Here is a 57,671-nt window from a genome sequence, read left to right as displayed (position 1 = left end):
AGCTTATCGGTCTTGCCCGGCACTTGCGGCGTGGCCGTGCCTCGGGCTTCTTCCCACTTCCACTCGTTGGTCAGGCAACGGTTGAACACCGACATGTCGCCATCAGGCAGCAAGGTGTAGCGGGCTTCGGATTGTGCGCAGTTGCGCTGGAAGTACATCGGCAAGCGAGCCAGCTCATACCAGGTGCCCTGGTAGCGATGCAGGTTGACGTTGCTCGCGGTCTTGGGTTGCAGATCATCGCCAGAATGACTGGCGCAGCCCGCCAAAAACAGGCTGGCACAAAGAAACAAAACAAAACGCATCATTCTTCTTCTCCCGTAGGCTCTCGCCCCGGTTTACTTCAGGCCTTGCCCGGAAAACATCAGAACCTTGTCACCGGCATATTGAACGCTGATAAAGCTGTTTTTATCGCCCCAGGTGCAGCTGGACATGCCCAGTGCGCCGGAACAATCCGTTGGCTTACCCAATAGCGACTCCACCTCGGCCTTTGGCATCCCGGCCGACAGCTTTGCGTAGTTCTCTTGGTTGACCTTGCTGCAAGCGGCCAACACAACACAAAAAGTCAGCAGGGCGAGACGGCGTAACGACATGGGGAAACTCCTGGAGGGGCGAAGCGGCTTGGGTATCTGCCAGAAGCTTAGAAGGGAAAAGAGGTGTCTGGTTCCCGACGGACGAAAACAAAAAAAGCCCCGAAAACGCTGAAACGTTTCGGGGCTTCTTTAAGGGTGAACCGGCTCACAACCACACCGGTTACCGGTCGCAGCAGGTCACTGCTTGTGGTAGGCCGTTACGCGCTCAACCTCTTCCTTCGAACCCAGGAACACCGCCACACGCTGGTGCAGGCCCTCGGGTTGGATGTCGAGAATGCGCTGGTGGCCGTCGGTAGACGCACCGCCCGCCTGCTCGACCAGGAACGACATCGGGTTGGCTTCGTACATCAGGCGCAGTTTGCCCGGCTTGGACGGCTCGCGGCTGTCGCGTGGGTACATGAACAGACCGCCACGGGTGAGGATACGGTGCACGTCGGCCACCATCGCCGCGACCCAGCGCATGTTGAAGTTCTTCTTCAACGGGCCTTCTTCGCCTTCCATCAACTCGCTGACGTAGCGCTGTACCGGGGCTTCCCAGTGGCGCTGGTTGGACATGTTGATCGCAAATTCCTGGGTGGACGCAGGGATCGAGATGTCCTCGTGGGTCAACACGAAGCTGCCCATTTCGCGGTCCAGGGTGAAGCCTTTGACGCCATCGCCCAGGGTCAGTACCAGCATGGTCTGTGGGCCGTAGATCGCGTAACCGGCGGCGACCTGCTCGGTGCCTGGCTGCAGGAAGGCCTTTTCGTTCAGCGCTTCGTTCTGGCTCAGGTATTCGTTCGGGCAACGCAGCACCGAGAAGATGGTGCCAACCGGCGCGTTGATGTCGATGTTGGACGAGCCGTCCAGAGGGTCGAACACCAGCAGGTAGGCGCCTTTCGGGTATTTGCCGGGAATCTGGTAGGCATTGTCCATTTCTTCGGACGCCATGCCGGCCAGGTGACCGCCCCATTCGTTGGCTTCAAGCAGAATCTCGTTGGACAGCACGTCGAGTTTCTTCTGCACCTCGCCCTGCACGTTTTCAGTGCCCATGCTGCCCAGGACACCGCCCAGAGCGCCTTTGGACACGGCGTGGCTGATTTCCTTGCAAGCACGCGCCACCACTTCGATAAGGAAGCGCAGATCGGCAGGCGTGTTGTTGCTGCGGGTCTGCTCGATCAAATAGCGACTCAAGGTAACGCGGGACATGGAAGGCTCCGATGAATGGGGGGGCTTAAAAACCCGCGCAGTTTAGCGCGAGTCGGGGCTAATTTCCTCTCATCAGAGGATTTAACCCCAATAGAGTTCACGGCTGGCCCTGCGGTTTGCGCAACAAACTGTAGGCCATGGCCCCAAGAGCCGCCACGCCCAGCAGCAGCACGGCCCACAAACCGAGTTTCTTCCAATCGCGGCCCTCCTCTGGCGCCACGGTGACGGCGGGCGCCTTGACCACTGCCGCCCCCACCACCTTGGCTTGCCCCAGGGACTTGAGACGCTCGGCGCTGTAGTCAGGAATCAGCGTGGACAACGGCAAGTTCGCCGCCTTCACCGTGGCATTGCCCAACGCCAGGGTGAACGGCGGTTCGCCCCGCGCCAGGAACACCACTTGCGTGGCGCGCACCGCAAAGCGCAAGGCCGGCGCTTCGGCGCCCAGGCCGCCGCCGCGTTCGTCGACCTGCAAGCGGATCTGGTTCAGCACCTGGCCCGGCAATGCCAACTCATCCTGCACAACATCCTGGCCGTTCTGGGTCAGGCGGTACAGCAGGCCCGAACTCAGTGGTTGCCAGGTCTGCTTGTTGTCACGGCGCCCCGACACACTCACCGGCGCCAGGGTGTTGGGCTGCGACAATTCGATGCGCACACGCTCGGCACTCAGGCCCGTGGGCAGTTGCCAGCTGTATTCACCGGCCCCCAGCCGCGTGCCCGCCAGCGGCGGCGACCACACCAACGGCTGCGGCAGGCTGCTGCGGGTGGCGCTCACCAGCTTGGCCGAAGTCAGCAGTGGCGCGGCCTGGCCCTGCCACAGCAGGCGCAGGTAACGCGCCGATTGCCCGGGCAGGCTGATGTCATGCTGCTCTACCCGCTCGTCGGCGAACGACAATCGCGCCACTTGCCCATCGCCCCAGGATTCCCAGTGCTGCAAATCATCGCTGGCTTCGATAGTGAAGCGCTGGAAGCCTTCCTGCTCACGGCTCCAGTCGAGGTTCAACTGCTGCAACGGCGCCTTGATCGCACTGGCATCCAGCACCCAGCCACGCAACACCTGCGTACCGGGCTTGGCGACCGAGGACGGTTTGATTTCCACCAGGGTGCCTTCGGTGGTGGTTTTCATCACCACGCCGGGCAAGGTTTCGCGGGTGTCGGCCGCGTACAGCGGGAACCACTTCACGTCGGTAACCGAGCGGCTTTCCGTGCTTGAGGCGGCCTGGCGCGACAACGCATACGCCTGGAGCTCACCAGCGGCGTTGAACACGCGCACGTCGCTAAGATCGGCCTGGCGCGCGTTCAGTTGCACGGCCAAGGGCAATTCCAGGCGATACCAGGGGCCGTTGCCGCTGACTGCCAGCGGCACCTGCGTAGTGAAATCAGCCGGGCCCTCCTGGGCCCCCACACACAGCGCCACACACACGCCGGCCAAGGCCACACTCAACTTACCGATCAAGAGCTTGCTCCTTCCGTTTCCAACACAGGTTCGGCACGCTTGGGCGGCAGCGGCGCGAAATAACCCACCACCAGCAACAACCCGCCCACACCGATAAACGACACGATCCGCGCCAGGCCGCCACGGTTGCTCAATTCGACAAAGAACAGCTTGGCGACCACCACTGCAATCAGCGCCGCACCGATCAGCCACACGTCACGACGGTGACGCAGATGGCCGCCGATCATCAGGCCGAGGGCGATCAGCGTCCACACGATCGACAGGCTGGCCTGCACCAGCATTGACGCCAGCAGCGCATCCAGATGAAACGGCACGCCGCCCCAATGGTGCGCAGTACGCATCACCAGCGCGGTGAAGAACGCAAACAGCGACAGCCCCGCCACACCCTGTGCGATCAACTGCGCCCGCGGCCCACGCTGGGGCGCCACACTACGCGACAACAGGTACACACCCAACAAGGCGAACAGCAGGCCCAAGTCCAACGGATTGAGCAAGGGTACGTAAGGCAGCGGCTCGGCCGTGCCGTCGCTGAACGTGTTGGCCAGCCAGAACCAACCGAGCATCAGCACCGCCAACGGCAGCGCGGCCAGCACACGATATTCCCGTGAATACGCCGCCACCGGCCACGGCCATTGACGCGGCGTGGCGGCCAGCACCAGGTACAGGCTCGGCAGAATCGCCCAACCCAGCCAACGCCAGGCGTTGTATTCGCTGGATAGGCTCAACAGGCCGTAACGCAGCTCCAGGGCCAGCACGCCGATCAGCATCCAGCAGCCCAGCACATGGGCGACGCTCAGCACCTTGCCCGGCACCACCGGCGCCAACCGCCGCAGCGAGAGGAAATGCACGGCAAACACCGCCAGCCAAGCCAGCCAGCCGTAATGCGCCGCTGGGTGGTAATAGGTATGGGCGGACACCAGCAGCACCATGCCCGCCGCCGGCATCAGCAGGGTGCATAGCATGCCCAGGGAAGCCCAGCGCAGGCGCGTTGCACAGACACTCCAGATCGCCACGCTGAGCGCCGCGATTCCCAGCCAGAATGCGCCCTGCAGTTCGTCGGGAATAAACCGCAGCACTTCGCCGCTCAACGCCAGGGTCCACCAGGCCGCGCCCCACACCAGCAACAGGTCGGACAGACGTTGCAGCTTCAGGGCAGCAAACAAGGGCGCATGGGGTTGACGTTGCAGGCGCCAAGCGCCGACCAGCGCGGCCAGGCCCAGCACCATCGGGGTCCAGAAGCCGCTGTGGGCCAAGGGCCGCAGATCTTCACCGGACAACGGCCCGAGCAGCGCCGGCACCGACAGCAGGAACGAACCGCCGCCGATCAGTTGCAGCAACAACCCAAACACAAAACTCACGCGCTGTTGCAGGTATAGGCTTAGCCAGATGATCAACAGACCACTGACCGCCCACACGCCGCTGGCGCTGGCCCAAGGCAGCACGAACAGCACCGCGAGGTTGATCAATACCAGGCCGGCGAGCAGCACCACCGACAACCCACGCACCAACCGCACATCGCCGCGCACCGTATCGTCACGTACCGCCAGCAACATGCCGCCGATCAAGGCCAGGCCGATCAATGATGCGGTCAGCAAACCGCTCCAACCGGCGTCGAACACCGCAGCGCCTTCACCGCTTCGCAGGCGCAGCAGGAACAGTGCGCCGCCCAGCAATTGCACGGCGAACGCAGTAAACAGGAAAGTCCGCGAGCCAATGCGCAGGCCGACAAACAGGGTCGCCAGGCCGGCGATGGCCCAGCTGATCGCGGTGCCTTGGGTCAGCAACAACAACGGTGCTAGCAGGTATAGACAGCTCAAACCGAGGCTCGCCAGTAGCGGCAGGCCCATGCGCTCCCATTCGGCGGCCTGCTCGGCCGAGGCTTTGCGCAATTGGTCGAAGCTGAACAGCAACGCCACGCCCAGCAGCAGTGCGCCCAGTGGCGCGCCTTGCAGCAAGGTACGCTCGCCCAACTGCAATTCGCTGAGGAACGCCAGCGCCGAACCCAATTGCAGCAACAGGCCGAATGCTCGCGCCAATCGCCGCTGCTGGCGCAAGCCCAGCCAGAAGATCCCGGCGCCTTCCACGGCCCAGGCGGCAGCGGTCCAGCGTGCGTCCAGCCCCAGCGGAATAGCCAGGCTGGCGAAAATCACACCGAGGGCCAGACAGGTTTCCGCCAGCAGCAAGGCGCGCCCGCCGCTGAGCACCCGGGCCAAGCCCATATAGATGATGCCCAGGCCCAACGCGCTGAACGCCGCCGCGAATTCCAAGTGCTGCACTAACGCGAATTGCAAGCCAAAGCCCACCAGCGGCGGGCCGAACAGCATGCTGCCATCGACGTAATCACCTTTGGCCGCCGACCAGCGCAACAGTGCGCCACGGCTATCGTCTTGCGGCGCGTCGCGCATCTGCAGCAATTTGCGGCGCGCAAACAACAGGCCGATGGCCAGGTACATCAGGAAGAACAACACCAGAAACGGCTCGGTACTCCACAGCAATTCCGGGGTGTAGGAACGCAAGCCCCAGGCAAAGCCAATGCCGAAGGTGCCAACAAAACCGATCAGGTTGAGCAAGCGCCAGGCCTTGAACCAGGCGATGGCGAGGATGCCAGTGTTGAGCAAGGCAAAGTAACTGAACAGCGCCACATGGTTGCCCGAGCCGGTAGAGGTCAGAATCGGCGCGGCAAAACCGCCGAGCGCCGCCGCGCAGGCCAGCCCCAGCGCGTCCTGGGTAATCGCCAGGATCGCCGAGAACACCGTCACCGCCACCAACAGACCCAGCGCCGCACTCGGATCGATCAGCGGATGCAGGCGCATCGCGGCGAACACCGTGAGGTACAGCACCGCGATCCCGGTGCCTTGCAGCATCAACCCATAGTTACTGTTGCGCAGTCGCAACCACCAGCCCAAACCCAGCAAGCCGATGGCCGCCGCCGCCACACCGGCGTAACGCACTTCGATCGGCACCACCATGCCTTCGGTGGCATAGCGCAGCAGGAATGCCAGGCCGAGAAACAACAGCACCACCCCGACGCGCAGCACGGTATTGCCGCCAAACAGCCAATTCCGCGCGCCGCCGAGGGCGCGCTCGATCAGGGTGGGGCCACGGGGTACGACCGGTTCTTTGGGGAGCGGTGCAGGCGCAGGTGTTGGAGCCGCTGCCCACACGTCGGCGGGCAACGGCTGGCTGGCTTGCTTGGTGACGGCCACCGGGGCCAGTTCAGGCGGTAATTCCCAAACCAGCTCGACTGCCTTGGGTGGCGGTGCGGTTTTGGGAGCTTCGGCCACGGGCGTTTCGACAAATACCGGCGGCGCAGGTGTAGGATCAGGTTGTCGCGCGGGTCTTTCCAACTGCGCCAGACGCTGCTCGACGGCGCTCAGGGCTTTTTGCGCGGCCTCCAGCTGACGAGCCTGTTGGTCCGCCTGGGACGACAGCATCGACAGGCGGATCGCCTGGCCAATGCCCAACCCCAACAGCGCACCGATGCCCGCATCATAGAACGACTCATCGAGCGTCCAGCCGAGCACCAGCCCTATCAGCATGAAAATCCATTGCATGAACGATATTCCCTAAGCAAACCCGCGCTCAGTATATCGACGCGCAACCAATGTGGCAGGGGGCTTACCCCCAATAGCGGTGTACCAGTCCACATATCTGCAAACTGACACCCTGCCATCGGGGGTAAGCCCCCTTCCACACTTTCAAACTGCGCTGTTTAGTCGAGTGCTTTCCAGATCTCGGTGGCGTATTCGCGGATGGTCCGGTCCGACGAGAACCACCCCATTCGTGCGGTATTGAGCACCGCCGAACGCCACCACGCCTTGGAATCGTGCCAATGCGCTTCGACCCGGGCCTGGGCCTCCCAATAAGAATCGAAGTCGGCGCACACCAGGAAGCGGTCGTAATCGATCAGCCCGTCGATCAAGCCCACATAGCGGCCCGGATCGTCAGGCGAGAACACCCCGCCCCGGATCGCTTGCAGCACATCGTTGAGGCGATGGGACGCGGCGATGTCCGGCCCGGCGTGGAATTCACCGGCGTGTTTGCGCGCTTCCACCTGCTGAGCGCTGAGGCCGAAGATAAACATGTGGTCGGCGCCCACGCGCTCGTGCATTTCCACGTTGGCGCCGTCCATGGTGCCGATGGTCAACGCGCCGTTGAGACCGAACTTCATGTTGCTGGTGCCCGAGGCTTCGAAGCCTGCCGTGGAGATCTGCTCCGACAAATCCGCCGCCGGGATGATGCTCTCGGCCAGGCTGACGTTGTAGTTGGGCAAAAACACCACTTTGAGCAGGCCGCGCACGGTCGGGTCGTTGTTGACGGTGCGGGCGATGTCGTTGGTCAACTTGATGATCAACTTGGCCTGGTGATAACTCGCCGCAGCCTTGCCGGCGAAGATCTTCACGCGCGGCACCCAGTCGGTTTCCGGCTCGGCACGGATCGCCTGGTACAGCGCCACGGTGTGCAGCAGGTTAAGCAACTGGCGTTTGTATTCGTGGATGCGCTTGACCTGCACGTCGAACATCGCCGCCGGGTTTACCGAAATGCCCAGGCGCTCGTGGATGATCTCGGCCAGGGCACGCTTGCTGTGCAGACGCTGCTCGGCGAAGGATTTGCGGAACGCCTGTTTCTCGGCGAAGGTTTCCAGCTCGCCCAGGCGCGTCTCCATGTTGTCGAGGATGTCAGGACCCAAAGCGTCCACCAGCATCTGGGTGAGCTGGGGGTTGGCCTGATACAGCCAGCGGCGGAAGGTGATGCCGTTGGTTTTATTGTTGATACGTTCCGGGTACAGCTTGTGCAGTTCGGAGAACACCGTGCTGCGCATCAGTTGGGTGTGCAGGCCGGACACGCCGTTGACGCTATGGGACCCGAGGAACGCCAGGTTGCCCATGCGCACGCGGCGGCCGTTGTCTTCTTCGATCAGCGACACGGCGCGCAACACGTCGAAATCGTGGATGCCCTTGGCGCGCAGCGAGTCGATATGCTGGGCGTTGATCAGGTAGATGATCTGCATATGCCGGGGCAGCATGCGTTCCATCAAGCCTACAGGCCAGGTTTCCAGGGCCTCGGGCAGCAATGTGTGGTTGGTGTAGGACAGGGTTTCGACGGTCACGTCCCACGCGGCTTCCCACGGAATATCGTGCAGGTCGACCAATTGACGCATCAACTCCGCCACGGCGATGGACGGGTGGGTGTCGTTGAGCTGGATGGCGGCGTGTTCGCCCAGGCTCAAGACCGAACCGTGCATGTTCTTGTGGCGACGCAGCAGGTCTTGCAGCGAGGCCGAAACAAAGAAGTATTCCTGACGCAGGCGCAGTTCCTGCCCCGCTTCCGTGCTGTCGGCCGGGTACAGCACGCGAGAGATACTCTCGGCACGGGCCACTTCGGCCACCGCACCCAAGTGGTCACCGGCGTTGAAGCGCTCCAGGTGCAAGTCTTCCACCGCGCGGGCACGCCACAGGCGCAGGGTGTTGACGCTGGCGCCGCGCCAGCCGACCACCGGCGTGTCATAGGCCACGGCGCGTACGGTTTCGTTGGGCGACCAGACCTGGATCATCTTGCCGGAGGCATCCGCCAATGTTTCGACGCTACCGCCAAAACCGATCGGGTAAATCACTTCGGCCCGTTCGAATTCCCAGGGGTTGCCGAAATCCAGCCAGCGTTCGGTCTGCTCTTGCTGCCAGCCGTCGACAACGGCCTGGCGGAACAGGCCGTGTTCATAGCGGATGCCATAACCGTGGCCGGCAATGCCCAAGGTCGACATGCTTTCCATAAAACACGCCGCCAGACGGCCCAGGCCCCCGTTGCCGAGGGCCGCGTCGGGCTCCAGCAGGCGAATTCGCTCCAGGTCGACGCCCAGCTCGGCCAGCGCATCGCGGGCGATTTCCAGCACGCCCAGGTTGCTCAGGCTGTCGTAGAGCAGGCGGCCGATAAGGAATTCAAGGGAGAGGTAGTACACCCGCTTCTGGCCTTTACGGTAGATGCGTCGGGTGTGATCCATCCAGTGGTCGACCATTTGGTCGCGGGCGGCCAGAGCAATGGCTTCGAACCAGTCGTGGTCGAAGGCATGATCGGGGTCCTTGCCCACCGCATAGGTGAGTTTGGTCAAGACAGCATCGCGAAACGCGGCTACCTCTGCTTCTCGTGCAAGCGGTTCCTGAGACATCGGTGTGACCTCGGGCGAGATTGAAGGAGTTGCTAGAGCCTAGTCGGTCTGACAGACGGCAGAGGCTCTGGTTCGGCAGTTTTTTAACTCATTCACCGTTGCCGGAATTAGATGCAGGGGCCGTGCCCGATCCTGCGCCGCGCCGCCTTTTAGCTGAAAACCGCAAAATATTGTTCAAAAAAGCACCAATCCCGGTATGATCGCGCGCCCTGATACCGCCCCACCCTGGAACCCTGATGAAGCCTCAACTGATCGCCGCCGCGGAACTCGACCGTCTCGAAACCTGGCAGAAATACTCCAGCCATATGTGCGGCGGCTGCGTGTCCAGCTGCTGCACGCTGCCGGTTGAGGTGAAGATCAAGGACCTGATCCGCATTGGTATCGTCGATGAGTTCGAACGCGGCGACCCGCCGAAGAACATCGCCAAGCGGTTGCAGAAGGAAGGCATCGTCGAGCGCTACAACAACAAGTCCGAGATTTTTACCCTGCAGCGCATGAGCAATAACGACTGCCTGTACCTGGATCGTAAAACCCGCTTCTGCACTATTTATGACAAACGCCCGGACACTTGCCGCAACCACCCGAAGATCGGGCCGCGGCCGGGGTATTGCGCGTATAAGCCCAAGGAAGTGGTGCGCGAGACTAACTTCAAGACCCTCGATAAGTTCTGATCGGGGTTTTGTGGGGGGCTTGAGGGCCCTATCGGGGGCAAGCCCCCCCTCCCACATTTTGATCTGTGAACACATTCAAAGGTGGGAGGGGGCTTGCCCCCGATGAGGCCAGAACAGCCACCCCAAAATCTGCAGGCATAAAAAAACGCCCCCGGCCTTTCGACCGGGGGCGTTTTTCATTCAGCCTGAGTTAACTCAGTTCTTGGCTTTCTTGGCAGCGCGGGTACGCTCGCCTTCGTCCAGGATCTTCTTACGCAGGCGGATCGACTTCGGCGTGACTTCGCACAGTTCGTCGTCCTGGATGAATTCCAGGGCCTGTTCCAGGGTGAAGCGAACAGGTGGAACCAGGGCGATGGTTTCGTCTTTACCCGAAGCACGCATGTTGTCGAGCTTCTTACCTTTGGTTGGGTTGACGCCCATGTCGTTGTCACGGCTGTTCAGACCAACGATCTGACCGTTGTAGATCTCTTGACCGTGTTCAACGAACAGCTTGCCGCGTGCCTGGAGGGTTTCCAGGGAGTAGGTCAGCGCCTTGCCGGTTTCAACCGAAACCAGAACACCGTTCTGACGGCCGGACATGTCGCCGGACTTCATGGTGTCGTAGCGATCGAAGATCGAGGTCAGGATGCCAGCACCGTTGGTCAGGGTCAGGAACTGGTTACGGAAACCGATCAGACCGCGAGCAGGGATGTTGTACTCCAGACGAACACGGCCTTTGCCATCCGGCACCATGTTGGTCAGGTCGCCCTTACGCAGGCCCATCTCTTCCATGACCTTGCCCTGGGATTCTTCAGGGGTGTCGATGGTGACGTTTTCGAACGGTTCCTGCTTCACGCCGTCAACTTGACGGATGATCACTTCCGGACGACCAACACCCATTTCGAAGCCTTCGCGACGCATGGTTTCGATCAGTACCGAGAGGTGCAGCTCACCACGGCCGGAGACCTTGAACTTGTCGGCCGAGTCGCCTTCTTCAACGCGCAGTGCAACGTTGTACAGCAGCTCTTTGTCCAGACGCTCCTTGATGTTACGGGAGGTCACGAACTTGCCTTCTTTACCGCAGAACGGCGAGTCGTTTACCTGGAAGGTCATGGAAACGGTTGGCTCGTCGACGGTCAACGGCTTCATCGCTTCTACGGTGTCCGGGTGGCACAGGGTGTCGGAGATGAACAGCGAGTCCATACCGCTGATGCACACGATGTCGCCGGCTGCAGCTTCTTCGACGTCGATGCGGTGCAGGCCGTGGTGACCCATCAGCTTCAGGATACGACCGTTGCGCTTCTTGCCGTCGGCGCCGATAGCCACAACCGGGGTATTCGGCTTGACGCGACCACGAGCGATACGGCCAACGCCGATAACACCCAGGAAGCTGTTGTAGTCCAGTGCGGAGATCTGCATCTGGAACGCGCCGTCACGGTCAACAGCCGGTGCTGGTACGTTGTCGACGATCGACTGGTACAGCGGGGTCATGTCTTCGGCCATGTCGTTGTGGTCCAGACCGGCAATGCCGTTCAGGGCCGAGGCGTAGACGACTTTGAAGTCCAGCTGTTCTTCGGTGGCACCCAGGTTGTCGAACAGGTCGAAGATCTGGTCCAGAACCCAGTCCGGACGCGCGCCTGGACGGTCAACCTTGTTGATGCACACGATCGGACGCAGGCCGGCTTCGAACGCCTTCTTGGTCACGAAACGGGTTTGCGGCATAGGGCCGTCTTGAGCGTCAACCAGCAGCAGCACGGAGTCGACCATCGACATTACGCGTTCTACTTCGCCGCCGAAGTCGGCGTGGCCCGGGGTGTCCACGATGTTGATGTGGTAGCCGTTCCAGTTGATGGCGGTGTTTTTCGCCAGGATGGTAATACCGCGCTCTTTTTCCTGGTCGTTGGAGTCCATCACGCGCTCGTCGTTGAGCTCGTTGCGCTCCAGGGTGCCGGATTGACGCAGGAGTTTGTCTACCAGGGTGGTCTTACCATGGTCAACGTGAGCAATGATGGCGATGTTACGTAGATTTTCGATCACTTGTGTATCTCGATCAGAGGATTCGGTGTGCTGTCAGGTCGTGGCAGCGATTAACAGTAGAGTCAGGCCTTGCCGTTACAGCTTGACGGCAGAGTCGGGGGGCCGGTGACGCAGGCCACAGGCAAACAGCCCCGGGCTCTTAGCTCGGTCGATAAACGCGCACATTGGCATGCCCCTCACTGAGCAAATGGTGAGCATGCAGGCGACTCATGACGCCTTTGTCGCAATACAACAGGTACTGACGGCTGTTATCCAGTTCCTTGAAACGCGCGTTCAATGCATAGAACGGCAGCGTTTGTACGTCGATGCCAGGAATCTCCAGCGGCTCGTCCTCGGCGGCATCCGGGTGACGGATGTCGATGACGATCTGGCCGGCCAGGGCTTCGCTGACTTCTTCGATCTGCACATCCTGGCCCAACTCGTCGATCACGCGATCGATCGGGACCAGTTTGGCGTTCTCGAGCGCACGCTCCAGAATCGCCATGTCGAATTCTTTCTCTTCATGCTCCACGCGGTGACGCTTGGCGTGGGTCTTGGGGTTCACCGAAATGACCCCGCAGTACTCCGGCATATGTTTGGCAAAGTCGGCGGTGCCGATTTGCTCTGCCAGGTCGATGATGTCCTGCTTGTGACTGGCGATCAGCGGACGCAACACCAGCTTCTCGGTGACGCAGTCGATGATCGACAGGTTGGGCAGCGTCTGGCTGGACACCTGGGAAATCGCTTCACCGGTCACCAGCGCGTCGATCTGCAATTGATCGGCAATTCGGGACGCAGCGCGCAACATCATACGCTTCAATACTACGCCCATATGACTGTTATCGACTTTGCCGAGAATTTCTCCCAGCACTTCCTCGAACGGCACGCTCACAAATAGCACACGCTGGGAGCTGCCGTATTTCTTCCAGATATAGTGCGCGACTTCCATCACGCCCAATTCATGTGCACGCCCGCCCAGGTTGAAGAAGCAGAAGTGGCTCATCAGGCCGCGGCGCATGATCTGGTAGGCCGCCACCGTGGAATCGAAACCGCCGGACATCAATACCAGGGTCTGTTCCAGGGCGCCCAGCGGGTAGCCGCCGATGCTGTTGTGCTGGCTGTGGATCACAAACAACCGTTGGTCGCGAATTTCCATGCGCACTTCAATTTGCGGCGCTTTCAGGGAGATTCCGGCGGCGCCGCACTCGCGACGCAGCTTGCTGCCGACGTATTTTTCGACGTCCATCGAGCTGAAGGGATGCTTGCCGGCACGCTTGCAGCGCACGGAAAAAATCTTGCCTTCCAGCGAGCTGCCGTAGTGCCGTTTGCACTTCTCGGTGATGTCGTCGAAGTCGCCGAGCGGGTATTCGTCCACCTGCAGAAAATGCGCGATGCCCGGCATGCAGCTCAGGCGTTCGGTCATATCCTTCAAGGCTTTGGGGTCGGTAACACGGGTTTCCAGTTCGAGGTTGTCCCACACGCCGTTCACCACCACAGCCGGGTCCAGATCGCGGAGCACGGCACGGATGTTCTTGGCCAACTGACGGATGAAACGCGTCCGTACCGGTCGGCTTTTGATGGTGATCTCGGGGAAGACTTTAACGATTAATTTCATGGAAACAGCGCGCGCAGGGCCTGCCGAAAAAGGGGGGCGCGGATTATAGCGGAAATCGCTCAAGGTTTAACCAGTTAATATGCACTTCAACCGCCACGCACTAAAGCAGTGCGTTTAACGCGAGCCGCGCCACATTGCGGTGCGCTGTTTTTGCAGTTTTGTCGCAATGCACCTTTATAGGGGCGTTTTTGGAACAGAAAACCCATGTTGGCGCACTGGCATGCAATTTGCTCTCTTGTGAGGCAGGTTGCCATGGCGGAGTATCCGCGCCGGCATCACCCACATTCTAAGGGCTAACTCCACTACCCCAGCCCGAAGCCACCCGGAGGACACTATGTCGAAGTCGGTTCAACTCATCAAAGATCATGACGTTAAATGGATTGATCTGCGCTTCACGGACACCAAAGGCACTCAGCACCACGTGACCATGCCGGCTCGCGACGCGCTGGATGAAGCTTTCTTCGAAGAAGGCAAAATGTTCGACGGTTCCTCCATCGCTGGCTGGAAAGGCATCGAAGCCTCCGACATGATCCTGATGCCGGACGACAGCACTGCCGTGCTGGACCCATTCACCGAAGAGCCGACCCTGATCCTGGTATGCGACGTAATCGAGCCTTCGACCATGCAAGGCTACGACCGCGACCCACGTGCGATCGCCAAGCGTGCCGAGGAATACCTCAAGTCCACCGGTATCGGTGACACCGTATTCGTAGGCCCGGAGCCAGAGTTCTTCATCTTCGACGAAGTGAAGTTCAAATCCGACATCTCCGGCTCCATGTTCAAAATCTACTCCGAACAAGGTTCGTGGATGTCCGACCAGGACGTGGAAGGCGGCAACCATGGCCACCGTCCAGGTATCAAAGGTGGCTACTTCCCAGTTCCGCCATTCGACCACGACCACGAAATCCGTACCGCCATGTGCAACGCCATGGAAGACATGGGCCTGGTCATCGAAGTGCACCACCACGAAGTGGCCACTGCCGGCCAGAACGAAATCGGTGTGAAGTTCAACACCCTGGTGGCCAAGGCTGACGAAGTTCAGACCCTGAAATACTGCGTGCACAACACTGCCGTAGCTTACGGCCGTACCGCTACCTTCATGCCTAAGCCTCTGTACGGCGATAACGGTTCGGGTATGCACGTTCACCTGTCCATCGCCAAAGATGGCAAGAACACCTTCGCTGGCGAAGGTTATGCCGGCCTGTCCGACACCGCCCTGTACTTCATCGGCGGCATCATCAAGCACGGTAAGGCCCTGAACGGCTTCACCAACCCATCGACCAACTCCTACAAGCGTCTGGTCCCAGGTTTCGAAGCACCTGTAATGCTAGCCTACTCGGCTCGCAACCGTTCGGCTTCGATCCGTATTCCTTACGTGTCCAGCCCTCGCGCTCGCCGTATCGAAGCTCGCTTCCCGGATCCGGCAGCCAACCCATACCTGGGCTTTGCCGCCCTGCTGATGGCTGGCCTGGACGGCATCCAGAACAAGATCCACCCTGGCGACGCCGCCGACAAAAACTTGTACGACCTGCCGCCTGAAGAGGCCAAAGAGATCCCACAAGTGTGCGGCAGCCTGAAAGAAGCCCTGGAAGAGCTGGACAAGGGCCGTGCGTTCCTGACCAAAGGCGGCGTGTTCAGCGACGACTTTATCGATGCCTACATCGCCCTGAAAAGCGAAGAAGAAATCAAAGTACGCACCTTCGTACACCCACTGGAATACGAGCTGTACTACAGCTGCTGATCCGGTTGCGCTGCTTGACGTAGCGCGATGAAAAAGGCCTCCTTCGGGAGGTCTTTTTTTTGCCCGGACATTACATAGCTCCGTATCTGCAAACCCAATCAAAAAGGTGGGAGGGAGCTGGCTCCCGATAGCGGTGGATCAGCTGATACTGGTGCTGGCTGACACTCTGCCATCGGGTGTAGCCCCCTCCCACAAGGAGAACAGCCTTGAAACGTCGACTTGTGTTCGCTTTGTTATTGGCCAGCGCCAGCGCCAGCGCTGCGCCGCCCAGCCTGGAACCTTTACTCAACAGCATCACCGAACGCCTGGCCATCGCCGACCAGGTCGCGCTGAGCAAATGGGACAGCAAAAAGCCGGTAGAAGATAAACAGCGCGAACAGGAAGTGCTCGCCAGCGTCGCCGCCCAGGCGCCCAACTACAAACTCGACCCCGCTGTTGCCGAGCAGTTTTTCGCCGCGCAGATCGAGGCCAACAAACTCGTGCAATACACGCGCTTGTCCGACTGGCAGTTCATGGGCAAGGCCCCGGATCTGCCACGCCCGGACTTGGTGGGTAAAATCCGCCCGCAGTTGGATCAGTTGCAAAAACGCCTCTTGCAGCAATTAGCCGACTTCGCCCCACAGCGCAACAACCCGCAATGCCCTCAATGGGTGGCCAGGGCGATTCACGAGCCACTGCACGAGCCCTTGATGCAGATAGCAAGAGCCCGCGCCACTGGCGAGCTATGCCTCCAGGCGCCTGCCAGCAAATAAATACGTGGACTACCTCATCCTAGGCAGTTTCCGGCATCTTCCGATTGGGGGCTCACCCTAGCCTGGCGGGTCATTGACCACACAGGATGGCCCCATGAAATCCTTCAACGGCTTGATCGCTGCAGCCGCGTGCTTGTCCGCGCTCGGCTGCACCACCCCACAACCGAATACGGCCCCCATCAAAACCGAGTTACTGCTGCAAAGCAACGAGTCATGGGACGGCACGCCTTACAAGGCTTACTCTTCGGGCGCTCCACAGTTGACCCTGATACGCCTCAATATCCCGGCCAATACCCAATTGCCGTGGCACACCCATCCCATACCCAACGCGGCGTATATCCTTTCCGGCGAATTGCAGGTCGAAGCCCGTGAGAGCGGTGCCACCCGCACATTGCGCCAAGGCGATACGCTGGCCGAAATGGTGGGCATCGAGCATCGCGGCAGTACGGGCGACACGCCGGTCGAACTGCTGGTGTTCTATGCCGGTAGCCCCGGTATACCGCTTTCGCAAACCCACTGACCGCCTTATGCATCGCAGGATCGTTTGCCCCAAACGATCCTGCCTTCACGCTTGCTGAACAAACGTCATCAATTCGCACTATATTGGTGCGACAAGTTGCACCCTACCCAATCCGAAAACCCATTTTGGTTCGAAACTTCACGATAAAGCTGGCAGAACGCCACAGTTTCGCGCCAAAAACCCTTATTTCAGGGCCTGCGCGCTTCTTTTCGGAGCCTTGGTTTGGTTTTTGCATTTTCTTGGTATCAGCGTGTGCCTCAAGCCCGCGCCTTGCTCCAAAAGAGGTCCTGATGACCATCAGCGATGCACTGCACCGTTTGCTACTCGACAACCTGACCACCGCGACCATCCTGCTCAATGACGATCTACGTCTTGAGTACATGAACCCGGCGGCGGAAATGCTCCTGGCCATCAGCGGCCAGCGCAGCCATGGGCAGTTCATCAGCGAATTGTTCACCGAGTCGGCCGAGGCCTTGAGTTCGTTGCGCCAGGCGGTTGAACAGGCGCACCCCTTCACCAAGCGCGAAGCGATGCTCACCGCCCTTACCGGCCAGACCCTCACCGTCGACTACGCCGTAACCCCGATCCTGAGCAACGGCGCCACGCTGCTGCTGCTTGAAGTACACCCCCGCGATCGCCTGCTGCGCATTACCAAAGAGGAAGCGCAGCTGTCCAAGCAGGAAACCAGCAAGATGCTGGTGCGCGGCTTGGCCCATGAGATCAAGAACCCACTCGGCGGAATCCGTGGCGCGGCGCAGTTACTGGCCCGCGAGCTGCCGGACGAGAACCTCAAGGACTACACCAACGTCATCATCGAAGAAGCCGACCGCCTGCGTAATCTGGTGGATCGCATGCTCGGCTCCAACAAGTTGCCGTCGCTGGCGCTGACCAACGTGCACGAAGTGCTGGAGCGCGTCTGCCAACTGGTCGAAGCCGAAAGCCAGGGCTGCATCACCTTGGTGCGCGACTACGACCCAAGCATCCCCGACGTGTTGATCGACCGCGAGCAGATGATCCAGGCAGTGCTCAATATTGTGCGCAACGCCATGCAGGCCATCAGCAGTCAGAACGAACTGCGCCTGGGCCGCATCTGCCTGCGTACCCGCGCCCTGCGTCAGTTCACTATTGGCCACGTGCGCCATCGCCTGGTGACCAAGGTCGAGATCATCGACAACGGCCCGGGCATTCCTGCGGAACTGCAGGAAACCATTTTCTTTCCCATGGTCAGCGGCCGCCCGGACGGTACCGGGCTGGGCCTGTCCATCACCCAGAACATCATCAGCCAGCACCAGGGCCTGATCGAATGTGAGAGCCATCCCGGCCACACCACGTTCTCGATCTTTCTGCCACTGGAACAAGGAGCCCCATCGACATGAGCCGTAGTGAAACTGTGTGGATCGTCGATGACGACCGTTCTATCCGCTGGGTCCTGGAGAAAGCCTTGCAACAGGAAGGCATGACCACCCAGAGCTTCGACAGCGCCGACGGCGTGATGAGCCGCCTGGCGCGCCAGCAGCCCGACGTGATCATCTCCGATATCCGCATGCCCGGCGCCAGCGGCCTGGACCTGCTGGCGCGGATTCGCGAGCAGCACCCGCGTCTGCCGGTGATCATCATGACTGCCCACTCCGACCTGGACAGCGCCGTGGCGTCTTATCAGGGCGGCGCGTTTGAATACCTGCCCAAGCCTTTCGATGTGGACGAGGCCGTGGCGCTGGTCAAGCGCGCCAACCAGCACGCCCAGGAACAGCAGAACCAGGAAGCGCCGCCGACACTGACGCGCACCCCGGAAATCATCGGCGAAGCGCCGGCGATGCAAGAAGTGTTTCGCGCTATCGGGCGCTTGAGTCATTCCAACATCACCGTGTTGATCAACGGCGAATCGGGTACCGGTAAAGAGCTGGTGGCTCACGCCCTGCATCGTCACAGCCCACGGGCGGCCTCGCCGTTTATCGCCTTGAACATGGCGGCAATCCCCAAGGATTTGATGGAGTCGGAACTGTTCGGCCACGAAAAAGGCGCCTTCACCGGCGCGGCCAACCTGCGTCGCGGTCGCTTCGAACAGGCCGACGGCGGCACCCTGTTCCTCGACGAGATCGGCGACATGCCGGCCGACACCCAGACCCGCTTACTGCGCGTGCTGGCCGATGGGGAGTTCTACCGTGTTGGCGGGCACACCCCGGTGAAGGTCGATGTGCGAATCATCGCCGCCACCCACCAGAACCTGGAAACCCTGGTGCACGCGGGCAAATTCCGTGAGGACTTGTTCCACCGCCTCAATGTGATCCGCATCCATATCCCACGCATGTCGGATCGTCGCGAAGACATCCCGACCCTCGCCCGTCACTTCCTCAGCCGCGCCGCCCAGGAACTGGCCGTCGAGCCGAAGCTGCTCAAGAGCGAGACCGAGGAATACCTGAAAAACCTGCCATGGCCCGGCAACGTGCGCCAATTGGAGAACACCTGCCGTTGGATCACGGTGATGGCGTCCGGGCGCGAAGTGCACATCAGCGACTTGCCCCCGGAGCTGCTGAGCCTGCCGCAGGACTCCGCGCCGGTGACCAACTGGGAACAGGCCCTGCGCCAATGGGCCGACCAGGCCCTGGCACGCGGCCAGTCGAACCTGCTGGACAGCGCCGTGCCGGCCTTCGAACGGATCATGATCGAAACCGCCCTCAAGCACACCGCCGGTCGCCGCCGCGATGCCGCTGTATTGCTGGGTTGGGGGCGCAATACCTTGACGCGCAAGATCAAGGAACTGGGCATGAAGGTTGATGGTGGGGACGATGACGAGGGCGACGACGCCTGATCTCCAATCTACCGAGGTCTAATGTGGAGGGGGCTTGCCCCCGATAGCAGTAGGTCAGTCACAACCTCTGTGCCTGATACACCGCCATCGGGGGCAAGCCCCCTGCCACATTTTGACCGTCACAGAGCTTCAGGGTCGTGCACCGATTCAATGCACCATGAACCGGCATCGGGCACCGACACGAGCGCCTGAACACCACCGCCGCTAAACACCGCTGCTGAGCTTAAACCGCCAAAGCCCTGAATTCCGGGGCTTTGCGCTTTTCGGCATGATTTTTTGGGGAAAATTGCAAACTCTGGCACGCGCCCTGCAATAACCCTGGTACTACCCAGTTTCGGGGACCTTGGTACAGGCAGGCCGAGAATCCCCTCTTTAACGCCGAAGCCTTTACGGCTTCACCCTGTTTTGGGAGCCCTGGTACAGGCAGGCCGGGAACTCCCTCTTTTATTGCCCTTGGAGATGGATCTCCAGCCGCCAGCGGCCGTCGACCTCAGCGCCTTTCCACTCTCCGCGCAACGGCCGCGCCGCCACCAGGTTCAGCAGCAAGCCACCATCGGTCTTGCGAATGCGCCAATTCACGTCCTTATCGTTGACCTTGAGCTGCCCACTGGCAGCCTTGCCCTGGGCGTCGAATAACAGCGCCACGGTGCCGTCGATATGTTCGCCGTGCAGTTGGGGCTCACTGTTGAACCACACCACCACGCCGTCCGGCGCCGTTTCGACCTGCTGCAACTCAACCGGGTCGGGAATGGTCAGGCGGCCGATCATCAGGCCCACCATCAAGCCGACAATCGCCAATGACCCCATAACCCTCGGCAATAGCTTCGGCCTTGGATCCTCTTCGGGGGTAGAATGCAGCGCATCTTTGCCTTCGGAGCCGTGCATGTTTCACGTCATCCTTTTTCAACCAGAAATTCCGCCGAATACCGGCAACGTTATCAGGCTGTGCGCCAACAGTGGCTGCCACCTGCATTTGATCGAGCCCCTGGGCTTTGACATGGACGACAAGCGTCTGCGTCGCGCGGGACTGGACTACCACGAGTACGCCACCCTCAAGCGCCATGCCGATTTGGCCAGTTGCCTGGAAAGCCTCGGCCATCCACGGCTGTTCGCGTTTACCACCAAAGGCTCGCGCCCATTTCATGATGCCAGTTTTGCCGAAGGCGACGCGTTTCTGTTCGGTCCGGAAAGCCGTGGCTTGCCCGCCGACGTGCTCGACGCCCTGCCCGACGGCCATCGCCTGCGCCTGCCGATGCGCGAGGGCTGCCGCAGCCTGAACCTGTCCAATACCGTCGCCGTGGCGGTCTATGAAGGCTGGCGCCAACTCGGTTTCAAGTAATACACAAAACAAATGTGGGAGGGGGCTTGCCCCCCGATGGCGAAGTGTCAGTCAACTTATGTGTGACTGATCCACCGCAATCGGGGGCAAGCCCCCTCCCACATTGGGTGCTGCGTCGGTTACAGATTACTGAACCGTCGGCGCGCCTTCCTGCTGCATGCGCTGCAGCTCTTGCGCGTACAGGGCATCGAAGTTCACCGGCGCCAGCATCAATGCGGGGAACGAACCACGGGTCACCAGGCTGTCCAGGGTCTCGCGAGCGTACGGGAACAGGATGTTCGGGCAGAACGCACCCAACGTGTGGCTCATGGAAGCTTCGTCCAGGCCTTGGATCAGGAAGATACCGGCCTGTTGCACTTCAGCGATAAAAGCCACTTCTTCGCCGTTCTTGACGGTAACCGACAGGGTCAGCACCACTTCGTGGAAGTCGCCTTCCAGGGCTTTCTGACGGGTGTTCAGGTCCAGGGCAACGCTTGGTGTCCACTCCTGACGGAAGATGGCCGGGCTTTTCGGCGCTTCGAAGGACAGGTCACGCACATAGATCCGTTGCAGCGAGAATTGCGGGCCTTGGGCTTCTGCTGCTTCGGTGTTCTGTTGATCAGTCATCGCAGATCCTTCTCTATCTTGGGGTCTTTAAGGGTTTGGGAGTCAGGCGGCCAGCAGCGCATCGAGTTTACCGGCGCGCTCCAAAGCAAACAGGTCATCGCAACCACCGACGTGCTGGGTGCCGATCCAGATCTGCGGCACGGACGTACGCCCCGCTTTCTGGGCCATTTCGGCACGCACCTGGGGCTTACCGTCGACCTTGATCTCTTCGAACGCAACGCCCTTCTTCTCAAGCAGGGCCTTGGCCCGCATGCAGTACGGGCACCAATCGCTGGAATATACGACGACCTGGCTCATATCACTTCACCAGCGGCAGGTTATCGGCGCGCCAGCTGCTGATGCCACCGGAGAGCTTGGCGGCGGTGAAGCCGCTCTTGAGCATCTCGCGGGCATGGGTACCGGCGTGCTGGCCCTGGGCGTCGACCAGGATGATGGTCTTGGCCTTGTGCTTTTCCAGCTCGGCCAGGCGGGCGATCAGCTTGTCCTGGGGGATGTTCAATGCGCCGACGATATGGCCGGTGGCGAAATCCTTGGCCGGGCGGATATCCACCACAACGGCCTCATCCTTGTTGACCAGTGCGGTCAGTTCCGACGTGCTCAGGCTGCGGCCACCACGGCTCATTTCATGAGCGATCAGCAGCGCCAGCAGAATGACAAAGGCACCCACGAGCAGATAATGGGCAGTGGCAAATGCAATCAGGTGATCAACCATCAAGGAGGTTCCAGGGCGTTAAAATGGCGGTAAGTATACACAGCCGCCAGGGGGGGCCAACCCCCGTAAAGCGGTGACGTGCTCGGAACTTCGCTTTAAACTGCCACTCCCTTTTCAATTGCCTTCCTTTATTAACGCCGCGAGAGGATCTATGACTACCACGCCTAAACCTTTGGTCCTGATAATTCTCGATGGCTTCGGACACAGTGAAAGCCACCACGACAACGCCGTATACGCGGCTAACAAGCCCGTCCTCGACCGCCTCACGGCCAGCGTACCCAACGGCCTGATTTCCGGTTCGGGCATGGACGTGGGCCTGCCGGACGGCCAGATGGGCAACTCGGAAGTCGGCCACATGAATCTCGGCGCCGGACGAGTGGTCTATCAGGACTTCACTCGCGTGACCAAAGCGATCCGCGATGGCGAGTTCTTCGAGAACCCGACCATCTGCGCGGCGGTGGATAAAGCAGTCGCGGCCGGCAAGGCCGTGCACTTCATGGGCCTGCTGTCCGACGGCGGCGTTCACAGCCATCAGGACCATTTGGTGGCCATGGCCGAACTGGCCTTTAAGCGCGGCGCCGAAAAGATTTACCTGCACGCCTTCCTCGACGGTCGCGACACACCGCCTAAAAGCGCGCAATCGTCTATCGAACTGCTGGATGCCACCTTTACCGCGCTGGGCAAGGGCCGCATCGCCAGCCTGATCGGCCGTTACTTCGCCATGGACCGCGACAATCGCTGGGACCGCGTCTCCCAAGCCTACAACCTGATCGTCGACGGCCAGGCCGAGTTCAACGCCGCCACCGCCCAGGAAGGTCTCGAAGCCGCCTACGCCCGCGGCGAGAGCGATGAGTTCGTCAAGGCCACCACCATCGGCGAGCCGGTCAAAGTCGAAGACGGCGATGCCGTGGTGTTCATGAACTTCCGTGCCGACCGTGCCCGCGAGCTGAGCCGCGTATTCGTTGAAGACGACTTCAAGGAATTCGAACGGGCCCGCCAGCCGAAAGTGCAATACGTCGGCCTGACCCAATACGCCGCCAGCATTCCCGCCCCCGCAGCTTTCGCGCCGGGCAGCCTGGACAACGTGCTTGGCGACTACCTGGCGAAAAACGGCAAGACCCAACTGCGTATCGCTGAAACCGAGAAATACGCTCACGTGACCTTCTTCTTCTCCGGCGGTCGTGAAGAACCGTTCCCAGGCGAAGAGCGCATCCTGATTCCATCGCCGAAAGTCGCCACCTACGATCTGCAGCCGGAAATGAGCGCACCGGAAGTCACCGACAAAATCGTCGACGCCATCGACCACCAGCGTTACGACGTGATCGTGGTCAACTACGCCAACGGGGACATGGTCGGCCATAGCGGCAACCTGGAAGCCGCAACCAAGGCGGTGGAATGCCTGGATACCTGCGTCGGCCGCATCGTTGACGCCCTGGAAAAAGTCGGCGGCGAAGCGCTGATCACGGCGGACCACGGCAACTGCGAGCAGATGTCCGACGAATCCACCGGCCAGGCTCACACCGCCCACACCACCGAGCCCGTGCCGTTCATCTACGTCGGCAAGCGCGATTTCAAAGTGCGTAAAGGCGGCGTGCTGGCGGATGTGGCGCCGACCATGCTGATGCTGATGGGGTTGGAGAAGCCCAAAGAGATGACTGGCACCTCAATCCTGGTCTGATCCAAACAAACAGTGTGAGAGGGCTTTCTCCCTCCCACACTGGCTTTTAAGTGTTTGGCAGATATCTTTTTGCCATACCACCGCCACTCGGCGCCTATCTTGTCCGCTTGCCCGAATTGGGCGTTTTTTTTGCAGCGCTTGGCGGGCATACTAGGCCGTCCCTTTCCCCTGGTGTCGCCCGCCTCTATGCTTCGCGCCTTGATTACCCTTGTTCTTGTCTGCCTGCTCCAACCGGCGTTTGCCGACGAGCGCGCACAAACCCAACAACAGTTGGACGCTACGCGTCAGGACATTGCCGAGCTGAAGAAGCTGCTTGGCAAACTCCAGGAAGAAAAATCCGGAGTGCAAAAGGACCTGCGCGGTACAGAAACCGAAATGGGCAAGCTGGAGAAGCAAGTCCAGGAGTTGCAAAAAGAACTAAAGAAGAGCGAGTCGGAACTGGAGCGACTCGACGCTGAGAAAAAAAAACTCCAGAGCGCACGCGTTGAACAGCAACGCCTGATCGCGATCCAGGCCCGCGCCGCTTACCAGAGCGGCCGCCAGGAGTACCTCAAGCTGCTGCTCAACCAGCAAAACCCGGAAAAATTCGCGCGCACCCTTACCTATTACGATTACCTGAGCAAGGCCCGTCTGGAGCAATTGAAAAGCTTCAACGAGACCCTGCGCCAGTTGGTGAACGTGGAGCAGGAAATCGCCAACCAGCAGTCTCAGCTGGAGGACCAGAAAAGCAGCCTCAATGCCCAGCGCGACGAACTGGACAAGGTTCGCAAGGAACGCCAACTGGCGCTGGCCAAGCTCAACGACGACGTAAAAGCCCGCGATGCCAAGTTGCAGGCCCGCGAGCAGGACCAGGCCGACCTGGCCAAAGTACTAAAGACCATCGAAGAGACCCTGGCCCGCCAGGCGCGCGAGGCCGAAGAAGCGCGGCAAAAAGCGCTGATCGCCCAGCAGGAAGCGGAAAAAAAGCGTCAGCGCGAAGCTGAACTGGCGGCCACCACCGACGCTCCGGCACCGCGCAAACCGGCACATACAGCGCCGGGGCCACTGGTTTCCAGCGCCGGCGAGTCTTTCGGCGGCCCCTTTGCTTCGGCGCGAGGCAAACTTCCATGGCCAGTTGATGGTCGACTATTGGCACGCTTTGGGGAAACCCGTGGCGATGACACCCGCGCCAAATGGGACGGGGTGATGATCAGCGCCGCCGCCGGCAGCCCGGTCCACGCCGTACACGGCGGGCGCGTGGTGTTTGCCGATTGGTTGCGCGGCGCCGGTTTGTTGGTGATTCTCGACCACGGCAATGGCTATTTGAGCCTTTACGGCCACAATCAGACATTACTCAAGTCGGCAGGTGATGTTGTAAAAGCCGGTGAGTCCATCTCCACTGTCGGTAACAGTGGCGGCCAGGACACCCCGGCGCTGTACTTCGCTATTCGTCAGCAGGGTCGCCCGAGCGATCCCGCACAATGGTGCAGAACCCAAGGATAAGGGTCGCATCTACATTAGGAGTTCGTTCGACATGCTGCATTTGTCCCGCCTCACTTCGCTGGCCCTGACGATCGCTCTGGTGATCGGCGCGCCTCTGGCTTTGGCCGACCAGGCCGCTCCGGCTGCACCCGCCGCCACCGCCGCGACCACCAAGGCGCCGTTGCCGCTGGATGAGCTGCGCACGTTCGCCGAGGTCATGGACCGGATCAAGGCAGCCTATGTCGAACCCGTGGACGACAAGACCCTGCTGGAAAATGCCATCAAGGGCATGCTCAGCAACCTCGACCCACATTCCGCCTACCTGGGCCCGGAAGATTTCGCCGAGCTGCAGGAGAGCACCAGCGGTGAATTCGGTGGCCTGGGCATCGAGGTCGGCTCCGAAGACGGCAATATCAAAGTGGTCTCGCCGATCGACGACACCCCTGCTTCCAAGGCCGGCATCCAGGCCGGCGACTTTATCGTCAAGATCAATGGTCAGCCGACCCGCGGCCAGAGCATGACCGAAGCCGTCGACAAGATGCGCGGCAAGATCGGCCAGAAAATCACCCTGACCCTGGTGCGCGACGGCGGTAACCCGTTCGACGTGACGCTGACCCGCGCGACCATCACGGTCAAGAGCGTGAAGAGCCAGTTGCTGGAGTCGGGCTACGGCTACATCCGCATCACCCAGTTCCAGGTCAAGACCGGCGACGAAGTAGCCAAGGCCCTGGCCAAGCTGCGCAAGGACAACGGCAAGAAACTCAACGGCATTGTGCTCGACCTGCGCAACAACCCGGGCGGCGTCTTGCAGTCGGCGGTGGAAGTGGTGGACCACTTCATCACCAAAGGGTTGATCGTGTACACCAAGGGCCGTATCGCCAACTCCGAGCTGCGCTTCTCGGCCACCGGTAACGACCTCAGCGAGAACGTGCCATTGGCCGTGCTGATCAACGGCGGCAGTGCCTCGGCCTCGGAGATCGTCGCCGGCGCTCTGCAAGACCAGAAACGCGGCGTGCTGATGGGCACCACCAGCTTCGGCAAAGGCTCGGTACAGACCGTGCTGCCGCTGAACAATGAGCGCGCCCTGAAGATCACCACCGCGCTGTACTACACGCCGAACGGCCGTTCGATCCAGGCCCAGGGCATCGTGCCGGACATCGAAGTGCGCAAAGCCAAGATCACCAACGAGATCGACAGCGAGTATTACAAAGAGGCCGACCTGCAAGGTCACCTGGGCAATGGCAACGGCGGCGCCGATCAGCCGACCGGCAGCGGCGCCAAAGCCAAGCCGATGCCCCAGGACGATGATTACCAACTGGCCCAGGCGCTGAGCCTGCTCAAGGGCTTGAGCATCACGCGCAGCCGTTGATATGCGTTTTGCCCTGATCATCGCCGTGCTGTGCAGCCTGGCAGGCGTCGCCCATGCGACGCCTGCCAGCCAGACACACAAAGCCTACCTGACCCTCATCATCGACGACCTCGGGCAGAACCTGCCCAGGGATCGTCGCGTGCTGGCCCTGCCCGGCCCCGTGACCACCGCGATCATGCCCGACACACCCCACGCCGCCGAATTCGCCCGCGAAGCGCACAAGGCCGGCAAGATCGTGATCCTGCACATGCCCATGGACCCGGCCACGGGCCCGTTCGCCTGGCACCCGGAGCTACCGATCGAAGAACTCGGCAAACGCTTGGAGGCTGCGTTCGACGCTGTGCCGTTTACCGCTGGCATCAATAACCACATGGGCAGCCGCATGACCGCCCAACCGCAGGCCATGGCCTGGTTGATGGGTGAATTGCAACGGCGCCACAAGTTCTTCGTCGACAGTCGCACCAGCGCACAAACCGTGGCCGCCGCCGAAGCACAGAAAATCGGCCTGGCCAGTGTCTCGCGGGATGTGTTTCTCGACGACGAACGCACCGAAGCGGCCATCACCACGCAGTTGCAAACCGCGATCAAGCTCGCCCACAAACAGGGCTCGGCGGTGATGATCGGCCACCCTTATCCACAAACCCTGGCGGTGCTGGAACGTGAGCTGCCCAAGCTCAAGGCTCAGGGCGTCGAGTGGATCGATATCAAGTCGATGATCAGCGTGCGTAGCAACCGTGCGATGGCAGGCCACGGTCGAGACGGCACTTACCGGCCGGCCCCTAGATAACTACAGCTCGTCGCGCTTCCCGGTCCTGAATAGTGAACCCTCCGTTCACTCTTCAAGGGCATTTCATGAACACCATCAGCGTGGTTATTTCGGGGCTGCTGCTCGGTAGCCTCAGCGGCTTGCTGTATGCCGCACCCAAGGATTTCGGCGAGGGCCTGGTCAACCACCACTCAGCCCGCTTGCTGAGCAATGCACAGCATCAGCACGATCATTGGAGCGGCGTGGGTCGCATCAGAAACGAAAACCAAACCCTCTGCACCGCCAGCCTACTGGACACTCGCAGCGCCGAAGGCATATCCGGGCCGGCCTATGTGCTGACCAGCAGCCACTGCCTGCATCGCCTCAACGGCGCCGTGCAGCGGGATCTGCCGATCAAGGGCAATATCAGCTTCAATTACTTTGACGACACCCTCGAAACCATCAAGACCTTTCCCCTCAAAACCTTGAAATGGGGCAGCAGCCAAGGTGTGGACTTGGCGATCATTGAGTTGCAGGCGTCACTGGCCGATTTAATTAAAGCCGGCATCACCCCGCTGAAGCTGGCCAGCCAAGTCCCGGCTACGGGGGATGACATTCTCGCCTTGGCTGCGCCGGAATGGGACACCTTGCATCTATCCGCTTGCAGTCAACAGGTCTCACAGGAATTGGTGGAGCAACCGTTCGTATGGCGCGTCACCATGAAGAACCAATGCAAGAACATCGGCCTCGGCGGTTTCGGCGGGCCCTTGCTCGATCGCGCCACCAATACCCTGTTCGGCGTCCTCAGCACCAGCACCGCCGGCCAGCCCGAGGAGCGCAAATGCCAACGCGACGCCCCCTGTGAAATCCAGAATGGCATGCCCCTCTGGCACCCGGATACCAACTACGGCAGCCCGGTGACCTTTCTGAATGCGTGTTTCGTCGATGGCATGCTCAAGGCCGACGACGAACACTGCGAGCTATACCCGACCACGTCCATTACGTTCAGGAACCCTGAGCCTATCCAGCAATACTTCCTGAAAAAAACCGGCAGCCGACAGCAGAACATCGTGCCGCGGTGGAACCTGGCGTTCACCGTCAACACACCGTTCTATCGATACAAAACCACTCGCCGCGCGATTGATTGCGAAAATCCGGTGTCCTACAGCGCGCCCATCAGCGCGGCAGACGCCTTAGTGAAGGATCCCATCGGACCGCAAACCGGCATGCACATGTTGTGTATCGTCGGTGTGAGTTCCGCCGATCAGCGGACCACCCATGGCATGATGAGAAACGCCCTGACCCTGGCGGTAGAACTAGCCGAACCTGGACCGGCACGCACACCCAACCTGACAATTAGCTTGGATAAACAAGGTTCGGCGGCCTACACGGTTATCTGGAACCTGGCCCCTCCCTTTATGAGTCGCTACACCTACAAATATGGTCCGGCCGCCACCACCGATTGCCTGCGGCCTGTTGATTACTACAACATCCCTGAACCCGTTCCGGCTGAAGACGATGACATCATCGATCTGTTCTACGCCCCCAATGACGCTTCCGATGGTTCTCAGGAAAAGTACGCTCAGCTCATCAATGCCTGGAGCACGCCGTACAAGATCTGCACCTATGCGTTTGACCAGGCGGATCAGCCGTCGACCCTGCGCGTGGACCTGCTCAAGCCGCGCTAATCACCCAACCACAAAACGGGTAAGGCAATCTCCAAGTGGAACAACAAAGGCCAACACCGCAGGCAGGTGTAGCTAGAGGTAACGCCCCATGATCTCGCTGACCACGCCGTCTTTGCGCAACTGATCCAGTGCAGCTTGCAGCTTGGCGACGACGTCATCGGGCACGTTTTTATTCAAGGCCAGGTACAGCTGAGCACTGTTGAAACGCAGCACTGTCTTGAGCCCTGTCACCCCCACCTGACGCGCCAGGTAGCGCCCGGCCGGATCACCGGTGGCCCACAGGTCGATCTGGCCCTCCAGCAGTTTTTGCGCATTGTCTTGATCCCGTAGCACCACTACGGGGTTGAGACCTTGCTTCTCCAGGGTCTCGGCAATGGCATCGCCTTTGTAGGCACCGATCTTGTAGCGCCGAGCCTGCCCCAGTTCATCGAGCTGAATCTTGCTGTCTGCCTTTGCCAGTAGCACCCAATCATCCGGGCCGATGGGGCCGACCCATTTGAACAGCGCTTCGCGGTCCGGCAGACGCGCCATCACGAACACACCGTAACCAGGATTTTCCAGGGCGAGTTTATAGATCCGCTCCCAAGGAAAACGCAGGGTGAGGTTGTAGGAAATGCCCGCGCGCTTGAAGGTCTCGCGCACGATGTCCACGGCGATGCCTTCGATGTTCTCGTCCTTGGCGAAGTTCTTGCCGTTTTTCGCCATGTTGTAAGGCGGGAAATTTTCCGTGAGCAGCACCAGGGAGGTGCCAGGCGCCTCTTCGGCGTAGGCCGAACCGGCCAACAGGGCGCAAGTACTGGCGAGGGTGAGCAGCAGGTGTTTGAACATGAAGGTTACCGAAATCCATGGCAAGCGCAGAGAGTGCCGCGCGCCTGCCATGGTGTCCAGCAACGTTTAGCGAACGACGATACCGCGTGCTGCCATGTAGGCTTTGGCCTCAGGGACAGTGTATTCGCCGAAGTGGAAAATACTCGCCGCAAGCACCGCGCTGGCGTGGCCTTCGATGACGCCATCGGCCAGGTGTTGCAGGTTGCCGACACCGCCGGAGGCGATCACCGGAATGCCCAGCGCGTCACTGATGGCACGGGTCACGCCCAGGTCGAAGCCGTTTTTCATGCCGTCCTGATCCATGCTGGTCAACAGGATTTCACCGGCGCCCAGGCCTTCCATTTTCATCGCCCACTCCACCGCGTCGAGCCCGGTGGGCTTGCGGCCGCCGTGGGTGAAGATCTCCCAGCGCGGGGTTTCGCCCGGGCCGGAAACTTTCTTGGCGTCGATGGCCACCACGATGCATTGCGAGCCGAAGTGCTGCGCGGCTTCGCCGACGAATTCCGGGTTGAACACCGCCGCGGTATTGATCGACACCTTGTCCGCGCCGGCATTGAGCAGGTTGCGGATGTCTTGCACGGTGCGCACGCCGCCGCCCACGGTCAGCGGGATAAACACCTGGCTGGCCATGCGTTCGACGGTGTGCAGGGTGGTGTCGCGGCCGTCGACGCTGGCGGTGATATCGAGAAAAGTAATCTCGTCGGCACCTTGCTCATCGTAGCGACGGGCAATTTCCACCGGGTCGCCGGCGTCACGGATGTTCTCGAACTTGACGCCCTTGACCACGCGACCGTTGTCGACGTCCAGGCAAGGGATGATGCGCTTGGCTAAAGCCATGGGCTTATCTCCAATAAGAGTTGCAAGCTTTGAGCTATAAGCTGCAAGTAGAAGCAGATCTGCTTTTACTTGCAGCTTGCAGCTTACGACTTGGAGCTGGCCGCGTAGCTATCACAAAAAGCCTGAGCTTCAGCCACGTCCAGCGTGCCCTCATAGATCGCACGGCCGGTGATCGCGCCGATGATGCCGGGGGCCTTGGCGTCCAGCAGCGACTTGATATCGCCTAGGTTGTGAATGCCGCCCGAAGCGATCACCGGGATGCGCGTGGCCGCAGCCAATGCGGCGGTGAACGGCACATTGCAGCCCTGCATCATGCCGTCTTTGGCGATGTCGGTGTAGACGATGGCGGACACGCCATCGGCTTCGAACTGCTTGGCCAGGTCGATCACCTGCACGGTGCTGATTTCCGCCCAGCCGTCGGTGGCGACGAAACCGTCCTTGGCATCCAGGCCCACGATCACTTTGCCGGGAAACGCGCGGCAGGCTTCGGCAACGAAGGCCGGGTCTTTCACGGCCTTGGTGCCGATGATCACGTAGCTCACGCCGGCTTTGACGTAATGCTCGATGGTTTCCAGGGAGCGGATGCCGCCGCCGATCTGGATCGGCAGGTTCGGGTAGCGCTTGGCGATCGCGGTGACCACTTCACCATTGACCGGCTGGCCCTCGAAGGCGCCGTTCAGGTCCACCAGATGCAGACGACGGCAGCCCCCTTCCACCCATTTGGCAGCCATGCTGACCGGGTCATCGGAGAACACGGTGGAGTCTTCCATGCGGCCTTGACGCAGACGTACGCAGGCGCCGTCCTTGAGATCGATAGCGGGGATAATCAGCATCTGGCAAACCTTATTCGATATTCAGCAATGCTTGGGAAATCAGGGTTTCTCAAGCGACCACAGGTCGCTTTCGATGCTTTCGAACCTTTCTTTAAGGAGCGTCTGCGTATCGAAAATCGCCCTGTTGTAATAGTGCGGTGCCACTTCGTTAGTGAACAACTCAAGGATCTCGGCGACCTCGAACGAGCCCAACTTGAGCTCGAAGCGATCCTCCATGAAGCGCTTGATCTTGACGGTAGCCTCACTCTCCTGCTCGGGAGTGAGGGTCAAGATCGGCGGCTTCGGCTTCCTGGCCATTTACCAGCGTCCATCCCAGGCGGCGAAGTTCTGCAGCAATTGCAGGCCATGGGTATGGCTTTTCTCCGGGTGGAACTGCACGGCAAAACGCGAGCCTTCGGCCAGCGCCGCGGCGAAGTCGACGCCGTAGTGCCCGCCACCCACCACCTGACGCGGGTTACCCGCGGCAATGTAGTAGCTATGCACGAAGTAAAAGCGCGCCATGTCGGGGATGTCGTGCCACAGCGGATGGTCCACGGTCTGGCTGACTTGGTTCCAGCCCATGTGCGGGACCTTGAGATGGGCACCGTCTTCGTGCAGGTCTTTGCCGAAGAACTTCACCTGGCCAGGAAACAGACCGATGCAGTCGACGCCGTCGTTCTCTTCGCTGCGTTCGAGCAAGGCTTGCATGCCCACACAGATGCCGAGGAACGGCCGGTCCTGGCTGACTTCGCGCACCAGGCTGTCAAAGCCCAGGCGACGGATCTCGGCCATGCAATCGCGAATCGCACCGACGCCTGGGAACACCACCCGGTCGGCCTCGCGAATAACTTTGGCATCGCTGGTGATCAGCACCTTGCCGGCACCTACATGTTCGAGGGCCTTGGCCACCGAGTGCAGGTTACCCATGCCGTAATCGATAACCGCGACCGTCTGCATTACAGAACGCCCTTGGTCGATGGCATTTGCCCAGCCATGCGCTCGTCCAGCTCCACGGCCATGCGCAGGGCGCGGCCGAAGGCCTTGAACACGGTTTCGATCTGGTGGTGGGTGTTGGTGCCGCGCAGGTTGTCGATGTGCAGGCTGACCAGGGCGTGGTTGACGAAACCCTGGAAGAATTCCTGGAACAGGTCGACGTCGAAGCCACCTACGGTGGCGCGGGTGTAGGGCACGTGCATCTGCAGGCCCGGGCGGCCGGAGAAGTCGATGACCACGCGCGACAGCGCTTCGTCCAGCGGCACATAGGCATGGCCGTAGCGACGGATACCTTTCTTATCGCCGATGGCCTTGGCAAACGCCTGGCCGAGGGTGATGCCGACGTCTTCCACGGTGTGGTGGTCGTCGATGTGCAGGTCGCCCTTGCAGACGATATCCAGGTCGATCAGCCCGTGACGGGCGATCTGGTCCAGCATGTGCTCAAGAAAAGGTACACCGATATCAAATCGGGCCTTTCCGGTGCCATCCAGGTTGATCGAGGCTTTGATCTGGGTTTCCAGAGTGTCGCGCTCGACGGACGCCATACGTTCGGCCATCACCAGCTCCGCAAAATCATTGGGCGAAAAAGGCAGCCATTATAGGGGCGCGGGCGCTAAACAGAAACATCGAAGGGGATAAGACTGATGGAGTGTCTGTGTTAGACATGTGCAGACAAGCGGGCGCCCCAGAATGGGGCGCTGAAGGAATATCTTCTGATGGGAATGTGGGAGCTGGCTGCCTGCGATGCAACTACCTAGGGTCATTCAACTGACCGCAGTGATGCCATCGCGGGCGAGCCCGGCTCCCACCGGAACCGAGCCCCCTCATAAAGGTGTCAGTGGAACAGTACTGCGGTCTTCTGCAGGGTCACCCACACACCCCACGCCAGCGGAATACCTACCACCAGCCACGCAGCGATAGCCAATGGCTTGCTACCGGCAGACGCCTTCCACTCCAGGGAAGTGCTGGCATCAGCACCTTTGTCATGGCCCAGCGCCTGTTCGGCGGCCAGTTCGGCGTCGGTCATGAAGTACTTGTCGGCCACAGGGCGCACCAGCAGGTTGCAGATAAAGCCGAGTACCAGCAGGCCGGCGAGAATGTACAAGGTGATGTCATAGGCCGCGGCGCGCTCGACGCCGATGCTCAGTTGATATTCACGCAGGTAGTTCACCAGCACCGGGCCGAGCACACCGGCCGCCGCCCAGGCGGTCAGCAGACGACCGTGGATCGCGCCGACCATTTGGGTGCCGAACAAGTCGGCCAGGTATGCCGGCACGGTGGCAAAACCACCGCCGTACATCGATAGGATGATGCAGAACGCCGCCACGAACAGCGATACGTTGCCCAGATGCCCCAGGTTCGGGATCAGCGCGTACAGGGCGAAACCCAGAGCGAAGAACACGAAGTAGGTGTTTTTACGGCCCAGGTAGTCGGAAAACGACGCCCAGAAGAACCGGCCACCAATGTTGAACAGGCTCAACAGACCGGTGAAGCCCGCAGCGATGGCCGCGATGGACGCCAGTTGCCCGGCATCCAGCTGACCGAAGGGCACATCCACGCCCAGCAGCTTGCCGCCGAACACTTCCTGCAGCAGCGGCGATGCCATGCCGAGGATGCCGATACCTGCCGAAACGTTCAGGCACAGCACCAGCCACACCAGACGAAATTGCGGGGTCTTCCACGCCACGTTCACGTGTACGTGACGGTGGGTGATCATCGCGTTGCTGGCTTTTTTCGCCGGCGCGGTCCAACCCTCAGGCTTCCAACCGGTCGGCGGAACGCGGTAGGACAGCGCGCCACCGATCATGAACACGAAATAGATCGCAGCCATCACCAGGAAGCTTTGCCAAACGCCCACGCTGGTGGGCGAAGCGAAATGGCCCATCAGTGCCGCAGCCAGCGGCGCACCGACCATCGCGCCGCCGCCGAAGCCCATGATCGCCATGCCGGTGGCCATGCCGCGCTTGTCCGGGAACCACTTGATCAAGGTCGAGACGGGCGAGATATACCCCAGGCCCAGGCCGATACCGCCGATGACACCGGAACCGATCCACATCAACCAGATCTGGTGGGTATAAATCCCCAACGCCGAGATCAGCAGGCCGCCGCACCAGCACAGCGCCGATACCACACCAGCCTTGCGCGGTCCGGCGTGCTCAAGCCAGCCGCCCCAGATCGCTGCCGAGCAGCCCAGGAAGATAAAGAACAGGGTGTAGATCCAGCCCAGCATCGAGATAGGCCAGTCGCATTGAGACGAGAAGACTTGGGCGATGAAACTCATGTCCGGCGCGCAGGCAACCGGTGCGGTGATACCCAGCGCCTTAGACAGCGGCAGCCAGAACACCGAAAAACCGTAGGCCATGCCGATGCACAGGTGAATGGCCAGGGCGGCCGGCGGGACCAGCCAGCGGTTGAACCCGGGCTTGGCGATAATGCGCTCCTTGGACAGGAACGCAGGCTGTGCGGCTGTAGAAGCGGCCGCAGTGCGAGTGCTCATTAGTGTTTCCCCCAGTTATTGGTATGCGTCCGTCAGGCGCGCTTCCCCCATCGGCCTTGCACGCAAAGCGTGGCCGTTTTATTGAGTGAAACTCCATTTTGGCGCGACGATACGTCGCAGAAGGCAGACGAACGCGCAGAGATTAGCATCTAAAAGCGCGAGAAAAACCAAAATGCCATCACCTTTTTAAGGAATTTCGGTTTGTTTGACGTCAAAAACCTGTTCTTGCGGCCATGGATACAATGTAACGATCGATGAACTGACGCAGGCCGTCGGGCGTTATACTCTTCGGCTAATTTTTGAAATCGACATACAAGGACTCGCCCATGAAAGCGTTCGGCAAAATCCTGGGTCTGGTACTTCTCGGGCTGTTGCTGATCATTGTGGCTCTCGGCTTTGCCCTGACCCACCTCTTCGATCCCAACGACTACAAAGAAGAGATTCGCCAGATTGCCCGCGACAAGGCCCACATCGAGCTGACGCTCAATGGCGACATCGGCTGGAGCCTGTTCCCCTGGCTTGGCCTGGAACTGCACGAAGCCAGCGTGGCGACCCTGACCAACCCGACCCAACCGTTCGCCGACCTGCAGATGCTTGGCCTGTCGGTGCGCGTGCTGCCGCTGCTGCGCCGTGAAGTACAGATGAGCGATGTGCGCGTCGAAGGCTTGAACCTGCGCCTGAACCGCGACAAGCAGGGCCACGGCAACTGGGAAGACATCGGCAAAAACGTCCCCGACCCCGCCGAGGCTACCGCCAGTGCGCCCACGCCGGCGCAGCCACCTGCTGAGGTCAAACCGGAAAAACCGGCCCAACCCATCCGCCTGGACATCGACAGCCTGACCATCAACAACGCCCGGGTCGAATACAACGACGAGCAGACCGGCAAGCAGTTCAGCGCCGAAAGCATCCAGTTGAGCGCCGGCGCCATTCATGAAGGCGCCAGCATCCCGGTCAAGCTCACCGCATTCTTCGGCAGCAATCAGCCAGTGATGCGCCTCAAGACCGAACTGACGGGCAACCTGCGCATCCAGCGCGCTCTCAAGCGCTACCAGTTCGAAGACATGCGTATCAGCGGCGAAGCCACCGGCGAACCGCTGCAAGGCAAGACCGTGACCTTCTCCACCCAAGGCCAACTGCTGGTGGATCAAGCGGCCAACATCGCCGAATGGACCAATTTGAAACTGTCGGCCAACCAGCTGCGCGCGCTGGGCGAATTGAAAGTCAACGACCTAGATAAGACTCCACAGCTCAGCGGCGCGTTGTCGATCGCTCAGTTTGACCTGGCCAAGTTCCTCGACAGCGTGGGCAACCCGCTGCCGCCGATGGCCGAAGGCAGCCTGAGCAAAGTCGAACTGGTCAGCCGCCTCAAGGGCACGCCCACCAGCCTGGCCTTGGAAGACCTGAACCTGAAACTCGACGGCAGCACCTTCACCGGTCGCGTCGCCGTGGACGACTTCGCCAAGCAGTCGCTGCGTGTCCAACTCAAGGGCGACACCTTCAACGCCGACAATTACCTGCCGGCCAAATCCGAATCCGCCAAAGGCGCCAGCGCCGCACGCCAGGCCGAAGTCCAGAACAGCGAAGCCGGCGCGATGGCCGCCGGCGGCACCACACCACTGCCGGAGGCTCCGACCAAAGGCGCCTGGAGCACCGACAAACTGCTGCCGCTGACGCGCCTGCGCACCCTCGACGTCAATGCCGACCTCGCCTTCGGCCAACTGACCCTGAGTAAGCTGCCGATCCAGAATGCAGTGCTCAAAGCATCCGGCATCGATGGCCAGCTCAAGCTCGAAACCTTGAGTGGCGGGCTCTATAACGGCTCCTTCCAGGCCAACGGCAATCTGGATGTACGCCAGGACATTCCGGTACTGGCGCTGCAAAGCCACATCAAGCAAGTGCCTGTCGAACGCATCCTGCAAGCCCAGGGGCAAACGCCGCCGGTCAAAGGCCAGGTGACGCTCGACAGCAACCTCACCGGTCGCGGCAACAGCCAGAAAGCCCTGATCGACAGCCTCAACGGTACCGCCAGCTTTGTGATCAACAACGGCGTGCTGCTCAACGCCAACCTTGAACAGCAACTGTGCACCGGCATCGCCTTGCTCAATCGCAAGACCTTGAGCGGCGAGCAACGCGGCAAGGACACGCCCTTCCAGGAACTCAAAGGCAACCTGACCTTCCGTAATGGCGTGGCCAACAATCCGGACCTGAAAGTGCGCATCCCGGGCCTGACGGTCAATGGCAACGGCGATGTTGACCTGCGGGTGCTGGGCATGGATTACCGCGTGGGCATCATTGTCGAAGGCGACCAGCGCGAAGTGCCGGACCCGGCCTGCGAGGTGGGTGCCAACTTCCAGGGCATCGAAGTACCGCTGCGCTGCCGTGGCCCGCTGGAGCTGGGCGCCAAGGCGTGTCGCCTGGACAAGGACGGCCTCGGTCAGGTCGCTATCAAGGCCGCCGGCAACCGTCTCAACGAGAAGCTCGAAGAGAAACTCGACAAGGTCAACCCGCAACTCAAAGACGCGCTCAAAGGCCTGTTCAAACGATGAGAGACGAGCAGTTTTCAACGGCGGTGCTGGATTGGTACGACCGCCACGGTCGCCATGACCTGCCTTGGCAACAGGGCATAACACCCTACCGGGTGTGGGTCTCGGAGATCATGTTGCAGCAGACCCAGGTGAGCACCGTGCTCAATTACTTCGACCGGTTCATGGCGTCCCTGCCAACGGTCGAAGCCCTGGCCGCCGCACCGGAAGACGAGGTGCTGCATCTGTGGACCGGCCTGGGTTACTACACCCGCGCACGCAACCTGCAAAAAACCGCGAAAATCGTGGTCGCCGAGTACGGCGGCGAGTTTCCGCGGAGCGTGGAAAAACTCACCGAGCTACCCGGCATCGGCCTGTCCACTGCCGGCGCGATCGCCAGCCTGAGCATGGGCCTGCGTGCACCGATCCTCGACGGCAACGTCAAGCGCGTGCTGGCACGGTTTACCGCGCAAGAGGGCTACCCAGGCGAACCCAAGGTGGCCAAGCAGCTGTGGGCCACCGCCGAACGCTTCACGCCCCATGATCGGGTCAACGCCTACACCCAGGCCATGATGGACATGGGCGCCACCCTCTGCACCCGCAGCAAACCCAGCTGCCTGTTGTGCCCGCTGGAAAAAAGCTGCGAAGCACACATGCTTGGCCTGGAGACGCGCTACCCGATCCCGAAGCCACGCAAGAGCATTCCGCAGAAGCGTACGTTGATGCCGATGCTGGCCAATGCCGAGGGCGCGATTCTGCTTTACCGTCGCCCGTCCACCGGCCTGTGGGGCGGCCTGTGGAGCCTGCCGGAACTGGACGAGCTGCAAGACCTTGAACACCTCGCCCATCAGCATGCCCTTGAGCTGGGCACGCAACAGGAACTGCCGGGGCTGATCCACACCTTCAGCCACTTCCAACTGGCCATCGAACCCTGGCTGGTCCAAGTGCAGGAATCCGCCCATCACGTGGCCGAGGCCGACTGGCTCTGGTATAACCTCGCCACCCCGCCGCGCCTGGGCCTCGCCGCCCCGGTGAAAAAACTGCTCAAACGCGCGGCCGATGTATTGAACGCAGGAGAGTCGTCATGACCCGCACCGTAATGTGCCGCAAGTACAAAGAACAATTGCCCGCCCTGGAACGCCCTCCGTATCCGGGCGCCAAGGGCCAGGACATCTACGAAAACGTCTCCGCCAAGGCCTGGGCCGATTGGCAGAAGCACCAGACCCTGCTGATCAACGAAAAACGCCTGAACATGATGAACGCCGAAGACCGCAAATACCTGCAAGGCGAAATGGATAAGTTCTTTTCCGGCGAGGATTACGCCAAGGCCGAAGGCTACGTACCACCTGCTCAATAACTGATCAAAAACCGGGGTCGGAACGTAAGCGACGGTAATAATTAAATATTTTTTGAAAACTTGCTTGACGACCCCCTGAAAAACCCGTTTAATGCGCCCCGTTGCCCAGATAGCTCAGTCGGTAGAGCAGGGGATTGAAAATCCCCGTGTCGGCGGTTCGATTCCGTCTCTGGGCACCACTCATTAGTTTCAGGTGGTGCACATATCATCTGAAACACATAAGAAACCCGCCTAGTGCGGGTTTTTTATTGCCTGGGATTTGACGCCCCCAGGCCTGTTCGAAGCAACGAACCGTTCCATTAGCCCCACTCCTTCGAGGCTTTCCCGCGAGACAAAAAACTCACCTCACTCCAGCAAAAACACCATCAGCGGATTGTCATTCAACCGCCCATTGAGCGCCGGAGCCAGATGCTCCAACGGTGTTTGCTTCAACAGCGCAGTTTCCTTGCGCGCTACGATCACCCAGGCCGGACGCGGTAACGTGGCCAGGCGCTGTACTTGATCACGACCGACGAACAGCGGCTGTTCATCGTGATCCAGGTTCATCATGTAGCGCACCGCCCAGGTGTCCCGCCCCAGATTGACGAACACCAACGGCCCCGGCCGCGCGGCACGCAGCGCCTCGACCTGGCCGACAAAATGGCGTGTATCGAATTGCAGATCTTTAGCCGGCTCCACCACGCTCACCAGCAGCAACCATTGCCCCAGCAACGCAATCAGACTGAGCCACACCAGGCGCCGCGGCCGACGCCAGCTGATCAGCGCGGCCACTTGCATCACCAACAGCGCGCCGATCAGCAACGGCAATGAGACGTCTGGCCAGTAGCCGTGCTTCTGCCATGTGTGTCGACACGCAAACACCACAACCACACACAAGGTCGGCAGCGCCGCGACAAGCACCTCATAGCAGCGGCGCACGCCGATCAGCCAGCTTTGCGCCTGGAGTAGCCCGTAGGCGGCGACAGCGGCGAACATCGGTACCATCGGCAGGATGTAATACGCCCGCTTGAAGTGCGGCACCGACAACCCGAGCAGGATCATCAAACCACAGGCGCCCAATCGCACCACGAGCTGCATATCATCATTCGCCCAGCGCGCAGACCAGCGATGACGCAACGCAAACAACGTTGCCAGCGCCAGGGGCACCACGGGGAAGTAGCGGTACAAACTCAACTGGAAGTAGAAATAGAACGGCTCGCCGCTTTCATCCAGGCGCCCGCCCACCTGCATTCTAAATACCTCGGCGGCAAACCCATCGCCACCGCTCAAGCGTGCGAGCTCCATCAGCAACCACCAGCACGCCGCCAGCAGTATCAACCCGATAACCCCATGGACAAGCACCTGCCTGACCCGCTCGCCCGGCTTTCCCAACGCCCAATACACGCACACCACACCGCAGACCTCGATCAACCCCAGCGGCCCGCGTATCGCAAAGCCCAGCACGAATAGTGGGAAGACCGCCAGTTGCCTGAATCGTGAACCCAAGCGCTCCCCCGTGTGCAGCAGATAGAAACTACCTACACACAGCAACGCCACCATCTGATCCAGACATACCGAACGGGACTTTTCGAGCAATTGAGTGGTGAGCAATGTCAGCAGCACGCTGAGCAGCGCCCACTGGCGGCTTGACGGAGCCAGCAAGCGATAGATCAAGGCCACGACCCCAGCAGAAGCCAGCGCCGTGGGCATTACATTGGCCAAGTGATTGGGCGCGCCGAACAGACGGGCAAACAGGTAACTGAAGAAGGTCGCGGTGCCAGGATAGTCCGCGTAAGGCTGGCCGTACGTCGTAGGAAAAAGACCGGCGCCGTGGCGATACATTTCTTGCAGGAACAGCGCCCAGCGCCCGTCAAATCCCTGCGGCTGCTGGTCCCAGATGCCCAGCGTAAACAGCATCAGGGCGAACAAAAAAATGCCCAGGGACTCCAGGCGAAAGCGGTTGCGGTGGTCCATCGTTTGACCTGTCAGGTAGAAAGCGCCGACCTATGGTGCCGGTCGCCCTGCTGAATAGCGCCTGAACAACCCTCAATATTTCACCCTTCAGCGCCCGCCACGCCATACCAGTGCAGGCACCAGGCGCACGTAGATCAATTCGCCGACCAGCTCCACCAGGGTTTGCAGGATGACCGCCGTCGCGGCCAGCCCACGCACCTCCTCGGGCAATGCCAACGCCAGCGGCAGCACCACCAGCGAATTGCGCGTCGACGCGCTGAACGTCACCGCCCGCGCGGGCGCACTCGGCAACGCGAACAGCCGCGCGGCCAAGGCGCCCGTAAGCGGCGCCAGCAACAGGAAACCTACATAGGCCGGAATGACCGGCAGCAACAGGCTGAAATCGCGCACCACCGACGTGATCTGCGAACCGATCACCACAAACAGCACCAGCGCCATCGCCGGCACCGGCAGCCAGGCCCAAGCCGCGTTCCAAGCGCCGACGACTGCCGACCTGCGCGCCACAAACGTGGTCGCCACCGCCGCCACCATCGGCACCACAATCAGCAGCACAAATGCCTGCACAAACGGCTGCGCGTCAATCACCACACCGGATTGCGCCCCTAGCATCAGCCCCAAGTACAGCGGCAACAACAGCAACTGCAGCAACAGCAGCACCGGCGTCGCCGCGAGCATCAAGCGTGAATCGCCCTTACCGATATGGGTAAACACCACCACGTAATCGATGCACGGCGTCAGCAACACCAGCAACGCCCCCACCAGCAGCGCCGGACGCTCCGCCAAGCCAAAGGTCAGCCCCCACACCAGCAAGGGCACCAGGATGAAATTAGCCAGCAGCAAGGCCGCCATAAAGCGCTTGTGGCTCAAACCTTCGCGCAGGTCCAGAAACGGAATTTGCAGGAACATCGCGTACATCAGCACCGCGATGGCCGGAGTGATCCACACACCCAGGCCGTGCCCCCACGAAGGCGCAAGCAGGCCGAAGCCGACAGCCAGGAGGACGGTGATGAAGTAGATAGGGATCTGGTGATGTTCGAGGGTGTCGCGGGTCATGGAAACGCCCTGGTGGAACGCAAAAGCGCAAGCGTAAGCATCTACTGGCGTGATTACCAGGCAAGCGGCTGGAACGGCGAGAACATGTCAGCCAATTAATGGCGGATACCCTTGGGATTTGCGCCAACCTGCGCTTCAATACCCAACCCAGATCCTGACCCCAAGGACGTGAGCCCATGGCCTCGCCGAACAAGCAACAAAAACGTGCCCATCGGGCGAAGGCCAAGGCCAAGCAGAACCGCACCCAGCGCGCGGTCGCGACTAAGCCGGATGCGTTCGCCGGCGATGACAGCCGTATCGATTTGGAGTCGGTGGATTTAACAGAGCTGTTCGTGGAGATGCGCGTTGCCGGCGAGATCAGTCAGCAAGCGCTGTGCGCCGCATTCCTGGCCCACCCGCTGCTCGCGCTGGTACTTGAGCAGGAAGGCGAAGAAGAGGCTACCGACTTTATCCTGGCGGCACTGATCGAATATCGGCAGTGGGCCACGGACAGCGACGATGAAGCCGCCGCATTGGCGTGGATCGAATCGCCGCAGTTTCAAGCGGACTACGTTGCCGCCTCCCAAGCCCTTACCAACTCGCAAGACTGACAAAAAATGGGAGGGGCTTGTCCCCTCCCACATTGGAATGGCGGTCAGTTAAGCACCGCCGCCCCTACTCTCTGAGCCTTGCGCCGGCTCGACACCATCAACCCCGCCGCCACTACCAGCAGGCTCAGGATGCCCGTCGCGATGATCTCCACGCGATGCGCTTCCTGGAACAGCATGATGGTCAACGTGCCCACGATGAACACCATCACCGCGTAGGTCAGGCCGGGGAACAGCCACATCTTGAAGACAATCTTCTCGCCTGCCGCCATGCGTTTCTGACGCATGCGCAGTTGCGACACCGCGATCACCAGATACACCAGCAGTGCGATTGCACCGGAGCTGGCCAGCAGGAATTCGAACACTGCCGCCGGGGCCACGTAGTTGGCGAACACCGCCAGGAACGCTGCGCCAGTGGACAGCATCACCGCCCAGTAAGGCGTGCCGCTTTTGTTGGTGCGCTTGGACACAGCCGGGGCATCGCCGCGACGGCCCAGGGAAAACAGCATGCGCGACGCAGTGTACAGCGCCGAGTTCAAGCAACTGGTCACGGCCACCAGGACCACCAGGTCGACGATCAGCTTGGCATTCGGAATGCCCATGCGTTCCAGCACGGTCTGGTAGGAACCTACCGCCGCCAGGGTTGGATCATTCCATGGCACCAGGGAGACGACGATGAAGATCGACAACAGGTAGAACAAGCCGATACGCCAGATCACCGAATTGGTGGCCTTGGTGATCTGCTGGCCTGGGTTCTTCGACTCGGCCGCAGCGATGGTGACGATTTCGGTGCCCATAAACGAGAACATGGTGGTCAGGATCGCAGCCAACACTGCGCCCATGCCGTTCGGCATAAAGCCTTGGGTGTCGAACAGGTGCGAAACGCCGCTGACCTGACTGGTCGGCAGGAAACCGAAAATCGCCGCCAGCCCGAGGATCACAAACCCAACGATGGCCACGACTTTGATCAGCGCGAACCAGAACTCGAACTCGCCGTAGTTCTTCACACTGAACAGGTTGGTGGCGGTCAGCAGCAGTGTGATCACCAGCGTGAACGCCCAGATCGCCACATCGGGGAACCAGGCATGCAGGATAGTGGCGGCCGCGTTGGCTTCCAATGGAATCACCAGCACCCAGAACCACCAGTACAGCCAGCCGATGGTAAAGCCGGCCCAGTGGCCAATCGCACGGTCGGCGTAAGTGGAGAACGAACCGGTATCCGGTGAAGCCACGGCCATTTCGGCCAGCATGCGCATCACCAGCACCACCAACGTACCCGCAGCGGCATAAGCCAGCAGCACCGCAGGGCCGGCAGCAGCGATCGCGTGGCCGGAGCCGACAAACAGGCCGGCGCCGATAACACCGGCAATCGACAGCATGGTGACGTGACGCGGTTTGAGCCCCTGTTCGAGGTCATTGGAGCTTTGCGTACTACTCATTGACACACCTTTGCGAGGAATTGCGAAAACGGTCCGCCCGACCTGGGATCCTCCTCGTGAAAAGAAACCAACAGGGCGTTCTTTATTTTTTACGCAAGATTTGCGCCAAAATGTTACAAAGCCGCGATTGACGCGGGCTGCAGGACTTCTCCACAGCGCACGCAAGTCATTGAGAACAATGGCATTCCGCTATAGCGTTACCGTCCGACTCACTATTCAGGCCGATACGCGCACCAAAAACACACACACAAAATAAGTAACGCCCCATAAAAGCGCCGATAGCGACCGTTTGCCCGTTTAACCCTTCCAACACCTGGCCAAAGCTGGCACCATCGCGCCCTTTTTGACGCGAAGCCTGCGGCTTTCCGGGTTCAAACGCTTGTTCGGTTGTTGACGGCGCGACACGTCGCTGTGCCGATGCGACACCCTGCCGCATGCCGCCCGCTTACCGCCCGCCGCGCTGTTGGCTGCCATCCGGACGCTATGCTAGCTTGGCGCCTCGCCAGGAAGGCGGCCCAACAGCAGGCACGCAGAACACAATGAGGACCCCCCATGGCCGAGGCCACGCCCGCGCTTGAAATCCGCAACTTGCATAAACGTTATGGTGAGCTGGAGGTACTCAAAGGTATCTCGCTGACCGCTCGCGACGGCGATGTGATCTCGATCCTGGGTTCCTCCGGTTCCGGCAAGTCGACTTTCCTGCGCTGCATCAACCTGCTGGAGAACCCTCATCAGGGCCAGATCCTGGTGGCGGGTGAAGAACTCAAACTCAAAGCCGCGAAGAACGGCGAGCTGATGGCCGCCGACGGCAAGCAGATCAACCGCCTGCGCAGCGAAATCGGTTTTGTGTTTCAAAACTTTAATCTATGGCCGCACATGAGCATCCTCGACAACATCATCGAGGCGCCCCGCCGTGTGCTGGGCCAGAGCAAGGCCGAAGCCATCGAAGTGGCCGAAGCGCTGCTGGCCAAGGTCGGCATCGCCGATAAGCGCCACGCCTACCCGGCACAATTGTCCGGCGGCCAGCAACAACGCGCCGCCATCGCCCGCACCCTGGCGATGCAGCCCAAAGTCATCCTGTTCGACGAGCCCACTTCCGCCCTTGACCCGGAAATGGTTCAGGAAGTACTTAGTGTGATCCGCGCGCTGGCCGAAGAAGGTCGCACCATGCTGCTGGTCACCCACGAAATGGGCTTTGCCCGTCAGGTGTCCAGTGAGGTGGTGTTCCTTCACCAAGGCCTGATCGAGGAGCAAGGATCGCCACAGCAGGTATTTGAAAACCCGCTTTCGGCGCGCTGCAAACAATTCATGTCCAGCAACCGCTAACGGAGCAACATGCATGCAGAACTATAAAAAGTTCCTTTTGGCCGCCGCCGTCACGATGGCGTTCAGCGCCTCGGCCATGGCAGAAACCTTGATAATGGGGATTGAAGCGGCCTACCCGCCGTTCAATAACAAAGACGCCAGCGGTAACGTCGTTGGCTTCGACAAAGATATCGGCGACGCCCTGTGCGCCAAGATGAAAGTCGAGAAGTGCGAAGTGTATGTGTCCGACTGGGACGGCATCATCCCGGCCCTGAACGCCAAGAAATTCGACTTCCTGGTGTCCTCGCTGTCGATCACCGACGAACGCAAGCAGGCCGTCGACTTCACCGATCCTTACTACTCCAACAAGCTGCAGTTCATCGCGCCCAAGACCACCGACTTCAAGACAGACAAGACTTATCTCAGCGGCAAGACCATCGGTGCCCAACGCGCAACACTCGCTGGCACCTGGCTGGACGACCGCAATATGGAAGATGACTACAACGTCAAGATCAGCCTTTATGACACTCAGGAAAACGCCTATCTCGACCTGATCTCCGGGCGTGTCGATGGCATTCTGGCGGATAAGTACGTGCAGTATGAGTGGCTCAAAAGCAAAGACGGCTCCAACTTTGAATTCAAAGGTGAGCCTGTCGTGGAAAGCGACAAGATCGGTATCGCCGTACGCAAAGGCGACCCACTGCGCGAGCGCCTGAACAAAGCCCTGGCGGAGATCAAGGCTGACGGCACCTACAAGAAAATCAACGACAAGTACTTCCCGTTCAGCATCGAATGACCTGAACGCCTGCCCGGCGCGCTCCCCCGAGCGCGTCGGTCCTGAGCTTTACCTTACGAAACGACTAAACCATGAATTTCGACCTTTACGGATTCGGCCCCGCGCTCGCCGCCGGCGCGCTGATGACCGTCAAACTGGCACTCACGGCCCTGTGCCTGGGGCTGGTGCTCGGCCTGGCCGGCGCCCTGGCCAAAACATCCCCGTACAAGCCGCTGCAATGGCTTGGCGGTGCTTACTCCACCGTGGTCCGTGGTATCCCGGAACTGCTGTGGGTACTGCTGATTTACTTCGGCACGGTCAACATGATGCGTGCCCTGGGTGAGTTTTTCGGTAACCCCGATCTGTCTCTCAGCGCCTTTGCCGCCGGGGTCATTGCCCTGGGCCTGTGCTTCGGCGCCTACGCCACGGAAGTATTCCGCGGCGCGATCCTCGCCATTCCCAAAGGCCACCGCGAAGCGGGCGTGGCATTGGGGCTTTCGAAGTTTCGGATCTTCACCCGCCTGATCATGCCGCAGATGTGGCGCATCGCCCTGCCGGGCCTGGGCAACCTGTTTATGATCCTGATGAAAGACACCGCCCTGGTGTCGGTGATCGGCCTGGAAGAAATCATGCGCCACGCGCAGATCGGCGTCACGGTGACCAAACAACCGTTCACCTTCTTTATGGTTGCGGCGTTCATGTACCTGGGGCTCACCGTCCTGGCGATGACCACCATGCACTTCCTGGAAAAACGCGCCGCCCGCGGCTTTGCGAGGAGCACCCAATGAGCGGCGACTACAGCTGGCTGGCGCATTTCGACCTGGGCCTGAACTGGGCCGTGATCATCAAGTGGCTGCCCAAACTGGCCCAGGGCGCCATCCTCACCCTGGAACTGGTGGCCATTGCGGTCATTGCCGGGCTGCTGCTGGCGATTCCTTTGGGCATCGCCCGCTCGTCGCGCCGCTGGTACGTGAGCGCCCTGCCCTACGCCTATATTTTCTTCTTCCGTGGCACGCCGCTGCTGGTGCAGCTGTTCCTGGTCTACTACGGCCTGGCGCAATTCGATGCGGTGCGTAACAGCTTTATGTGGCCATACCTGCGCGATCCGTTCTGGTGCGCCACCGCCACCATGACCCTGCACACCGCCGCCTATATCGCCGAGATCCTGCGCGGGGCGATCCAGGCCATCCCACCGGGCGAAATCGAAGCCGCCCGCGCCCTGGGCATGTCCAAGCCCAAGACGCTGTTCTATATCGTCCTGCCTCGCGCCTCGCGCATCGGCTTGCCGGCGTACAGCAACGAAGTGATCCTGATGCTCAAGGCCAGCGCCCTGGCGAGTACGGTGACCCTGCTGGAACTGACCGGCATGGCGCGAACCATCATTGCCCGAACCTACCTGCCGGTGGAGATCTTCTTCGCTGCCGGCCTGTTCTACCTGTTGATGGCCTACATCCTGGTGCGTGGCTTCAAACTGCTGGAACGCTGGCTGCGCGTCGATGCCTGCCAGGGACGTTAAGGCGCACTTCCAGGCACTGGATGCCTTCCTGATCGAGCACCAAGGGCTGTGGAAACCACGGCCCTTCACTCATCGCCAATTGGCCTGGGAATCACGACATCCAGAGCTGGCACACTGGTTGCGCCAGCGCTCGCTGGATGACGCCGAAGCCAGCCACAACACCCCCTATGATCTCCCGGCGCCCGCGCCTTTTGCACAACTTGCCGCACAAGCGCGCCAGCTCAGTGCTGTGGATAAGTTGCCGACGCAGCCCCTGCCGCCCGCGCGCCATCGCTTGAATGTCGATGTGCCGGGCCGCAAGTGGCAGCAAATCGAAGCCTTCGGTGCAGCCCTGTCGTTTGCGCAAGCCCCCACGCACTGGCTGGATTGGTGTGCCGGCAAGGGCCACTTGGGCCGCCGGCTGCTGCAAACCGCGCAACAGCTGACCTGCCTCGAATACGACCCGGCACTGATCGCCACAGGTCAGGCCCTGAGTGACCACCATGGCTTGCCCGCGACCCATCGCCTGCAAGACGTCATGGCGGGCGTCACCCTCAGCGCCGAACACACCCCCGTCGCCCTGCACGCCTGTGGTGACCTGCATGTGCGCCTGCTGCAACTGGCCAGTGCACAAGGCTGCAAACAGCTGGCCCTGGCGCCCTGCTGTTACAACCGCATCAGCGCATCGAACTATCAACCACTGTCCGAGGCAGGCCGCGCTTCAACGTTGCAGCTGTCAGTCGAAGACCTCGGCCTGCCGCTCAGCGAAACCGTCACTGCCGGCAAACGCGTACGCCAGCAGCGGGACACATCCATGGCCCGCCGTCTGGGCTTCGATCAACTGCAACGGCAGCTACGGGGATGCGATGAGTACCTGCCCACCCCTTCACTGCCGACTGCGTGGCTGAGCGTACCGTTCGCCGACTACTGCCAAGCGTTGGCAAACCTGAAAGGTTTATCCACAGGCGAGCAGGATTGGGCCGCGCTGGAGGCCTATGGCTGGGCTCGCTTGGCCGAGGTGAGAAACCTGGAACTGGTGCGTGGTCTGTTTCGGCGACCGCTGGAGATATGGCTGGTGCTGGATCGTGCGCTGTTTCTGACCGAACAAGGCTACCGCGTTGAACTGGGCAGCTTCTGCGACGCCGCACTGACGCCGCGCAACTTGATGGTGCTTGCCGAGCGCGATTAAGAGGCAAATTGACGCAGTGCGGCCTGTGGATAACTCTGTTGATGGTTTCTTTACGAAGCCTTTAATCATCTAGCTCGCAGCCCAAAACCCGAGCTGTTCATTTTTTGTTCACAAAATAAAATGCACGTAAAACAGGCAGTTAAGCCCAGATGAGAACCGCTCCACAAAAAGAGTGTTTCTTAATGGCGCATCCAACCGATTGTGCATAAGCCTCTGACGATTAACCTCTAAACCGCGCGTTACGCGGTTCTTTTACGCGCAATCAATAGCCGGCAAAGCTCATTGATATCCGCACCTGCCTGGCTGGACGCCACGTTATCCAGCGGGTCGGTGGCAAACGCCAGGGCTTGGCTGATCAGCGCGTCGTCATGTACGACCGCCAACGCGTCAGCCTGGCGACTCAGCGTAAAGGCTTCCAGCATTTCCCGGTTAAACGCCGATTGGTCATCCACTTGATTGATCACGAAATGGCAACGGGGCGGGCGCGCACGCTCAAGGTAGGGCGCCAGCAGTGCGTCCAACTGGTCCTGGGTGCCGAGGCAGGCGGCGTTAGGTTGAGCGATGACCAACACAATATCGGCCACGTTCAGGGCTTGATGCAGATAAACGTTGTTACCCGCGGGGGTATCGATGATCACCGTGTGAGCTTCGCTCAGCTCCATGACCGACAGGTGCTCGGCCAACCAAGTGGGCTCGCGCGTAAGCCAGCGTTGCAGGCCCTCCTTCTGGCGGCTGTCGGTGTCGCCGAATGGGATCACCTGGGAACCGGCGAACCCCGTTTGCAAGGCGCCGGCCCACGGCGCGTTGAGCAAACTGCTGCGCCCCACACCGGGGCGCTGATGATCGACGCCGAAGTGCTGGCGCAGCGCATTCTGCGGGTCCAGATCCACGGCCACCACCGCCTCGCCCAAGCGTTGCAACCCGCTGCTCAATGCCGTGACCAGCGTGCTACGACCTACGCCGCCGTTGATCGAGACCACCGCCACCACAGTGGCACGCAGCGGCACGGGTTCGGCCTGCGCGGACGGTTGATTGCCGTGAGCCCCATGAGGACGAACGAGCGAGCCATCTTCACGGTTTACCCGGGTGCCATCATCAAATGGAATGCTGCCGAAAAAGTGCAACCGAGCGTTTTTGCCCTTCGGGTCACGGGAAACGCTGTTGCCGAACAGGGCAAATAGATCATCGGTGCGGCTCATGGCCGGGCTCCTTCGCAACGCCATCGGAACACTTGGAAGGTCGGCCCATCAAGGCTTCCCGTACGTGTTCATATTGGCGTGTTTATTGGCTGCATTCTGTGTCAGCCCCGATGAAGTGTCATTATTTTGATCAAAAATCCACCACCCTTTCAGACGAGCGGAAAACTGCCAATTTACTGACGAAAAATACCGTCATTTGATAGGCGGTGATTTCATCGTGCCATTGTTTTTTACCCGCCATCCCCGCACCATTGCGGCAACTTCCAGGCTGTACGTTTTGGATAAGCGCAGTGGCGATACGCTATAAATTCCCTCGGTTCCTCTACGGCCTCGCCATCGCGGTGGTGCTGGGTGGCGGACTGCTGGGCGATTTACTCGCCGATTGGGATTTCAGCCAGATCAGCCGTAAAGCCGAAGCGCTCTACGGCCCCCTCGGCCCCGGTCGACAGCGCATTGATGCCTGGCAACAGCTACTGGCCACAGAAAAGCAGGTCAGCGAGAGCGAACAACTCAAAGTGGTTAACTTGTTCTTCAATCGTCAGCTGCATTACGAAGAAGATATCGACCTGTGGCACGAGGTGGATTATTGGGCGACGCCCATTCAATCCTTGTGGAAAGGCGCCGGCGACTGTGAAGACTACGCCATCGCCAAATACTTCAGCCTGCGTCATTTGGGCGTGCCGGCCGAGAAGCTGCGCATAACCTACGTCAAGGCTCTGCGCCAGAATCGTGCACATATGGTGCTGACCTACTATTCAAGCCCCGAGGCCATGCCCTTGGTACTGGACAGTCTGATGGACCCGATTCTGCCGGCCAGCCAACGGCCGGACCTGCTGCCGGTTTACGCCTTCAACGGTGAAGGGCTGTGGCTGACCGGCGCGACGGGCAACAAAAAAGTCGGCGATACCAAGCGTCTGTCGCGTTGGCAGGATGTGTTGAAGAAAATGACCGCTGAAGGGTTTCCGACCGGTTCGGATAATTAACAGGAGCTACGATGTCACTGTTCAAACAATTGCTGATCGCTATCTGCGTGTTCCTGGTGGTCGCGTTCAGCGGTAGCTTCTTCGTCAGCCTGGAAAGCTCGCGTACCCAGTACGTCAACCAATTGCGCTCCCACGCTCAGGACGCGGCCACTGCGCTGGCGCTGTCGTTGACGCCGAACATCGATGACCCGGCGATGACCGAGCTGATGGTCAGTTCGATCTTCGACAGCGGCTACTACGCCAGCATCCGCGTGGTGGACCTGAGCACCAACCAAGTGCTGGTAGAGCGCGCCGCCGAGCCGGACGCCAGCAGCGTCCCGGCGTGGTTCGTGAAGATGATCGGCTTGGCGCCGGCCGGCGGCGATGCGATCGTCAGCCGTGGCTGGCAGCAGGCGGCGCGGGTCGAGGTGGTCAGCCATCCAATGTTTGCCTTGGCCAAGCTGTGGCAGAGCGCATTGGGCAGCCTGGGCTGGCTGCTGCTCTGCGGCGCCGTGAGCGCGGTACTGGGCGCCCTGTTGCTGCGGCGTCAATTGAAGCCGCTGGATTATATGGTCGAGCAGTCCCATGCCATCGCCCGCCGTGAATTCCTGAGCCTGCCCGATCTGCCCCGCACTCCTGAGCTGCGCCGGGTGGTGCAGGCGATGAATCAGATGGTGGAGAAGCTCAAGGCGCTGTTCCGTGAGCAGACCGAACGCAGCGAGAAACTGCGGGTGGAGTCCTACCAGGACAGCCTCACGGGCCTGGCCAACCGTCGTTATTTTGAAATGCAGCTGCAATCGCGCGTCAGCAACGTTGAAGAAGCCAGTTCGGGTTACCTGCTGATGTTGCGGGTCAACGACCTGAGCGGCCTCAACCAACGCCTGGGCGGGCAACGTACTGACCAACTGCTGCAGGCCGTCAGCCAGCAACTGGTGCGCACCTGCGCCAAGTACCCGGAAACCCAGAACCTGATCACCCGCAGCCGTGGCGGCGAGTTCGCGGTGCTCGCCCCGGGGCTGGTGCGCGATGAAGCGTTGCAGCTGGCCCAGGCCCTGGAAGGCACCCTGCAAAGCCTTTACGAAACGGGAGCCACCGATATGCCGATCGTGGCTTACATCGGGCTGGCACCGTACAAACCGGGCGATGCCTCGGCAGACCTGCTAATGCTGGCCGACCAGGCACTGGCCCAGGCCGAAGCCGGTACAGGCCAGACTTGGGTGTGCCTGGAACACCAGACCCAAGGCACCGTCAGCGACGATCACCACAGCTGGCACACCTTGCTCGACGACGCCCTGACCCAAGGGCGCTTCCGGTTGTTTTTCCAGCCGGTGGTGAGCAGCAGCGACACCCAACAGGTCCTGCATTACAAAGTGTTGTCACGCTTGCTCGACCCGCAGGGCCAGACCATCGCGGCGGGCCACTTCCTACCGTGGCTGGAGCGCTTCGGTTGGACTGCACGCCTTGACCAATTGATGGTTGATCTGGTGATCAAGCACCTGGCCCAGCACAGCCCATCGGTAGCTTTGAATCTGTCGGCCGCTACCCTGAACGACCCACAGGCACTGGAGCGCGTCTTCGAACGCCTGGCTCAAAACCCCGCCCTGGGGCCGCGCCTGACCCTGGAAATCGGTGAAGAACAAGTGCCCGAGCAGTCGCAGCTGGAGCGCCTGACCCGACGCTTGCGCAGCCTGGGCTTCAGCCTTGGCCTGCAGCGTTTCGGCGGGCGTTTCAGCATGATCGGCAACCTGGCGAACCTGGGCCTGGCGTACCTGAAAATCGACGGCAGCTACATCCGTGCCATCGACCAGGAAAGCCACAAGCGCTTTTTTATCGAAGCCATCCAGCGCGCCGCCCACAGCATCGATTTGCCGTTGATTGCCGAACGTGTGGAAACCGAGGGTGAGCTACAGGTGATTCGCGAGATGGGGATTGAAGGGGTACAAGGCCAACTGGTGGGTGAACCGGCGCCCTGGAAGTAGAACGTCCTCGCCTCCTTGACGGTCATGCCGTGAAGGAGGTGGGGCGGCTCAGATCAAGCCGGTTTCATCGTCATTGATCAACTCGCTCAACCCACCCAATGCTGCCCGGGCCTGGGTACGTTCGAGGAACTTGGCCTGCGCGGCGGGCGGCAAGTCCGTGATGCTCATGACGTTCTTGGTGATCAGAACCTGGATCAAGTCGTCCAGTACCCGAATCATCTCAAAGTCACTTTGCTTGAGCTGCTTGAGGCTGTTGTCGACCACATCGTCGGCAAACCACGCCTGTATCTCATGATGGTCGGCCGGTAGCGTCTCGGTGGCCTCGGCATAGGCCTGCGCCTCGACACGGATCAAAGCGTTGTTTTGATCGCGTTGCACGTAGAACATCAACGTTCTCCCAATAAAAAATCCCTGCAGGTGCCGCGCACGGCCTCTGCAGAGATTACACACATTTGCCCGACGCTGATGCCCACGCAGCGCCAATCCCGAAAGATTGGCGCTGCTGGGGGATCAGTCGTGGTGCTTGACGGTCAAGTCGCCACCGGCGATCAGGTTGTTGATCGCGGCACTGCCATTGCCCCAGTTAACGCCATCGACCTTGATCGTGACATCGGCCGTGCCACCCGCCGTGAACGAGCCGGTGCTGCTCACACTCAGCGTCGAGCCTGACGAGTCGGTGGTCAACTTCAGATAGCTCGACAGGTTGGTGTCATTACTGCCTTGCAGCAAATCGGACAGATCCAACTTATCGCCTTCGCTGTGCTTGAAGTCGGTGATGGTATCGACGCCAGTCCCGGTGTTGGTATCGCCTTTGAGCCACACGAAGGTATCCGCCTGCCCGCCGCCGGTGAGGATGTCGTTACCCTTGCCGCCCACCAAGATGTCATTACCGGCACCGCCGGAGAGGGTGTCGTTGCCGCCCTGGCCGAACAAGATGTCGTTACCGGCGTTGCCGATCAGGGTGTCGCCGCCATCATTGGTGCCGTAGATGTTCGACGCGTTGGCCAGAGCACCGATGTCCTGCACGTGTTCAGTGATGTACTGGTGCAAAGTGCGGTCATCAATGTGGTCGACCGTAGTGGACAACTTCTCGGCGGCGAACGCCTTGAGTGCGGCACTGCCTTCCTGACCTTTGTAGGTGATCAGGTCACCGAACACGATGTCATTGCCAGAGCCGCCGGTGATGCTGTCGGCGCCCGCGTCGGCGGTATGGCCAGTGATCGCATCCGCCAGCTTCGCGGTGTCGATGGTGGCGACCACCTTGTCGGTGTCGAATTGCTTGAGCACAGCAGTGTCAATGCTCGAACCCAGGCCGATTGCCTCGACGGTGACCTTGCCGCTCACTGCGTTAACCAGATCGTTGTAGGCCGTCTTCGCGTTCGTCAATGCGGTGCTGGAGTCGTTATAGACCGCAGCCACATCAAAGCCGCCATTGCTGTTGGCCACCACCTTGCCTTCATAGGTCCGATTGTTCCAACTATCGTAGGAATAGACCCTGCCATCCGCATCGACAACCATGTGGGAGGAACCGTTGATGGTGGTGTAAACGGCCTTGCCCTGGCCCAAAACGTAATTCGAGCTGTTGACGATGCTGTCGAAGTAAACGCTGGAGCCCGAGCCCCATACCTTGACCCCACCCAGGTAAGGACTGCCTTGCACGTCGGTGTACATATTCGGCGAGCCGTCGGTGATGAAGTACGTCAGGTTCGTCGCACCCTTGTTACTCGTGGCTTCGCTGCTCTTGAACCAGTTTGTGGCGGCGTTGAACGCATCCTGATAGTTGGTCATGTCGCTCGAATTAGAGCTCATCTGGTTCAACACCGCCTGCAAGGCCGCTTTGGCACCGTCCTTGTCAGCCAGATTGACCGAGACCTGCGCCTGAACCTGGGTGTCGAAGTCCACCAACATGACTTTCACCACGCCGGAGTCCTTGGTGCTGGCATTGGCAATCAAGGTATCGAATACGCTGGCCAGTTGAGCCTTGATCGACTTCATTGCATCGGTACCGATACTGCCCGAAGTATCGACGAGGAAAGCAATGTTGTAATTGCTGCCCTGGGTGACCACGCCGGCTTTGTCGCCCACCACCACGTTATTGGTCGAACCGCTCAAGTTGATGGTATCGACAAGACCGGTGCCTTCCGTCACCTGATAGGTCTGCGGCGCCACTGTGGTGGTGCTGGTGGCCACGCTTGAACTCAGGCTGTTGCTACCTTCATTATCAGTTACGGCGATATCGATGGTGCGATCACCAAGTGACGGGTATTTGCCGGTGTTGGTGTACTGGAACGACTCAAGCAGGGCTTTGTAGGTGGCCGCATCAGCCGCACCCGACAGGGTCAATACAATCTTGCCACTGACGTCCGTGCCGACGCTGGTCAGGGTGACGCCGTTGTAGGTCCCGCCCACATTTATCAGGCTTGAGCTCAACTGATCGCCCGCGCTGGCGTTTTTCAAGGTAATGGTCGCGCTTTGCATCTGGCTGCTGTCGACGTCGCCGATGGCAACGCTGCCGGTAATTGCCACACCGGCAGTGTTTCGCTCGGTGTACGCAGCGCTATAACCGGTGGCAACCGCGCCGTCTGCGGTGCTGAGGTCCAGGGTAGGCGCGTCGTTGACCGAGGTCACGGTGATGGTGCCGTTGGCCGCGGGCGAGGTCAGTACGTTGCTGCCGTCAGCGTTGCCGCTGTCGGTGGCGGTGTAGGTGAAGTTCGCGGTGCCGTTGAAGTTCGCGTTTGGCTTGAAGTAAACGGTCGCTTCGCCGTTGACCGCATCAATGGAGCCGGTCACCGGTTTGGTCATGGCCGCGTCGGTGTAGAAGGTGCCATTGGTTGGCGTGCCGACAGTGAAGGATTTCACGTTCGCCAGGCCATCTACGTCGGTTGCGTTCAGCTTGACTGCGATACCAACCGTTGGATCTTCAGCACCGGTCGCAGTAGTCGCCGCAGCCACCGGCGCATCATTGACCGGAGTCACGGTGATGGTGCCGTTGGCCGCTGGCGAGGTCAGTACGTTGCTGCCGTCAGCGTTGCCGCTGTCGGTCGCGGTGTAGGTGAAGTTCGCGGTGCCGTTGAAGTTCGCGTTTGGCTTGAAGTAAACGGTCGCTTCGCCGTTGACCGCATCAATGGAGCCGGTCACCGGTTTGGTCATGGCCGCATCGGTGTAGAAGGTGCCATTGGTCGACGTGCCGACGTTGAACGACTTGACGTTGGCCAAACCATCGACATCGGTGGCGGACAGCTTGACCGCGATCCCGACACTTGGGTCTTCAGCACCGGTCGCCGTGGTGACGATCGCCACTGGCGCATCGTTGACCGCAGTGACCACAACGCTCACCTTGCCAATCGTGACCATTTCAATCTGCGTGCTCGACTCCATGGCTGTTGCCTTCACAGTCAGATCGAAATTGGCCGTCGCATCCTTGGCCGGAGTGACGGTCAAGGTAGCCAGGTTCCAATTGCTGACATCGTACTGGGTGGTCGCACCCGTCGAGGTATAGCTGTGGCCCGAGGCGCCGTCGGTAATGACAGCGCCTTCAGGCAGGCCGCTGATTTCTACCTTGTGCAATTCCGACTGGTCATTGTCGACAAACGTGGTCGTGATCGGGCTGATCTTGATCGCACTGTCTTCCAGGCCGTGGTTGTAAACGTAGCCGGTGTAATAGCCTTCTCCGTTGACCACGTGAGCATCGTCAAAGACCGCCCCGGCAGCTTTCAACGCGTCCAGGCTGGTATAGGTCTGCACGCCGCTGCTACCCAACGCCATCGACGGGCCGCTGTTGATCGAGACATTGACGTCGTAGTTGCCCGGGCCGGCCTGGTTGTAGTGATAGATGTCGAGGGTGTAATAACCCGACTCTGGCGGCGTAAAGGGGGCTGCGTTAATCCCGCTGCCCTGGCTCCAGGTCTCGGTCGACACCAACTTGCCGCCGACGGTAACCGCCAGGCTGTCATCGGCGCTGCCGGTGAAGCTGTAGCTCTTGCCGGCTTCCAGGTAAACCAAGCCGGAGACTTTGGTCGCGGTGTGCTCCACCACATTACCGTTGCTCACGTTGGCGGTCACACCGGTGGAGGCTGCGCTGCCAGGGGTTTGGGCGTTGATGACCCGGATCAAATCGCTGGACTGAACAACACCATTACCGTTCGTACCCAATGCACCAGGCAGGTTGCCGCCGGTCCAGGTTTGAATGGTCAAGCCGGTTGGTACGTCACCGAACGAGCCGACGGTCACGACAGGAACGTCCGTCACTGGGTGGATATCCACGGTGATGGTTTGAGTGTCGCTGTTGAGCTGGCCGTCGGTAGCCTGGAACTTCAGCTCGGTGTAATCATCATGCTTGTTACCGATGCCGGCGTTTTTGAAGCTGTCATCGCCCGACTCGTTGGCCGCTGGGCTGTAACGCACATTGTGATTGTCGAAGTCGGCCTGGCTGAAGGCCTTGCCCGGCGACGTATCGGTTTTCAGATCAGCTGCGTTGAGCTGGACCCAAACACCGTCGACTTTGTACTCGATGGCACCGTTGGGCAGGCTGGTGAAGACGACTTTCAGGTCCGTGGAGTCCACATCATTGACCCCGAACGTCGACCACTTCAGCTCGACTGGGGTGTCTTCGTTGCTTTCTATCCGGCCATTGCTCGCAGTCGGCGCATCGTTGACCGCAGTCACAGTGATGATGCCGTTGGCGGGAGCCGACGTCAGCGGGTTGCTGCCATCAGCGTTGCCGCCGTCGGTCGCGGTGTAGGTGAAGTTCGCGGTGCCGTTGAAGTTTTCGTTCGGCTTGAAGTAAACGGTCGG

General features: G+C 60.5%; 48 protein-coding genes and 1 tRNA gene (1 of these 49 running past the window's edge). 24 read left to right on the top strand and 25 right to left on the bottom strand.

The window, feature by feature from the left end; translation table 11 throughout:
- The 6 genes from YA0848_RS05190 to YA0848_RS05165 form a co-directional block, all read right to left on the bottom strand.
- Positions 1–305: the 5' portion of a lipocalin family protein gene (locus YA0848_RS05190; RefSeq protein WP_034095459.1), read on the bottom strand. Its footprint begins 265 nt before the window's first position; 305 of the gene's 570 nt are visible here — the first part of the coding sequence; the start codon lies at positions 303–305; the stop codon falls past the left edge of the window.
- Positions 306–335: 30 nt separating this feature from the next.
- Entirely contained in the window at positions 336–590 is a 255-nt protein-coding gene (locus YA0848_RS05185; protein ID WP_034095458.1) for a lipoprotein, read from the bottom strand.
- 177 nt (positions 591–767) lie between these two features.
- A complete protein-coding gene (locus tag YA0848_RS05180) occupies positions 768–1,778 on the bottom strand; it encodes a class 1 fructose-bisphosphatase (RefSeq protein WP_034095457.1) in 1,011 nt (336 codons plus the stop codon).
- Between the two features lie 97 nt (positions 1,779–1,875).
- Complete coding sequence (locus YA0848_RS05175; RefSeq protein WP_034095707.1) at positions 1,876–3,228, bottom strand: DUF3999 domain-containing protein; 1,353 nt, start codon at positions 3,226–3,228, stop codon at positions 1,876–1,878.
- Positions 3,228–6,785 (bottom strand): DUF2339 domain-containing protein, encoded by a 3,558-nt coding sequence (locus tag YA0848_RS05170; RefSeq protein ID WP_169902983.1) that lies wholly within the window; start codon positions 6,783–6,785, stop codon positions 3,228–3,230. Before YA0848_RS05170 ends, YA0848_RS05175 begins: the two co-directional genes overlap by 1 nt.
- Before the next feature lie 158 nt (positions 6,786–6,943).
- Complete coding sequence (locus YA0848_RS05165) at positions 6,944–9,394, bottom strand: glycogen/starch/alpha-glucan phosphorylase (protein WP_034095455.1); 2,451 nt, start codon at positions 9,392–9,394, stop codon at positions 6,944–6,946.
- A 236-nt stretch (positions 9,395–9,630) separates the two neighbouring features.
- On the opposite strand from YA0848_RS05165, the gene YA0848_RS05160 reads away from it, so the two are divergent.
- On the top strand, positions 9,631–10,065 hold the full coding sequence (locus YA0848_RS05160; RefSeq protein ID WP_034095454.1) for a YkgJ family cysteine cluster protein: 435 nt from the start codon (positions 9,631–9,633) through the stop codon (positions 10,063–10,065).
- A 195-nt stretch (positions 10,066–10,260) separates the two neighbouring features.
- Here the strand turns inward: YA0848_RS05160 and typA are convergent, their stop codons facing one another.
- Entirely contained in the window at positions 10,261–12,081 is a 1,821-nt protein-coding gene (gene typA / locus YA0848_RS05155) for a translational GTPase TypA (protein ID WP_016972267.1), read from the bottom strand.
- A gap of 139 nt (positions 12,082–12,220) precedes the next feature.
- Positions 12,221–13,675: a tRNA uracil 4-sulfurtransferase ThiI gene (gene thiI / locus YA0848_RS05150; RefSeq protein ID WP_034095453.1), complete on the bottom strand. Its 1,455-nt coding sequence runs from the start codon at positions 13,673–13,675 to the stop codon at positions 12,221–12,223.
- Between the two features lie 334 nt (positions 13,676–14,009).
- On the opposite strand from thiI, the gene glnA reads away from it, so the two are divergent.
- The 5 genes from glnA (at position 14,010) to ntrC (ending at position 19,497) form a co-directional block, all read left to right on the top strand.
- Positions 14,010–15,416: a glutamate--ammonia ligase gene (gene glnA / locus YA0848_RS05145; protein WP_034095452.1), complete on the top strand. Its 1,407-nt coding sequence runs from the start codon at positions 14,010–14,012 to the stop codon at positions 15,414–15,416.
- 206 nt (positions 15,417–15,622) lie between these two features.
- Entirely contained in the window at positions 15,623–16,168 is a 546-nt protein-coding gene (locus YA0848_RS05140) for a chorismate mutase (RefSeq protein ID WP_047881456.1), read from the top strand.
- A gap of 94 nt (positions 16,169–16,262) precedes the next feature.
- Entirely contained in the window at positions 16,263–16,688 is a 426-nt protein-coding gene (locus tag YA0848_RS05135) for a cupin domain-containing protein (protein ID WP_169902987.1), read from the top strand.
- 290 nt (positions 16,689–16,978) lie between these two features.
- Positions 16,979–18,064, top strand: coding sequence for a nitrogen regulation protein NR(II) (gene glnL, locus YA0848_RS05130; RefSeq protein WP_034095449.1), 1,086 nt, complete (start codon positions 16,979–16,981; stop codon positions 18,062–18,064).
- The gene (gene ntrC / locus YA0848_RS05125) at positions 18,061–19,497 is read left to right on the top strand and encodes a nitrogen regulation protein NR(I) (protein WP_034095448.1); all 1,437 of its coding nucleotides are present in this window, start codon (positions 18,061–18,063) and stop codon (positions 19,495–19,497) included. The genes glnL and ntrC overlap by 4 nt, the downstream gene beginning before the upstream one ends.
- Before the next feature lie 444 nt (positions 19,498–19,941).
- Here the strand turns inward: ntrC and YA0848_RS05120 are convergent, their stop codons facing one another.
- The gene (locus tag YA0848_RS05120) at positions 19,942–20,382 is read right to left on the bottom strand and encodes a hypothetical protein (protein ID WP_034095447.1); all 441 of its coding nucleotides are present in this window, start codon (positions 20,380–20,382) and stop codon (positions 19,942–19,944) included.
- Here YA0848_RS05120 and YA0848_RS05115 point away from each other — a divergent pair.
- The gene (locus tag YA0848_RS05115) at positions 20,381–20,836 is read left to right on the top strand and encodes a tRNA (cytidine(34)-2'-O)-methyltransferase (protein WP_034095446.1); all 456 of its coding nucleotides are present in this window, start codon (positions 20,381–20,383) and stop codon (positions 20,834–20,836) included. The two genes, YA0848_RS05120 and YA0848_RS05115, sit on opposite strands and share 2 nt — an antisense overlap.
- 126 nt (positions 20,837–20,962) lie before the next feature.
- On the opposite strand, the gene secB is transcribed toward YA0848_RS05115, so the two are convergent.
- Genes secB through YA0848_RS05100 form a run of 3 tightly spaced genes read right to left on the bottom strand, consistent with a single transcriptional unit; the run spans position 20,963 to position 22,154 of the window.
- Entirely contained in the window at positions 20,963–21,442 is a 480-nt protein-coding gene (gene secB / locus YA0848_RS05110; RefSeq protein WP_014716520.1) for a protein-export chaperone SecB, read from the bottom strand.
- Positions 21,443–21,484: 42 nt separating this feature from the next.
- A complete protein-coding gene (gene grxC, locus YA0848_RS05105) occupies positions 21,485–21,739 on the bottom strand; it encodes a glutaredoxin 3 (RefSeq protein WP_034095445.1) in 255 nt (84 codons plus the stop codon).
- A gap of 1 nt (position 21,740) precedes the next feature.
- The gene (locus YA0848_RS05100; protein ID WP_034095444.1) at positions 21,741–22,154 is read right to left on the bottom strand and encodes a rhodanese-like domain-containing protein; all 414 of its coding nucleotides are present in this window, start codon (positions 22,152–22,154) and stop codon (positions 21,741–21,743) included.
- A 151-nt stretch (positions 22,155–22,305) separates the two neighbouring features.
- On the opposite strand from YA0848_RS05100, the gene gpmI reads away from it, so the two are divergent.
- From gpmI to YA0848_RS05075, 5 genes are all read left to right on the top strand, one after another.
- A complete protein-coding gene (gpmI, locus tag YA0848_RS05095; RefSeq protein WP_034136536.1) occupies positions 22,306–23,832 on the top strand; it encodes a 2,3-bisphosphoglycerate-independent phosphoglycerate mutase in 1,527 nt (508 codons plus the stop codon).
- A gap of 186 nt (positions 23,833–24,018) precedes the next feature.
- Positions 24,019–25,314, top strand: coding sequence for a murein hydrolase activator EnvC family protein (locus tag YA0848_RS05090; protein ID WP_034095442.1), 1,296 nt, complete (start codon positions 24,019–24,021; stop codon positions 25,312–25,314).
- Positions 25,315–25,345: 31 nt separating this feature from the next.
- Complete coding sequence (locus YA0848_RS05085; protein WP_034095441.1) at positions 25,346–26,662, top strand: S41 family peptidase; 1,317 nt, start codon at positions 25,346–25,348, stop codon at positions 26,660–26,662.
- A 1-nt stretch (position 26,663) separates the two neighbouring features.
- Positions 26,664–27,449, top strand: coding sequence for a divergent polysaccharide deacetylase family protein (locus YA0848_RS05080; RefSeq protein WP_034095440.1), 786 nt, complete (start codon positions 26,664–26,666; stop codon positions 27,447–27,449).
- Positions 27,450–27,514: 65 nt separating this feature from the next.
- The gene (locus tag YA0848_RS05075; protein WP_169903919.1) at positions 27,515–29,095 is read left to right on the top strand and encodes a trypsin-like peptidase domain-containing protein; all 1,581 of its coding nucleotides are present in this window, start codon (positions 27,515–27,517) and stop codon (positions 29,093–29,095) included.
- A 72-nt stretch (positions 29,096–29,167) separates the two neighbouring features.
- Here the strand turns inward: YA0848_RS05075 and YA0848_RS05070 are convergent, their stop codons facing one another.
- The 7 genes from YA0848_RS05070 to YA0848_RS05040 form a co-directional block, all read right to left on the bottom strand.
- Positions 29,168–29,923 (bottom strand): substrate-binding periplasmic protein, encoded by a 756-nt coding sequence (locus YA0848_RS05070; RefSeq protein ID WP_034095438.1) that lies wholly within the window; start codon positions 29,921–29,923, stop codon positions 29,168–29,170.
- A 66-nt stretch (positions 29,924–29,989) separates the two neighbouring features.
- The gene (gene hisF / locus YA0848_RS05065) at positions 29,990–30,760 is read right to left on the bottom strand and encodes an imidazole glycerol phosphate synthase subunit HisF (RefSeq protein ID WP_003171107.1); all 771 of its coding nucleotides are present in this window, start codon (positions 30,758–30,760) and stop codon (positions 29,990–29,992) included.
- Between the two features lie 83 nt (positions 30,761–30,843).
- Complete coding sequence (hisA, locus tag YA0848_RS05060) at positions 30,844–31,593, bottom strand: 1-(5-phosphoribosyl)-5-[(5-phosphoribosylamino)methylideneamino]imidazole-4-carboxamide isomerase (protein WP_034095437.1); 750 nt, start codon at positions 31,591–31,593, stop codon at positions 30,844–30,846.
- Positions 31,594–31,632: 39 nt separating this feature from the next.
- On the bottom strand, positions 31,633–31,890 hold the full coding sequence (locus YA0848_RS05055; RefSeq protein ID WP_034095436.1) for a DUF2164 domain-containing protein: 258 nt from the start codon (positions 31,888–31,890) through the stop codon (positions 31,633–31,635).
- On the bottom strand, positions 31,891–32,529 hold the full coding sequence (hisH, locus tag YA0848_RS05050) for an imidazole glycerol phosphate synthase subunit HisH (RefSeq protein ID WP_034095435.1): 639 nt from the start codon (positions 32,527–32,529) through the stop codon (positions 31,891–31,893). It abuts the gene before it with no gap.
- Positions 32,529–33,122, bottom strand: a complete 594-nt coding sequence (gene hisB / locus YA0848_RS05045) for an imidazoleglycerol-phosphate dehydratase HisB (protein ID WP_034095434.1) — start codon at positions 33,120–33,122, stop codon at positions 32,529–32,531. The genes hisH and hisB overlap by 1 nt, the downstream gene beginning before the upstream one ends.
- A 278-nt stretch (positions 33,123–33,400) precedes the next feature.
- Positions 33,401–35,062, bottom strand: coding sequence for an OFA family MFS transporter (locus YA0848_RS05040; protein ID WP_034095433.1), 1,662 nt, complete (start codon positions 35,060–35,062; stop codon positions 33,401–33,403).
- Between the two features lie 326 nt (positions 35,063–35,388).
- Between YA0848_RS05040 and YA0848_RS05035 the strand changes: the two genes are divergently transcribed.
- The 4 genes from YA0848_RS05035 to YA0848_RS05020 all read left to right on the top strand — a co-directional run bounded on the left by YA0848_RS05035 (position 35,389) and on the right by YA0848_RS05020 (position 39,120).
- Entirely contained in the window at positions 35,389–37,608 is a 2,220-nt protein-coding gene (locus tag YA0848_RS05035) for an AsmA family protein (RefSeq protein ID WP_169903920.1), read from the top strand.
- On the top strand, positions 37,605–38,672 hold the full coding sequence (gene mutY / locus YA0848_RS05030) for an A/G-specific adenine glycosylase (protein ID WP_034095431.1): 1,068 nt from the start codon (positions 37,605–37,607) through the stop codon (positions 38,670–38,672). The genes YA0848_RS05035 and mutY overlap by 4 nt, the downstream gene beginning before the upstream one ends.
- The gene (locus YA0848_RS05025; RefSeq protein WP_034095430.1) at positions 38,669–38,941 is read left to right on the top strand and encodes an oxidative damage protection protein; all 273 of its coding nucleotides are present in this window, start codon (positions 38,669–38,671) and stop codon (positions 38,939–38,941) included. Before mutY ends, YA0848_RS05025 begins: the two co-directional genes overlap by 4 nt.
- A 103-nt stretch (positions 38,942–39,044) precedes the next feature.
- Positions 39,045–39,120: transfer RNA gene (locus YA0848_RS05020), tRNA-Phe, on the top strand.
- 166 nt (positions 39,121–39,286) lie between these two features.
- On the opposite strand, the gene YA0848_RS05015 is transcribed toward YA0848_RS05020, so the two are convergent.
- Positions 39,287–40,894: an ArnT family glycosyltransferase gene (locus tag YA0848_RS05015; protein WP_034095429.1), complete on the bottom strand. Its 1,608-nt coding sequence runs from the start codon at positions 40,892–40,894 to the stop codon at positions 39,287–39,289.
- An 87-nt stretch (positions 40,895–40,981) separates the two neighbouring features.
- The gene (locus YA0848_RS05010) at positions 40,982–41,947 is read right to left on the bottom strand and encodes an arsenic resistance protein (RefSeq protein WP_169903921.1); all 966 of its coding nucleotides are present in this window, start codon (positions 41,945–41,947) and stop codon (positions 40,982–40,984) included.
- Positions 41,948–42,123: 176 nt separating this feature from the next.
- Here YA0848_RS05010 and YA0848_RS05005 point away from each other — a divergent pair, with 176 nt between their 5' ends.
- A complete protein-coding gene (locus YA0848_RS05005) occupies positions 42,124–42,537 on the top strand; it encodes a hypothetical protein (protein WP_034111372.1) in 414 nt (137 codons plus the stop codon).
- A gap of 44 nt (positions 42,538–42,581) precedes the next feature.
- On the opposite strand, the gene gabP is transcribed toward YA0848_RS05005, so the two are convergent.
- A complete protein-coding gene (gene gabP, locus YA0848_RS05000) occupies positions 42,582–43,973 on the bottom strand; it encodes a GABA permease (RefSeq protein ID WP_034095426.1) in 1,392 nt (463 codons plus the stop codon).
- 552 nt (positions 43,974–44,525) lie between these two features.
- Here gabP and YA0848_RS04995 point away from each other — a divergent pair.
- From YA0848_RS04995 to YA0848_RS04975, 5 genes are all read left to right on the top strand, one after another.
- Positions 44,526–45,299, top strand: coding sequence for an ABC transporter ATP-binding protein (locus YA0848_RS04995; protein WP_034095425.1), 774 nt, complete (start codon positions 44,526–44,528; stop codon positions 45,297–45,299).
- 13 nt (positions 45,300–45,312) lie between these two features.
- Positions 45,313–46,074, top strand: coding sequence for a transporter substrate-binding domain-containing protein (locus YA0848_RS04990; RefSeq protein ID WP_034095424.1), 762 nt, complete (start codon positions 45,313–45,315; stop codon positions 46,072–46,074).
- Positions 46,075–46,145: 71 nt separating this feature from the next.
- Positions 46,146–46,841: an ABC transporter permease gene (locus tag YA0848_RS04985; protein ID WP_034095423.1), complete on the top strand. Its 696-nt coding sequence runs from the start codon at positions 46,146–46,148 to the stop codon at positions 46,839–46,841.
- Positions 46,842–46,879: 38 nt separating this feature from the next.
- Positions 46,880–47,569, top strand: a complete 690-nt coding sequence (locus YA0848_RS04980; RefSeq protein WP_034111429.1) for an ABC transporter permease — start codon at positions 46,880–46,882, stop codon at positions 47,567–47,569.
- On the top strand, positions 47,550–48,737 hold the full coding sequence (locus YA0848_RS04975) for a methyltransferase (protein ID WP_169903922.1): 1,188 nt from the start codon (positions 47,550–47,552) through the stop codon (positions 48,735–48,737). Before YA0848_RS04980 ends, YA0848_RS04975 begins: the two co-directional genes overlap by 20 nt.
- A 239-nt stretch (positions 48,738–48,976) precedes the next feature.
- Here the strand turns inward: YA0848_RS04975 and bcsQ are convergent, their stop codons facing one another.
- A complete protein-coding gene (gene bcsQ, locus YA0848_RS04970; protein ID WP_169903923.1) occupies positions 48,977–49,936 on the bottom strand; it encodes a cellulose biosynthesis protein BcsQ in 960 nt (319 codons plus the stop codon).
- Positions 49,937–50,226: 290 nt separating this feature from the next.
- On the opposite strand from bcsQ, the gene lapG reads away from it, so the two are divergent.
- Both lapG and lapD read left to right on the top strand, forming a co-directional pair.
- The gene (gene lapG / locus YA0848_RS04965) at positions 50,227–50,919 is read left to right on the top strand and encodes a cysteine protease LapG (RefSeq protein WP_169903924.1); all 693 of its coding nucleotides are present in this window, start codon (positions 50,227–50,229) and stop codon (positions 50,917–50,919) included.
- An 11-nt stretch (positions 50,920–50,930) separates the two neighbouring features.
- A complete protein-coding gene (lapD, locus tag YA0848_RS04960; protein WP_169903925.1) occupies positions 50,931–52,877 on the top strand; it encodes a cyclic di-GMP receptor LapD in 1,947 nt (648 codons plus the stop codon).
- Between the two features lie 48 nt (positions 52,878–52,925).
- On the opposite strand, the gene YA0848_RS04955 is transcribed toward lapD, so the two are convergent.
- Together YA0848_RS04955 and YA0848_RS04950 are read right to left on the bottom strand one after the other, a co-directional pair.
- On the bottom strand, positions 52,926–53,264 hold the full coding sequence (locus tag YA0848_RS04955) for a hypothetical protein (RefSeq protein WP_034095418.1): 339 nt from the start codon (positions 53,262–53,264) through the stop codon (positions 52,926–52,928).
- A gap of 123 nt (positions 53,265–53,387) precedes the next feature.
- Positions 53,388–57,671, bottom strand: a 4,284-nt coding sequence (locus tag YA0848_RS04950) for a beta strand repeat-containing protein (RefSeq protein WP_198731222.1), incomplete at its 5' end; no start/stop codon positions are given.

Source organism: Pseudomonas sp. S4_EA_1b (assembly GCF_016307435.1).
GTDB classification, from domain to species: domain Bacteria; phylum Pseudomonadota; class Gammaproteobacteria; order Pseudomonadales; family Pseudomonadaceae; genus Aquipseudomonas; species Aquipseudomonas rhodesiae.
The sequence above is the reverse complement of the archived record's forward strand: the minus strand, read 5'-3'. Positions and strand labels throughout refer to the sequence as shown.

Coding starts and splice junctions, on each gene's coding strand:
- YA0848_RS05185 (WP_034095458.1), bottom strand. CDS start 590: ATGTCGTTACGCCGTCTCGCCCTGCTGACTTTTTGTGTTGTGTTGGCC.
- YA0848_RS05180 (WP_034095457.1), bottom strand. CDS start 1,778: ATGTCCCGCGTTACCTTGAGTCGCTATTTGATCGAGCAGACCCGCAGC.
- YA0848_RS05170 (WP_169902983.1), bottom strand. CDS start 6,785: ATGCAATGGATTTTCATGCTGATAGGGCTGGTGCTCGGCTGGACGCTC.
- YA0848_RS05165 (WP_034095455.1), bottom strand. CDS start 9,394: ATGTCTCAGGAACCGCTTGCACGAGAAGCAGAGGTAGCCGCGTTTCGC.
- YA0848_RS05160 (WP_034095454.1), top strand. CDS start 9,631: ATGAAGCCTCAACTGATCGCCGCCGCGGAACTCGACCGTCTCGAAACC.
- thiI (WP_034095453.1), bottom strand. CDS start 13,675: ATGAAATTAATCGTTAAAGTCTTCCCCGAGATCACCATCAAAAGCCGA.
- glnA (WP_034095452.1), top strand. CDS start 14,010: ATGTCGAAGTCGGTTCAACTCATCAAAGATCATGACGTTAAATGGATT.
- YA0848_RS05135 (WP_169902987.1), top strand. CDS start 16,263: ATGAAATCCTTCAACGGCTTGATCGCTGCAGCCGCGTGCTTGTCCGCG.
- glnL (WP_034095449.1), top strand. CDS start 16,979: ATGACCATCAGCGATGCACTGCACCGTTTGCTACTCGACAACCTGACC.
- ntrC (WP_034095448.1), top strand. CDS start 18,061: ATGAGCCGTAGTGAAACTGTGTGGATCGTCGATGACGACCGTTCTATC.
- YA0848_RS05115 (WP_034095446.1), top strand. CDS start 20,381: ATGTTTCACGTCATCCTTTTTCAACCAGAAATTCCGCCGAATACCGGC.
- YA0848_RS05120 (WP_034095447.1), bottom strand. CDS start 20,382: ATGCACGGCTCCGAAGGCAAAGATGCGCTGCATTCTACCCCCGAAGAG.
- secB (WP_014716520.1), bottom strand. CDS start 21,442: ATGACTGATCAACAGAACACCGAAGCAGCAGAAGCCCAAGGCCCGCAA.
- grxC (WP_034095445.1), bottom strand. CDS start 21,739: ATGAGCCAGGTCGTCGTATATTCCAGCGATTGGTGCCCGTACTGCATG.
- YA0848_RS05100 (WP_034095444.1), bottom strand. CDS start 22,154: ATGGTTGATCACCTGATTGCATTTGCCACTGCCCATTATCTGCTCGTG.
- gpmI (WP_034136536.1), top strand. CDS start 22,306: ATGACTACCACGCCTAAACCTTTGGTCCTGATAATTCTCGATGGCTTC.
- YA0848_RS05090 (WP_034095442.1), top strand. CDS start 24,019: ATGCTTCGCGCCTTGATTACCCTTGTTCTTGTCTGCCTGCTCCAACCG.
- YA0848_RS05085 (WP_034095441.1), top strand. CDS start 25,346: ATGCTGCATTTGTCCCGCCTCACTTCGCTGGCCCTGACGATCGCTCTG.
- YA0848_RS05080 (WP_034095440.1), top strand. CDS start 26,664: ATGCGTTTTGCCCTGATCATCGCCGTGCTGTGCAGCCTGGCAGGCGTC.
- YA0848_RS05075 (WP_169903919.1), top strand. CDS start 27,515: ATGAACACCATCAGCGTGGTTATTTCGGGGCTGCTGCTCGGTAGCCTC.
- YA0848_RS05070 (WP_034095438.1), bottom strand. CDS start 29,923: ATGTTCAAACACCTGCTGCTCACCCTCGCCAGTACTTGCGCCCTGTTG.
- hisF (WP_003171107.1), bottom strand. CDS start 30,760: ATGGCTTTAGCCAAGCGCATCATCCCTTGCCTGGACGTCGACAACGGT.
- hisA (WP_034095437.1), bottom strand. CDS start 31,593: ATGCTGATTATCCCCGCTATCGATCTCAAGGACGGCGCCTGCGTACGT.
- YA0848_RS05055 (WP_034095436.1), bottom strand. CDS start 31,890: ATGGCCAGGAAGCCGAAGCCGCCGATCTTGACCCTCACTCCCGAGCAG.
- hisH (WP_034095435.1), bottom strand. CDS start 32,529: ATGCAGACGGTCGCGGTTATCGATTACGGCATGGGTAACCTGCACTCG.
- hisB (WP_034095434.1), bottom strand. CDS start 33,122: ATGGCCGAACGTATGGCGTCCGTCGAGCGCGACACTCTGGAAACCCAG.
- YA0848_RS05040 (WP_034095433.1), bottom strand. CDS start 35,062: ATGAGCACTCGCACTGCGGCCGCTTCTACAGCCGCACAGCCTGCGTTC.
- YA0848_RS05035 (WP_169903920.1), top strand. CDS start 35,389: ATGAAAGCGTTCGGCAAAATCCTGGGTCTGGTACTTCTCGGGCTGTTG.
- mutY (WP_034095431.1), top strand. CDS start 37,605: ATGAGAGACGAGCAGTTTTCAACGGCGGTGCTGGATTGGTACGACCGC.
- YA0848_RS05025 (WP_034095430.1), top strand. CDS start 38,669: ATGACCCGCACCGTAATGTGCCGCAAGTACAAAGAACAATTGCCCGCC.
- YA0848_RS05015 (WP_034095429.1), bottom strand. CDS start 40,894: ATGGACCACCGCAACCGCTTTCGCCTGGAGTCCCTGGGCATTTTTTTG.
- YA0848_RS05010 (WP_169903921.1), bottom strand. CDS start 41,947: ATGACCCGCGACACCCTCGAACATCACCAGATCCCTATCTACTTCATC.
- YA0848_RS05005 (WP_034111372.1), top strand. CDS start 42,124: ATGGCCTCGCCGAACAAGCAACAAAAACGTGCCCATCGGGCGAAGGCC.
- gabP (WP_034095426.1), bottom strand. CDS start 43,973: ATGAGTAGTACGCAAAGCTCCAATGACCTCGAACAGGGGCTCAAACCG.
- YA0848_RS04995 (WP_034095425.1), top strand. CDS start 44,526: ATGGCCGAGGCCACGCCCGCGCTTGAAATCCGCAACTTGCATAAACGT.
- YA0848_RS04990 (WP_034095424.1), top strand. CDS start 45,313: ATGCAGAACTATAAAAAGTTCCTTTTGGCCGCCGCCGTCACGATGGCG.
- YA0848_RS04985 (WP_034095423.1), top strand. CDS start 46,146: ATGAATTTCGACCTTTACGGATTCGGCCCCGCGCTCGCCGCCGGCGCG.
- YA0848_RS04975 (WP_169903922.1), top strand. CDS start 47,550: ATGCCTGCCAGGGACGTTAAGGCGCACTTCCAGGCACTGGATGCCTTC.
- bcsQ (WP_169903923.1), bottom strand. CDS start 49,936: ATGAGCCGCACCGATGATCTATTTGCCCTGTTCGGCAACAGCGTTTCC.
- lapD (WP_169903925.1), top strand. CDS start 50,931: ATGTCACTGTTCAAACAATTGCTGATCGCTATCTGCGTGTTCCTGGTG.
- YA0848_RS04955 (WP_034095418.1), bottom strand. CDS start 53,264: ATGTTCTACGTGCAACGCGATCAAAACAACGCTTTGATCCGTGTCGAG.